The 57,671-nt window shown below is 39.5% G+C and carries 38 protein-coding genes and 1 pseudogene (1 of these 39 running past the window's edge); 23 read left to right on the top strand and 16 right to left on the bottom strand.

The features are described from left to right. On the bottom strand, positions 1–6,647 hold the 5' portion of the coding sequence (locus H6G06_RS27730) for an Ig-like domain-containing protein (RefSeq protein ID WP_190555915.1). It extends 1,543 nt beyond the left edge of the window; only the first 6,647 of its 8,190 coding nucleotides appear in the window; it begins with the start codon at positions 6,645–6,647; its stop codon lies beyond the left edge, outside the window. A 609-nt stretch (positions 6,648–7,256) separates the two neighbouring features. After that, positions 7,257–8,354 (bottom strand): 3-dehydroquinate synthase, encoded by a 1,098-nt coding sequence (aroB, locus tag H6G06_RS00185; protein WP_190555913.1) that lies wholly within the window; start codon positions 8,352–8,354, stop codon positions 7,257–7,259. Positions 8,355–8,511: 157 nt separating this feature from the next. On the opposite strand from aroB, the gene petL reads away from it, so the two are divergent. Beyond that, positions 8,512–8,604 carry a cytochrome b6-f complex subunit PetL gene (petL, locus tag H6G06_RS00180; RefSeq protein ID WP_190555911.1) on the top strand — a complete coding sequence of 31 codons (93 nt, stop codon included), beginning with the start codon at positions 8,512–8,514 and terminating at the stop codon, positions 8,602–8,604. Positions 8,605–8,712: 108 nt separating this feature from the next. On the opposite strand, the gene bioB is transcribed toward petL, so the two are convergent. Then, entirely contained in the window at positions 8,713–9,717 is a 1,005-nt protein-coding gene (gene bioB / locus H6G06_RS00175) for a biotin synthase BioB (protein ID WP_190555909.1), read from the bottom strand. A gap of 64 nt (positions 9,718–9,781) precedes the next feature. Here bioB and H6G06_RS00170 point away from each other — a divergent pair, with 64 nt between their 5' ends. Together H6G06_RS00170 and H6G06_RS00165 are read left to right on the top strand one after the other, a co-directional pair. Beyond that, positions 9,782–10,348, top strand: a complete 567-nt coding sequence (locus H6G06_RS00170) for a GNAT family N-acetyltransferase (RefSeq protein ID WP_190555907.1) — start codon at positions 9,782–9,784, stop codon at positions 10,346–10,348. A gap of 119 nt (positions 10,349–10,467) precedes the next feature. Then, a complete protein-coding gene (locus H6G06_RS00165) occupies positions 10,468–11,925 on the top strand; it encodes a protein adenylyltransferase SelO (protein WP_190555905.1) in 1,458 nt (485 codons plus the stop codon). 236 nt (positions 11,926–12,161) lie between these two features. Here H6G06_RS00165 and H6G06_RS00160 read toward each other — a convergent pair whose 3' ends face one another. From H6G06_RS00160 to H6G06_RS00140, 5 genes are all read right to left on the bottom strand, one after another. After that, positions 12,162–13,169: a response regulator gene (locus H6G06_RS00160; RefSeq protein ID WP_242039557.1), complete on the bottom strand. Its 1,008-nt coding sequence runs from the start codon at positions 13,167–13,169 to the stop codon at positions 12,162–12,164. Positions 13,170–14,096: 927 nt separating this feature from the next. Beyond that, complete coding sequence (locus H6G06_RS00155; RefSeq protein ID WP_190555901.1) at positions 14,097–15,110, bottom strand: diguanylate cyclase domain-containing protein; 1,014 nt, start codon at positions 15,108–15,110, stop codon at positions 14,097–14,099. A 24-nt stretch (positions 15,111–15,134) separates the two neighbouring features. Next, on the bottom strand, positions 15,135–18,125 hold the full coding sequence (locus H6G06_RS00150; protein WP_190555899.1) for an ATP-binding protein: 2,991 nt from the start codon (positions 18,123–18,125) through the stop codon (positions 15,135–15,137). Positions 18,126–18,531: 406 nt separating this feature from the next. Further along, positions 18,532–19,578: a glycerate kinase gene (locus H6G06_RS00145; RefSeq protein ID WP_190555897.1), complete on the bottom strand. Its 1,047-nt coding sequence runs from the start codon at positions 19,576–19,578 to the stop codon at positions 18,532–18,534. A 34-nt stretch (positions 19,579–19,612) separates the two neighbouring features. Then, complete coding sequence (locus H6G06_RS00140; protein ID WP_190555895.1) at positions 19,613–19,945, bottom strand: DUF565 domain-containing protein; 333 nt, start codon at positions 19,943–19,945, stop codon at positions 19,613–19,615. 126 nt (positions 19,946–20,071) lie between these two features. Between H6G06_RS00140 and H6G06_RS00135 the strand changes: the two genes are divergently transcribed. The 4 genes from H6G06_RS00135 (at position 20,072) to H6G06_RS00120 (ending at position 25,360) form a co-directional block, all read left to right on the top strand. Next, entirely contained in the window at positions 20,072–20,698 is a 627-nt protein-coding gene (locus tag H6G06_RS00135) for a hypothetical protein (RefSeq protein ID WP_190555893.1), read from the top strand. A gap of 22 nt (positions 20,699–20,720) precedes the next feature. After that, positions 20,721–21,680: an AAA family ATPase gene (locus tag H6G06_RS00130; RefSeq protein WP_190555891.1), complete on the top strand. Its 960-nt coding sequence runs from the start codon at positions 20,721–20,723 to the stop codon at positions 21,678–21,680. Positions 21,681–21,992: 312 nt separating this feature from the next. Beyond that, entirely contained in the window at positions 21,993–23,357 is a 1,365-nt protein-coding gene (locus tag H6G06_RS00125; RefSeq protein WP_190555889.1) for a DUF58 domain-containing protein, read from the top strand. Then, on the top strand, positions 23,354–25,360 hold the full coding sequence (locus H6G06_RS00120) for a transglutaminase-like domain-containing protein (RefSeq protein WP_190555887.1): 2,007 nt from the start codon (positions 23,354–23,356) through the stop codon (positions 25,358–25,360). Before H6G06_RS00125 ends, H6G06_RS00120 begins: the two co-directional genes overlap by 4 nt. A gap of 75 nt (positions 25,361–25,435) precedes the next feature. Here H6G06_RS00120 and H6G06_RS00115 read toward each other — a convergent pair whose 3' ends face one another. Continuing rightward, positions 25,436–25,981 carry a hypothetical protein gene (locus H6G06_RS00115; RefSeq protein ID WP_190555885.1) on the bottom strand — a complete coding sequence of 182 codons (546 nt, stop codon included), beginning with the start codon at positions 25,979–25,981 and terminating at the stop codon, positions 25,436–25,438. A gap of 197 nt (positions 25,982–26,178) precedes the next feature. On the opposite strand from H6G06_RS00115, the gene H6G06_RS00110 reads away from it, so the two are divergent. After that, positions 26,179–28,017, top strand: coding sequence for an ArnT family glycosyltransferase (locus tag H6G06_RS00110; RefSeq protein ID WP_190557180.1), 1,839 nt, complete (start codon positions 26,179–26,181; stop codon positions 28,015–28,017). 70 nt (positions 28,018–28,087) lie between these two features. Here the strand turns inward: H6G06_RS00110 and H6G06_RS00105 are convergent, their stop codons facing one another. Continuing rightward, positions 28,088–31,375 carry an ATP-binding protein gene (locus tag H6G06_RS00105; RefSeq protein ID WP_190557178.1) on the bottom strand — a complete coding sequence of 1,096 codons (3,288 nt, stop codon included), beginning with the start codon at positions 31,373–31,375 and terminating at the stop codon, positions 28,088–28,090. 644 nt (positions 31,376–32,019) lie between these two features. Between H6G06_RS00105 and H6G06_RS00100 the strand changes: the two genes are divergently transcribed. From H6G06_RS00100 to H6G06_RS00070, 7 genes are all read left to right on the top strand, one after another. After that, positions 32,020–32,616, top strand: a complete 597-nt coding sequence (locus H6G06_RS00100; RefSeq protein WP_190555883.1) for a KaiA family protein — start codon at positions 32,020–32,022, stop codon at positions 32,614–32,616. 171 nt (positions 32,617–32,787) lie between these two features. Continuing rightward, positions 32,788–33,102, top strand: a complete 315-nt coding sequence (gene kaiB, locus H6G06_RS00095) for a circadian clock protein KaiB (RefSeq protein WP_190555880.1) — start codon at positions 32,788–32,790, stop codon at positions 33,100–33,102. 85 nt (positions 33,103–33,187) lie between these two features. After that, the gene (gene kaiC / locus H6G06_RS00090; protein WP_190555878.1) at positions 33,188–34,732 is read left to right on the top strand and encodes a circadian clock protein KaiC; all 1,545 of its coding nucleotides are present in this window, start codon (positions 33,188–33,190) and stop codon (positions 34,730–34,732) included. A 132-nt stretch (positions 34,733–34,864) separates the two neighbouring features. After that, a complete protein-coding gene (locus H6G06_RS00085; RefSeq protein ID WP_190555876.1) occupies positions 34,865–36,769 on the top strand; it encodes a TolC family protein in 1,905 nt (634 codons plus the stop codon). A gap of 105 nt (positions 36,770–36,874) precedes the next feature. Further along, a complete protein-coding gene (locus H6G06_RS00080; protein ID WP_190555874.1) occupies positions 36,875–37,252 on the top strand; it encodes a hypothetical protein in 378 nt (125 codons plus the stop codon). Between the two features lie 81 nt (positions 37,253–37,333). Continuing rightward, positions 37,334–37,834, top strand: a complete 501-nt coding sequence (locus H6G06_RS00075; RefSeq protein WP_190555872.1) for a hypothetical protein — start codon at positions 37,334–37,336, stop codon at positions 37,832–37,834. A gap of 95 nt (positions 37,835–37,929) precedes the next feature. Then, positions 37,930–38,709, top strand: coding sequence for a photosystem II electron transport protein, Sll1252 family (locus H6G06_RS00070; protein WP_190555870.1), 780 nt, complete (start codon positions 37,930–37,932; stop codon positions 38,707–38,709). Between the two features lie 86 nt (positions 38,710–38,795). Here H6G06_RS00070 and H6G06_RS00065 read toward each other — a convergent pair whose 3' ends face one another. Continuing rightward, the gene (locus H6G06_RS00065) at positions 38,796–39,575 is read right to left on the bottom strand and encodes an SDR family NAD(P)-dependent oxidoreductase (RefSeq protein WP_190555867.1); all 780 of its coding nucleotides are present in this window, start codon (positions 39,573–39,575) and stop codon (positions 38,796–38,798) included. A gap of 163 nt (positions 39,576–39,738) precedes the next feature. On the opposite strand from H6G06_RS00065, the gene H6G06_RS00060 reads away from it, so the two are divergent. From H6G06_RS00060 to ptsP, 3 genes are all read left to right on the top strand, one after another. Further along, entirely contained in the window at positions 39,739–41,001 is a 1,263-nt protein-coding gene (locus H6G06_RS00060; protein ID WP_190555865.1) for a hypothetical protein, read from the top strand. A 264-nt stretch (positions 41,002–41,265) separates the two neighbouring features. Continuing rightward, positions 41,266–41,694 carry a hypothetical protein gene (locus H6G06_RS00055; protein ID WP_190555863.1) on the top strand — a complete coding sequence of 143 codons (429 nt, stop codon included), beginning with the start codon at positions 41,266–41,268 and terminating at the stop codon, positions 41,692–41,694. A gap of 695 nt (positions 41,695–42,389) precedes the next feature. Next, positions 42,390–44,885 (top strand): phosphoenolpyruvate--protein phosphotransferase, encoded by a 2,496-nt coding sequence (ptsP, locus tag H6G06_RS00050; protein ID WP_190555861.1) that lies wholly within the window; start codon positions 42,390–42,392, stop codon positions 44,883–44,885. Positions 44,886–45,054: 169 nt separating this feature from the next. Here ptsP and H6G06_RS00045 read toward each other — a convergent pair whose 3' ends face one another. Beyond that, positions 45,055–45,681 (bottom strand): CPP1-like family protein, encoded by a 627-nt coding sequence (locus tag H6G06_RS00045; protein WP_190555859.1) that lies wholly within the window; start codon positions 45,679–45,681, stop codon positions 45,055–45,057. A 757-nt stretch (positions 45,682–46,438) separates the two neighbouring features. Here H6G06_RS00045 and H6G06_RS00040 point away from each other — a divergent pair. Further along, a complete protein-coding gene (locus tag H6G06_RS00040) occupies positions 46,439–47,152 on the top strand; it encodes a response regulator transcription factor (protein WP_190555857.1) in 714 nt (237 codons plus the stop codon). A 118-nt stretch (positions 47,153–47,270) separates the two neighbouring features. Here the strand turns inward: H6G06_RS00040 and H6G06_RS00035 are convergent, their stop codons facing one another. Beyond that, positions 47,271–47,468 carry a DUF2811 domain-containing protein gene (locus H6G06_RS00035; protein ID WP_190555855.1) on the bottom strand — a complete coding sequence of 66 codons (198 nt, stop codon included), beginning with the start codon at positions 47,466–47,468 and terminating at the stop codon, positions 47,271–47,273. A gap of 808 nt (positions 47,469–48,276) precedes the next feature. Between H6G06_RS00035 and H6G06_RS00030 the strand changes: the two genes are divergently transcribed. Then, entirely contained in the window at positions 48,277–49,986 is a 1,710-nt protein-coding gene (locus H6G06_RS00030; RefSeq protein ID WP_190555854.1) for an iron uptake porin, read from the top strand. Between the two features lie 75 nt (positions 49,987–50,061). Here H6G06_RS00030 and hisIE read toward each other — a convergent pair whose 3' ends face one another. Then, positions 50,062–50,712, bottom strand: coding sequence for a bifunctional phosphoribosyl-AMP cyclohydrolase/phosphoribosyl-ATP diphosphatase HisIE (hisIE, locus tag H6G06_RS00025; protein WP_190555852.1), 651 nt, complete (start codon positions 50,710–50,712; stop codon positions 50,062–50,064). A gap of 192 nt (positions 50,713–50,904) precedes the next feature. Between hisIE and hemL the strand changes: the two genes are divergently transcribed. Further along, positions 50,905–52,203, top strand: a complete 1,299-nt coding sequence (gene hemL, locus H6G06_RS00020) for a glutamate-1-semialdehyde 2,1-aminomutase (protein ID WP_190555850.1) — start codon at positions 50,905–50,907, stop codon at positions 52,201–52,203. Between the two features lie 73 nt (positions 52,204–52,276). Here the strand turns inward: hemL and H6G06_RS00015 are convergent, their stop codons facing one another. Beyond that, positions 52,277–52,438 (bottom strand): metallothionein, encoded by a 162-nt coding sequence (locus H6G06_RS00015; protein ID WP_190555848.1) that lies wholly within the window; start codon positions 52,436–52,438, stop codon positions 52,277–52,279. A 425-nt stretch (positions 52,439–52,863) separates the two neighbouring features. Between H6G06_RS00015 and H6G06_RS00010 the strand changes: the two genes are divergently transcribed. Continuing rightward, entirely contained in the window at positions 52,864–54,486 is a 1,623-nt protein-coding gene (locus H6G06_RS00010; protein WP_190555846.1) for a serine/threonine-protein kinase, read from the top strand. A 639-nt stretch (positions 54,487–55,125) separates the two neighbouring features. Further along, a pseudogene (locus H6G06_RS27955) lies at positions 55,126–55,506 on the top strand (NF041680 family putative transposase); the annotation flags it as partial. An 81-nt stretch (positions 55,507–55,587) separates the two neighbouring features. Here H6G06_RS27955 and H6G06_RS00005 read toward each other — a convergent pair. After that, a partial coding sequence (locus H6G06_RS00005) for a PEP/pyruvate-binding domain-containing protein (protein WP_190555844.1) occupies positions 55,588–57,671 on the bottom strand: 2,084 nt, incomplete at its 5' end.

The following is a 57,671-nucleotide window of genomic DNA, read 5'->3' as shown; positions in this document are numbered from 1 at the left end:
GTTCTAGCAGTATCATCCTCAGCAACTGGCACATCATTAACTGAATTTACCCCGATAGTTGCAAAATGTAATTCATCGGAGAAGAATTTACCATCAGTCACACGGAAGACAAATTGCGTGTAATTATCACCGAATGTGTTATTTTCCGGGGCAAAGGTGAGTAAACCTGCGTTAATATCTTCAGCAGATACCTCTGTTTCTTCTGTAATAACTTGATCACCAATTTTTAACGTACCTTGGTCGGGTAAAGTTTCAATGATCACAGATTTTAAGGTATCGTTTTCGTCTCCTTTGGTAAAGGGGAAATCAGAGACAGCAAAGGTGTAGGTAGTATCTTCATTGAGATTAACGCTAAAATCTGCCGTATGAGGGGGGAAAATGTTGTCTGCTTGGTAGATACTATTGCTGAAACGGTATTCCAAAGAAGCCGGATTGAAAGTATTACTAAACTCGTTTACAGTCATTTCTTGGCCATGATTGATAATTTGACCGAGTACATCCTGTAATTCTTGGGCAACCGAAACCATTTTCGCGTTGACTTGGAAAAGTTTGTCGTAAATGTTATAGGTTTTGCTCTCAAAACCATATTCGGCGACTGCTTTGTTTAAAGCTGATACCGCAGCCTCTACAGCAAAAGTAGCCGCTAATTGCAGATTTTCGTTTAATTCTGGGGCAACTTTAGCGATAATATCGCTCACCTCCCGCCCAAAACCAAACGTAACATCGTTTCTTTCGATAAAATGATCAGCTACAGCATCAATGATCTGATTGATGGGTTTTCCGGTAAAAGCGGCTAATTGTTCGCTAATTAACTGAACTTGTGCGCCAATTAAGTAAGTTTTGGAAGGTTCATCAAAGTTTTGGGGATAACTCCACGCCTCATCTTCTCCTGTATCGGGGTTGAATTTTATAGCGGGAGGATTAGTTAAGCCTGTGAAACTGATTTCAAATTTGGTATTTTGATCGGTAATTAACCCATCAAATACTACAAGCTGGTATACGCCATCTTCATCAATCACCGTCTGAGGTAAGGGGTTTAACGAAAAACTTAAATAATAAGCCCCTGAAACACGCCATTTATCAAAAATCAAAGATTTAGCGTCTTCTGCTGTCCCTTCTGTTTTACGAGCAATCCGTTCTACTAAACTGGTGAAGGGAGTAATCACAGGTGAACCCACAGGGGCAGTTAAAATTCCCTCAAAGGGTAATTCGGAACCAGAATCAATTCCCCCAACCATCGCCAGTCTTCCTTCAGAGAGGTCAATTGTCCCATCTTGATTGGTATCAACTTGATTGAAGGTTGCATCGTCAATGAATAACTGGAATTGACCGTTTTGATTAGAAAGAGTGTAAATTTCGCCTTCGTCGTGGATACCGTTGAGATTAGCATCGAGGAAGACTGTCCCCCCTTGAATAAAGCCATCAATGACTTTACCATTGACAAAATTGTAAGTATAGTTACCAAAACCGTCGATAAATTGAATTTTTTCGATGTTATAGATAGTATCTGTTCCATCGGCGCTAATGACACGATTGCCGCTAAAGGTGTAGCGAGACTGATGGCCTTCTAGAATCAGCGTATCTGTACCCAAGCCACCATCAATGTAATCATCCCCTTTACCGCCTTTGAGTGAATCATTCGCTGTATGACCATAGAGGCTATCATTGCCCTCACCACCGTCTAGATAATTCCAAGTTCCATCGGCACCACTGCCGGCGCGACCATAGAGGACATCATTGCCATTTTCTCCATAAAGGTAATCATTGCCTTCGTCTCCCCAGAGTTCATCATTCCCAGCACCCCCATAGAGATAGTCCTGACCACCCCTACCATGAAGAATATCATCACCAATACCACCCCGCAAATGATTATCCGGACCGTCACTACCCAAAATAGTTGTTCCTAATATCCGTCCTTTGGTCAAAGTCCCATCGTAAAATTGAAAGTTTTCGATGTCTGTAGTGATTTTTGTTTCATTATTCCCTTGTAAAATTATTGTTGTTACTGGTTCAGTCGTCCCAGGTCTTTGGAACTGTTGATAAGTGATGGTGTATTGAAACTTGTATCCCTGTACAATCAGGGTATCATTGCCACTACCCCCAACTAAAGTATCATTACCGAAACCACCATCCAAGGTATCATCTCCGTTGCCACCGTCTAGGGAGTCATTACCGGAACCACCGTAGAGAGTATCATTACCATCTTCTCCGAAGAGATAATCATTATTATCTTCACCCCAGAGGATATCATTGCCCTCGCCACCAATGAGATAATCCTCACCAGAGTTTCCATACAGGGTATCGTTGCCAGAAATCCCATAAAGGGTATCCTTCCCAAAACCACCCGCAAGATAATCATCCCCTAAGAAACCAGCAAGATAATCATCCCCATCATCTCCAAAGAGAGTATCATTTCCCAATTCCCCCCAAAGAGAATCGTTACCAAAACCACCAAAAAGTAGATCGTTTTCACTACCCCCAATGAGATAGTCATTTCCCCCATAGCCATATAAGGTATCATCCCCTGATCCTGCATCGTAATTATCGTTGCCAGCAGTGCCATAATATATTGTGCTAAAGAGTTGGGAGGCGGTGTAAGTTCCTTCATCAAATTGGAAATACTCAACAGACAAAATATTTTTTGTCCAGGAATCTCTGGTCAGAGTCACATAGGCTATCCCACCACTCAAGGTATAACTATCTTTCCTCCCAGGGAGGATAACTAAATCTTCTCCTTCCTCTCCAGATACATAATCATTGCCATCCCCAGGATTTAGGGTGTCATTACCACGACCACCGGACAGGTTATCGTTACCAGATAATCCTTGCAGATTATCATTTCCTTCAAGACCATAGAGTGCATTATCTCCATAAGTTCCGATGATGGTGTCATTCCCGCCAGAACCTAAAACATTTTCAATGTAATATAACCAGTCACCCAAAGTATCACCACGTAGAGCGATAGTACCTAATAGATCAATTTTCCAGTTTTCGGTGCTGTAAGAATAGTCAACGAAGTCACTGCCATTTTCCCCATTCAGCGTATCATAGCCGTCACCACCACTGAGGGTATCGTTGCCATCCCCACCGTATAATTTATCCTCACCACTGCCCCCCCAAAGGTAATCGTTTCCTGCGCCACCAGAGAGGGTATCATAGTCGTCTCCTCCTTGTAATGTGTCGTTTCCGTTATTCCCGTAGAGCAGATCGCTGCCTTGATCCCCTCTAATCAAATCGTCTCCTTCATTTCCGTAGAGGGTATCATTTCCCGCCCATCCATTGATGGTATCATTGCCCCAGAAACCATCGAGGACATTGGCATTATTATCCCCTGTAATAGTATCGTTACCTTTGCCAGCAATGACTTCTTCAATAGATTTGAGGGTATCTGTCCCATCAGTATTAGTATTAGTGTTGCCTGTACGGGTGACACGATTGTTATTTATATCTACATTAATCCCAGTTAGTATCCACCTATAGTCAGCGGTATCAAACCCATCCCCTCCATCAATCAGATTATTGCCAACGCCACCAGCGAGAAAATCATTACCTACACCGCCATAAATTTTGTCACTGCCACCACTATAGGTTTCATTACTATCTCCATCTCCATTAATATAATCATCTCCATTCCAGCCATAAAGTTCATCATCGTCGTTTTGTCCTAAGATATGATCATTGCCGTCTCCCCCAAAAATAGTATCTTTGCCATTACCTCCCCTCAGGCTATCATTTCCACTGCCACCATCAACCAAATCATCATCTAAACGACCATGTAGGAAATCATTTCCGCCATTGCCGAATAGTACGTCTTTGTTGTCATTTCCATCCTTATTGTTATTGCCATTATCACCTGTATAGTTAATGGGATCTGATTGTCCCCCAAAAATGTCTCTGAAAATACTTGTGATTCCATTCCAGATCGTAGAAGCAGTATCATAGATGAAATTAGCAATTGCAGAAACACCGGACATGAAACCATCGGTAATTAGTTCAGCAATGTAGCCGGGAATTGAACCGATGACTCCTAATAAGGCATCTTCAACTATTCCCCCAATACTGGTAAAAGAACCTAAAGAAACGGAAAAATCAAATTTTTTGCCAAAGGCAGTAAAGCCGACACTGGCTTGAGCATTACTAATATTTGCGCCAACAGTAACGCTAAAACTCGTCCCAAACTCTCCTAAGAAACCGGCATCAATATCAATATCACCTTTAACGGTCAAATTACCATTATTTACACTAAAAGATGCACCAGTAAGGGGAATACCAGCTACTTTAACTGTTCCTGAACCACTACCACTTAAATTCTTGGGATCTAATGATAAATTCAGGTTACTAAGTTGTAAAACATTGGCAAAGCCGAGATTAACATTACTGATATTGAGTTGAGAGCCATTAATACTAAATGAAGCACCGGCAATTGATTGACCAAATAAGGTTAAAGTTCCTGAGCCACTACCGCTTAAATTTTTAGGGTCTAAGGATAAATTAACGTTATTTAAGCCCAAGAGTGAACCAAAGCCTAAGTTAACATTACTGATATTCAGTTTTGAGCCATTAATACTAAATGAACCGCCAGCAATGGATTGACCAAATAGGGTAAGATTTCCAGAACCACTGCCGCTTAAATTTCTGGGGTCTAAGGATAAATTAACGTTATTTAAACTTAAGAGTGAACCAAAGCCTAAGTTCACATTACTAATATTTAGTTGTGACCCATTAATACTAAATGAACCGCCAGCAATGGATTGACCAAATAAGGTAAGATTTCCTGAACCACTACCGCTTAAATTTCTGGGGTCTAAGGATAAATTAACGTTATTTAATCCTAAGAGTGAACCAAAGCCGAGATTAACATTATTGATATTCAGTTTTGAACCATTAATACTAAATGAACCACTAACTAGGGAATAACCGAATAAGCTGAGATTTCCTGAACCACTCCCACTTAAATTTCTGGGGTCTAAGGATAAATTAACGTTATTTAAGCCTAAGAGTGAACCAAAGCCAACATTAAAATTACTAATGCTGACTTTGTAGTTCTCAATATTAAATGAACCTGTGGTTAAAGATTGACCAAATAAGGTTAATTTTCCGCTTCCACTTGCTTTGGGATTGAGAAAATCTAAGCCAACGTATAAATTATCAACATCAATGGCTAAAACATTAAAAAAATTGAGATCAAAATCCTTAATAATAATAGCAGTATTAGAAATCTTAAAGTCTATTTTGGCAATTTGTGTTCCAAATACTTCTAACTTACCGTCTCCTTGTAAATATTGTTCACTAGGAGAGACTTTCAAAGTGAGTTTTAAATTAGGACTATCTGCTCCTGTTAACTTTAAAAATCCCCAATCTAATTTAGACAGTGTTAAGGAAGCATTTAAGACTTGATTTTCTTTATCAACATGAGCCAATAAAATGGCTTCTTGTCCCCATGCAGTTAGTTTACCGTTAATTCCAAAACCTTGTTCTAATAAATTGCTCCGACTGCCAATTGATGTGGGAAAGGGTACAAATTGAATTAGCGGATCAATTGTTCCGTCGCCATCTCCATCAATAGATTGAATTTTAACATTTAGCAGCTTATCTAAAAACTGTAACCCTGAATTGATAGGAGCTAAATCTATAGCATAATTATCAATCTGCTGCAACATAAAAGAATAAACTGGGCCTGTCCACATTTGCACCAAACTAACAGGGGTATTTAACGTTAAAGTTAATGCCATGTTATCGATGTTAAGGGGGTCGTAGAGGAAGTTAGCATCAACATCAATGTTTCTATTTAATGTTGTGTCTTTCCAGATGACTGTACCCCCAAAGCCAAATGTTTCAATGCCTGGTGTTCCTACTGTCCAACCAGCTTGAAAGGCTAAACTGTTAATTTGTATTCCTTTTAAACCAAAAGGATCTTGCCAATAATCACCAGTATTACTATCTAAATTAAATGCTGCTCCCACTGCCGTAGTATCTTGGACATCAACCCCAAATCCCCCAGATAGTAGTAATTCTGGTTCATTATCTTGGGTAGGATCATAACCATTGATTAATAAATTACCGGTCATGGTAAAACCTATTCCCCCGCTGTGATCTACACTTAAATCAAGAGCAGGATCTACAAATTCAATACTAAAACCTCCCAATTCAAATATAGTGATTTCTTTTTTCCATGTCCCGTTTAGGTTTGCTGCTCCATCGGGATCGATGCTTAATTGAACGTTGATTTTTCCTAAATCAAAAATTTGATCAATATACGCAACTGGGGCAAGTTGGATTTCTGATAAATCAAACTGGGTAATGATATTTAAACCCTTTCCTAGACCAATTTCGCCTAAAACATCATGTTCAATGTCACTTTGGGTTTTCGCAAAATAAATTTCCGGTGTAACAAATTGAAAATCTTTGATAATTGGGACTGAAGGGAGAATTTCACTAAAATCTAAAACATAGGAATTATTCGATTGTTGGTAGTTAATTCTGACTACATTATCGTCAACATTTTCGACGATAACACTACTAACATTGGTAATTGCTTCTTCTAGCTGACTTTCTAATAAGTCAAGAATTATATAACCTTTAGACTCTAAATTGTTGAATAAAGCATCCCAAGATGTAAAGGTAGCGGAAGTGATAATAGTAGGCATAGTTGTCCTGAGGAAGTATTTAAGAGATTCACCCTATGCAGATATTAAAACTATCCATTGCTATTATTAACCGTATTAATACCTGATTTCTTTTTCAGGTTATTATAGGGGTTTATAGAGCAATTTAGCCTAAAAAAAGCCCAAATTGGCTTTCTAAGCAGTAAATAATTCAGGATTGATGTTTAAACTCTCTTTTTGAGCTTTATGAGAAATATCCAGTCCGTTAGAATATTAAGTAGGACTTACACAAGTGTTACATTAAACAGCAAATCTTCATCAATTTTATTAAAGTCTTTAGCATTATTTACAAACTCCTGTTCATCCACTTGTGTCGAGGTTCCAGTTAGAAAGTCGAGGTCGTGGTAAACAGTGATTTCATTGTCAGTTTTTTTCTAAAGCTATGGCTTTATGGCACGCAAGTTATCATCAAGAATTGGTATTAACTGTTATGATTAATTCACTGAATGCTTTTGAGCATAATTTCTTTCCTTTTGAGATAGTGTGAATAAACATAATTCAGATGTTAATGATCCGAGATTGTCCAATATTTATAAAAACCTGCGGATGCAGGTCTTACGTTTTACCTTTATATATTTAGATGAGTATTTTCTAACTTGCCATTTCCTGTAATACCTGCCTAATAGTATCTGTTGGTACTTCGTCTGTTACTTTCACTTCACCAATTTGGGTTGGTAACACAAACCGCACTTTCCCAGATTTGACCTTTTTATCTAATTGCAAAGCATCAATAATCGTTTCAATATCTAAATCTGCTGGTAATTGTGTCGGTAAACCAGATTTTTTAATCAGCGCATTTTGACGTTCTGCATCTGCTTTCTGCCAAAGCCCTAATTTCACAGCGATTTCACCAGCTGCTACCATACCAATGCCCACAGCTTCACCGTGTTTCAACAGACGATAATTGGTTAAGCTTTCCACAGCATGACCGATAGTATGACCATAGTTAAGAATTGCCCGCAGTCCAGATTCTTTTTCATCTTTGCTGACAACTTCTGCTTTCCCTTGACAAGAATGAGTTAATATGTAATTTATCAGGTCGGATTTTAGATAGCGGAGTTGGTCAAGGTGTTTACTTGCTTCCAATTGAGTAAACAATTCAGCGTCCCAAATTACGCCGTACTTGATCACTTCCGCCATTCCCGCTCTAAATTCCCGCGCTGGTAAGGTTTTTAAGACTTCTGGATCAATCAAGACTAAACTGGGTTGATGGAACGCACCAATTAAATTTTTACCGTGGGGATGATTTACCCCGGTTTTACCACCAATAGCCGAATCTACCATTGCTAAGAGGCTGGTAGGAATTTGGACAACGTTAATTCCTCTTAACCATGTAGCAGCAGCAAACCCAGTCATATCACCAACTACACCTCCCCCTAAAGCTACCATTGTGGAGGAACGTTCTAGACGATTTTCCAGGGCGATATCATAAATTTTTTGGATGGAGTTCAGGGTTTTGTAGCGTTCACCTGGTGGAAGGTTGTAGCTGACAACTTCAAAACCGGCATTTTGTAAGGATGCGATCGCTCTTTCGCCATAATGTTTAAATATCATCGGGTTAGAAACTAGCAACACCTTCTTACCTAGTTTCAAACTCGCCATCTGTTCACCTAGTTGATCCAAACTCCCAGGCGCAACACTTATCTCATAAGACTTTTCTGGTATATCTACTTTAATTACAGAACTCATTTAAAAACCCTGATATAATCACTCGTGCGCGTATTTTACCGTAGTTTGGTAATTGGTAATTGGTGATTGGTTATTTCTCTGTCACCTGTCACTTGTTCCCTGTAACCTATTCCCATGATTCAATAGATTTAGTGAACTAAATTCTGGAGAAACGCAAATGGCTGTAGTTGAATACATTGTATTTTTAGGCGTGTTTATGGGTATCTCCGTAGGTTTATTATTTGGTCTGCGTTCTGCCAAGATCATTTAATTCCTAATTATTCACCCTAAAACCCTACAAAAGCCCCCCTTTTTTAAGGGAAGCCAGTCGCTTGCGGGGGTTCCCCCCGTTGTGCGAACTGGCGTGGGTTGGGGGGATCTAAACAGTCACAGCAGCAGGTGTTTTTTCCTGCTTTTGAAAAGGTGGACGCATTTCCAAACCCAGCAAATTCAACATTTCCCGGTCTGCATCATAATCAGGACAGGGAGTTGTCACCGTTAACATTTTGTTATCATCGCTGGAAAAGATGGAATTAGCTCCAGCCATAAAGCATAAAGCTTGTTCAACTTGGGAAAGTTTCGCCCTACCAGCACTCAACCGCACATCCGAATTAGGCATAATAATTCTAGCGGTAGCAATCATCCGCACCACTTCCCAAATTGGTACTTCCGGCTGATCTGCCAAAGGTGTACCGGGAACTTGTGAGAGAATATTAATCGGTACAGATTCTGGATGGGGTTGTAAATTGGAGAGAGTGTATAACATTCCTACCCGATCTGCGACGCTTTCACCCAAACCGAGAATACCACCAGAGCAGACAGTCACATTAGTTTGGCGCACATTGTCAATTGTTTGCAAGCGATCGCCATAAGTGCGAGTAGTAATTACAGTGCTGTAATATTCCTGGGAAGTATCCAAGTTATGATTATAAGCATACAGTCCCGCATCTTCTAACCGTTTAGCTTGATTTGCACTTAACATTCCCAAAGTGCAGCAAACCTCTAAACCCATGGAGGTAACATCCTTTACCATATCCAGGACTTCCTCAAACTGGGAATTATCCCGCACTTCCCGCCAAGCAGCACCCATACAAACCCGACTTACACCGGTTTCTTTCGCTTTCTGAGCAATCTTCAGCACCGTTTCTTTTTCTAACAGTGCTTCCGGCTTTACCTCTGTTTTATACCGAGAAGATTGAGCGCAGTAACTACAATCTTCGGAACAACCACCTGTTTTAATAGAGATCAGCTTACAAACTTGTATTTGTTTTGGGTTATGAAATTGGCGATGCACACTAGCAGCTTGATAAATAAGCTCTAGAAATGGTGTATTATATATTGCCAAAATTTCATCTTGCTGCCAATCGTAGCGTATTCCCACCATCGCTATCCTTTTGTAGATTGTTACTAAAATACACAAAAATACACAAAATTAATAATTCTAGTGTATGAAATCAGAACTGCCACTAATCACAACCAATCGTCTGTTATTAAGAGTGGCGATTCCAGAAGATATACCACAAATTATCCAATATTTTACTATTAATAAAGCCTATCTTACCCCATTTTTTCCCACTTGGGTTGATGGTTTTTTCACAGCAGAATATTGGCAATATCAAATTGAACAATATCATCTGGAATTAATTCACGACTGCGCCTTAAGATTATTTATATATCACCAAATCAACCCCAAGGAAATTATTGGTGTTGTCAATTTTAGTAGTTTTGTGCGCGGAGCCGCTAGTTTTTGTAATGTTGGATATAGCCTAGCAGAAGCAGCACAAGGTTATGGTTACATGACAGAAGCTTTAAAAGCCGGCACTGAATATATATTTCAAGAATTAAATTTTCACCGCATCATGGCCAATTATATGCCTCATAATCGCCGCAGTGGTAATGTATTAAAAAGACTGGGTTTTGTAATTGAAGGATATGCTAGAGACTATTTATTAATTAATGGTAAATGGGAAGATCACATGCTCACTAGTTTGACTAATCATAACTGGAAACCTTAGTTAGCAGTCAGGAGTCAGAACTCAGGAGTCAGGAGGCAGAATTAAATAATTACGAATTACGAATTACGAATTATCTCAGATGTAAGATGAAGAGAAGAACAAATTAAAAATTACTAAAAATGACACTTGCTGAAAATCCCAACCAAACCAATTCTAGTAATTCTAGTAATCCTTTACTATCTCTCAACTACGAAAGCGCCTTAGAATCTCTAGGTAGTGACTATTATGATGAAGTTGTCGCCGAGGAATTTCCTCAACTTATACTGCGTTGGCGTAATGATGCAATATTACCGCATTTAAGACTTGATCCTCAAGTAGTCAAAGATGAAGATTTTATCACGGCTTTTGGTAAATTCCAAGGAAGAAAACCTTTTTTAGCCCTGCGTTATCACGGTTATCAATTTGGTGAATATAACTCCCAGTTGGGTGATGGTAGAGGTTTTTTGTATGGACAAGTAAGAGGAATTGATGGCGAATTATACGACTTTGGGACAAAAGGATCAGGGAGAACACCTTACTCCCGTGGTGGTGACGGTATGCTTACTCTCAAAGGTGGAGTACGGGAAGTTCTTGCAGCAGAAGCCCTACACCGCTTAGGGGTGAGAACTTCTCGCTGTTTGAGTATGATTGAAACCGGTTTAGGTTTATGGCGTGGAGATGAACCTTCTCCAACTCGTTCATCAGTAATGATACGGATGAGTAAATCTCATATCCGGTTTGGAACTTTTGAGAGACTGCACTATTTAAAACGTCCTGATTTAACTCAAAAGTTGTTAGATCATGTGATTGAGCAATATTACCAAAACCTCAAAGATGAAAATGATAAATATGCTCTTTTTTATGCAGAATTAGTGAAGCGAGTAGCGGAATTAGTAGCGCAGTGGATGGCGGCTGGTTTTTGTCATGCAGTTTTGAATACTGATAATATGTCAATTACAGGGGAAAGTTTTGACTATGGACCATATGCTTTTATTCCTACTTATGATTTATACTTTACTGCTGCATACTTCGACTATTATCGACGCTATTGTTACGGTCAGCAACCAAGCATTTGCCATTTGAATTTAGAAATGCTGCAAGAACCTTTAAAAGTAATAATTGATATTGGTGATTTACAAAGTGGTTTAGCTAGGTTTGCCGAATATTATCAGGCTGAATATCGGAATTTGATGTTGAAAAAGTTGGGTTTTGAGGATTTGCAATTTGCGGAAGCTGATGATTTATTAGAATTAACAATAGCCTTTTTAAAAGATAGTCAAATTGGTTATCATCAATTTTTCTCTGATCTAGCTCGCACCTTTACAATTAAATGGCGTGATGAACCAGCTTTTGTGATGAATGATTCTGAGATTGTACCCACTGTGGGAGCATCCACACTGTTTGATAATTGGTGTGTGCTTTTTCATAAAGTTCTCAATAATTTCGACCCCAATCAAATGGAGATAATTTCCCGAAATCTAGCTAAATATAATCCCCAAGCTAATTTATTAAGGCCTGTGATTGAATCAATTTGGGAACCAATTGTTCAAGAAGATAATTGGCAACCTTTTTATGATTTAGTTCATAAATTTCGGTAACATATCACCCCAATACACCTTGATAATATAGATCCCAACTTCTTTGAGAAGTCAGGGAACCTTAATAAGGGGAAAACTGGAATCAAAGTCTTTTAAAGAGGGATGTCGATACAATATTAGACTTTACAAACATCCTCTTAAGTTGACCTGCAAGGACTAATTTCCCCTTCTTTAAGGGGGTTAAGGGGGGATATAATCCAATACTGCACGGAGTTTTTCACCTTAAACCTTTGCCTCTATAGTTTTGTTGTTCGTTGTATTTTTTCAAAATTAAGTGCTTTTTCTACCATATGAATCAAAGTCTTTGGAGTCTTCTTAACACTAGGAAAAATAGTTGCTACTCCTATAGCCAATGTGAGAAAATCATTTTCTATGAATGGGGTGTTATTAATTTTTAGGCTATTTACTTTTTTTTGAATTAACATTGATACATAAACTGCACCTTGAGAATTTGTATTGGGGAGAATTACAGCAAATTTTTCATTTTCATAGCTGGCGACTAAATCAGTCGAGCGTTTAACCTCTGATTTAATTTCTGTAGCTATTTGCTGTAAAAAATTATCTGCTGTGAGATCAATATCAGCATTATTATAGTTATTGGCAAAATCCAAATTACAAATTAATAGAGAAAGAGGTAATTTTTCACTGGCTAGTTTTTGCCATTGCAAATTTAAATATTCATCAAACTTTCTCCGATTGGCCACTTTCGTCACAGCATCTACAAGAACAACTGATTGTAAATTCTGATTAGCTGTAATTAAAGCTTTTGTAAACCTTTTATGTTCCTCTTTTTCTTGGTCTAACCGTTGATTGTAGGCTATAATTTCTAGATGTTTTTGGTAAACAATTAATTTACTTTCAACCCGTGATAATATTTCTGATTCTTGAAAAGGTTTGGTGATGCAGTCTATTATAGGAATATCAAAGTTCCTAATTTTATTTATAACTTGATCCAGAGTACCCATGAAAATTATGGGAATATTGGCGGTTTTTTCCTGAGTTTTCAATTGCCGATAAACTTCATAGCCATTCATCTTAGGCATATTAATATCCAGCAGAATTAAATCAGGACATTGGTTCTTTGCTATCTCGATTGCTGTTTTACCATTCACAGTTTTTTCAACGTTGAATCCTTTCGATTTTAGTATCTTAGATAGTAAGCGTAGATACTCTGGACTATCATCAACAAGCAAGATTAGACGATTATTATGATCTAATTTAGATTTAGACATCGACATGAGCATAGCTAATTTTATCCAGTTAACGTAATGTGAATAATTTTCTCTAGGAGTTGTCAACAATCTTGTAGTTGATACCCTATGCACACAAAGACGAAGTGCAAGAAGTTTAAGCAGCAAAAGTAATACACCATTCGGGTGTCAGCCTTTCCTGCTACTTAAGCAAGCAAAAACAGGTTGATATATCTGAGTGGCGATGCGATGCCTTTTCATCTATTAGCCTATCCGTGAGGATACAGTTAAGGCAATATCAGATATGAGCCATCACATTTGCATCCTGATTTAACAAAAAGCCCGTTATTCCTGTAATTAAGTAATATTACTGAGATCTAATTGCTAACAAAAATAGATATGCCCTGTTTGATGCAGAATTAATTAACTGAGTAGTAAAGTTAGTAGCGCAACCTATAGTGGCATCTAGCTTTTATCATATAGTACGGAATACTCAAAAATATTTTGATTAAGGGCAGTGTTTTAACTATAGCCCTATGTCTTCATATTTACTGATTATGCTGTACTTTAGGGATGCACGTTTCGATTATTATAGATGCTATTGCTACAGATCAGCAACCTAGTATTCCACATCCCCAAAGTATGTTCAGAAATACATTTTCCTGAAACTTGATCCTTGAAATTCCTGTGGAGCAATGGTTTCATGGATTTATATGTAATGCGATCGCTGGTAAAACATCAAATAGTTACAATATATTGCTATATCTAATTGCATCCATAAGAATTTTTGAAATCAACTAACTTTTGCCTAGACTAAACATTAGACCTCTCCGGAAATATGGTAGAGACGTTCCGCCGGAACGTCTCTACAAGGGTTTCAAACCACGCACATTTAATTACCGGAGATGTCTATTATGTGATATGATAATTTGCTAATTTTTGCTAAAATAAATCTTTGCCTCACTCTGTTCCTACTCTCCATTACATCAAATTTTCAGCGACAATCCTGTTTCTACCTTGGGCTTTGGCAGTATAGAGTGCTTTGTCACCAACCTCAATTAAGATATTCGGAGACATCTCCAGATTAGGAACAAGAGTCGTAACACCTATACTCAAAGTTATAAAATTATCAACTCTAGATTGAGCATGGGGAATCTTGAGACTATATATATTTTGTCGAATTTCTTCTGCTAAATAAATAGCTCCTTCATAATTGGTATTGGAAAGAATTACTGCAAATTCTTCTCCCCCATAACGAGCTAATAAATCAGATGGACGCTTAACTGATGATTTCAGTGTTTTAGCAATTTGCTTTAAACAATCATCTCCGGTTAAATGTCCATAGGTATCATTATAGTTTTTGAAAAAATCCACATCACATAATAATAGAGATAGAGGCAATTTTTCCCTAGCAAGTCTTTGCCATTCTAGATTTAAATATTCATCAAATTTTCTCCGGTTGGCAACTCCTGTCAAACCATCTAAGAGAGCAAAAAGTTGTAGCTGTTGATTAGCCGCAAGCAAAGCTTCTTCAACTTTTTGACGTACCTTGATTTCTTGGTGCAACTTTTGATTTTGTTCAATAAGTTGCTGATGTTGCTGGTAAATGATTAATTGATTTTTAACCCTGGCTAAAACTTCCAACTCTTGAAAAGGTTTTGTGATGTAATCTACTCCACCCATCTCAAAAGCCATAATTTTATCTGTAGTTTGGTCTAAAGCACTAATAAAAATTATAGGGATATTAGCAGTTTTTTCTTGAGATTTCAATTGTCGACAAACTTCATAGCCATTCATATCTGGCATATTAATATCGAGTAAAATCAAATCCGGAGGTTCTATTTTCGCTGCATGGATGGCAATTTCACCACTAACTGTTTTTTTGATTTTAAAGCCTTTCGACTCTAACATCTTAGACAACAGTCGGAGGTTGTCTGGGTTATCGTCAACAATCAAAATTTGACCAAAATTGCGATCATAAGCAGATGAGAACATAATTTTATTCTAGTTTATTTGATTTTATGTAGGAGAAGTCAGGTTAATAATATTCTCTATCTGGAAGTTATCAACTAAATTTTTTAATGTATCAGCTATTTGCTGGTGTTCTGGAGGAATTTGTGCAAATAGTTGATAAAGTTGCTCATCGTCAATGACTCTTGCGGCTGCATGAACTTGAGCAATCCAATCAAGAGGCATAACCTGCAAATTAGATGCAGTCAATCGTACTAATTTAGTATTAGGTTTAAGCTGTTTTTTCTGTTGATTAATATCTGCATAGACATAACGTAAATCAAGATAATGCGCCATTTTTTCAAATAGAATATTTTCTTCAAAAGGTTTAGCAACAATATCATCACAACCAACTTGTAAGATTGCTTGTTTATCTTCTGCAAAAGCACTGGCCGTCAGAGCAATCATAATTACATTTTTTCCTTGATTCATGGATCGAATTTGCTTGGTTGCTTCATATCCATTCATGACTGGCATTTGTATATCCATCCAAATCAGATGCGGTTCCCACTCTCTGCAAATATTAATTGCTTCTAACCCATTTTCTACTGCATAGACATCAAAACCAACAGATTCTAATAGTTTAACAAGTAAGAGACGATTTTCTAAAATATCCTCAACAATTAAGATTCTATATTTAGGTTGTCCCGGTTCTAAACCAACAACTCTTTTAGTATTTTTAATGGGAGCAATAACATCGACTTTATCAGCAAGACTGAGTTGAACACGACAGCTAAAGGTTGTACCCTCACCTAAAACACTCTTAACTGTTATATCACCTCCCATGAGTCTGGCAAATTGACGGCTGATAGCTAATCCCAGTCCCGTACCTTGCATAAACTGTCTTCCACCTTTAGCCTGGAGGAATGCTTCAAAAATTAATTCTTGGTCTTCAATAGCAATACCTGCACCTGTATCTTCTACTTCAAATTTAACAATTATTTTACCTGTCTCTGCCACTAAAGAGGCAAAATCTCTGGGGTAAGATACTCTGATGGCAACATGACCAACAACGGTAAATTTGATAGCATTACCTATTAAATTAATCAAAATTTGTCGGAGTTTGCCTTCATCTCCAAATACATACTGGCAGACTTCTGGATTAAAGTCAGTGATGAAACTTAATCCTTTATCTGGTGCTTTAATGGTAAACATTTCTTGAATTGAGTAAGTTAGACGACGCAAGTCAAAATAGCTTTCATTTAAGGTTAATTGACCAGCTTCAATTTTAGACATTTCTAAAACATCATTAATTAAAGACAGCAAATGTTCACCACTACGACTAATGATGTCTAAATTCTCTTGTTCTTCTTCAGATAAGGAGCTATTACGAGTTAAGATTTGAGTAAAACCTAAGATGGCATTAAGTGGAGTTCGTAATTCATGACTCATTTTGGCCAGAAACTGACTTTTGGCACGGTTGGCAATTTCTGCTTGTTCAGCAGCTTGTTGTAGTGCTAGTTGGGAAAACTCTAGTGCGGCAAGCATGAGGCTATTTCTCATCTCTTGTGCTACTTCAATTTCAAATGCTTGCCAAGGAAGTGATTTATTTTCAACTGTTTGCTTCCATAGTTCAAAGGACTTACGTGGAGTCAGATATTGCTTATCATCAGATATTGCCTCGTGGGGATTACCTGCCCAATTCACAGTTTGAACTTGCTCTGGTCTGAACCAAATGATATGATAAGACCGTTCATGGAGAACAATAGAAATTGCTAAAATACCGCAGGCTTTATCTTGAAAATTACTAGCTTTTGGGTATAGCTGTGATAGAGAATCTGTGTAAAAAATATCTTGTTGATTTTGATTCAATGTCCATTCTACTAGCTCTCTTGTATCTTGTTCTGAAGGAGTATTACCAATTAAAATTAATTGCTGTTGTAATAAGATAGCAGCACTATTAGCTCTTAGTAAATTCAATAAACTTGTTTCATTACGCTTGAAGATATTACCAATATAATCTAATTCATTGGTTAAGTTATGATTTAGTTGTTGTTGAATACATTTGACTTGTTGACGGTAAAAATTTAATGTGCGTTCCCGATAATTAACTAATTCAATAGATGCAAATTGACCTATCACTTCACAGATTTTGCGAATTTCATAATCAATATATTTGGGGGAATAATGGTGACAAGCAATCAGACCCCAGAGCCTATTTTCATTAATAAGTGAAATGGACATTGAACCAGCAACGCCCATATTACGCAAGTATTCTCTATGACATGATGATATACTTCTCAATATTGAATTACTTAAGTTAAGGGGTTCATCAGCAAGAGAATGATTGCTCTTCAGGATGTCAACAGGTTGATAATTAACTTCTGGAATTACTCGCAGCCAATTTTTGCAGTAAAGTTCTCTAGCTTGATTGGGAACGTCAAAGGCAGGATAATGTAATCCTAAATAAGTTTCTATATCACTTTGTTTATCTTCGGCAATTACAACTCCACTGTAGTCTGGTTCAAATTTGTAGATCATCACCCTATCAAATTGAGTTATTTTTCTCACTTCTTGAGCAAGAGTTTGATAGAGATCGGAGACATGGGAAGCATTCCTGATGTTAAAGACTGCTCTTTCTAAAAGATGAGTATCTTCTAGTAATGGAATTGTTTTCATCAATGAATGAGGTTCCATTTCCAGAATTAAAACCCCATGACTACGATGAAGTATTCCTAGAAAAAATGAGGATATTTCTAAATGCTTATGTGTAATTTCTAATAGATGGACGAATACAGTTTGTTTCTCTTGTAAGGAATCGGCAATTAATTGTATTTGTGCTGGAGATAAGAGGCAGTTTAAGTTTTGTTCAAGTAAAGATTCTGGTGGGATACCAAAAAATTGATTTGTGTTTTTGCTGACTTGTAAAATAGTTAATTCTGGTTCCTGTAAAGCCAATAGTACACCGTATGGCTGGATCTGCCCTGCCAGATGGATTGGCTGCTGTTCATAGCTACTAACATCTAGTGTTTCTGGTATCCTAAAGTATTTATCATCCATATATAATATGTTTTATTTTTGATGGGGCTATTTTGGGAATTTAATTATTTTGCTTTGGTGATTACTAAACCTAAAAAATATTAGATTTGGTAGTAATATGAAAATTTTAAACTTTATCTATTGCTGTTTGTATACTGTTTAATTGAAAGGATTTTCAAGGAGGCAAATTACATGAGATTGCAGGTAAATGAAGTACAAAATAAGAGGGAAAAAGCCATGCAATAAGAGAGTTTTCTCGCTGTACAGAGACTGCGCTTTAACGCAACTATTAATAGTTAAATAATCAGGACTTACGCAAAACAGAACGGAAGTAGGGGTAATTCATGAATTACCCCTACGCAAGAATCAGGTTTTAAGTTCAATCTTGCGTAAGTCCTAATAATATTTAACGCTGAATTACCTTTTGTCAGATCCAATGATTGTATACCGAAGCAAACGAATGATCGGCATCAACTTTCACGACCAAATCAACTTTGGGGGATCTCAGCAACGGTTTGATAAATAATTCTGGGTGTAATGAGCGCCAAAAGTAATTGACAAATTCTTCTATTTCTGCATCGCTCATACCTGATTTACCAGCAGCAATCATTTTTCTTTCTGCTTGTTTACGCCATGCCAAAGAACAACGATAATCGCTGGGATCAAGTGCTATTAGGCTATCTAGGCGTTTCCACAGTGGTAAATAAGCTTGAAGTTGGTGATTCATGTCACGAGCAAAAGCCCGGTCATCATCTGTGATTATGGGAGGTGGTGCGGTAGTAAAGGCTTGAGGATCAATAGGAAGCACACCCACAAACCAGCCTTCAAAGAGGACTATATCAACGTTGGTAACAATTTCTGGGGTGGTGCGATCGCCAGCACCAGAGTAAGCTGATTTATCAAAGCGGGGAACTGTCACCGGACTGTTGCCTTGACGAATCTGATCGAGTAGACTTAAACCTAAGTCGATATCGTGAGTTCCTGGCGGACCACGCCAAATTAAACGGGGATCTTGCTGTGTTAAAGCCAAGCGATCGCCATAGGTTTTGTACAAGTCATCCAAAGATAAACTGAGGGTATAGTATCCCAACTGCTGGAGAATCAAACCGAGAACCTGGCACATTGTGGTTTTACCAGTTCCTTGTCCACCTAAAATCCCCTGGATATAAGGTCTACCCAAATTTTGACGACTTGATGCGATTTTGATCCCCAAGGGTAGCCATAAATCCCACAAGACCTGTAACATAGCCTGATGCGGGATTTGCAGGTTAGTTGGGCAAAATTGGCTAAAAGCAGGTAAAACAGATTTAAGTAGGTGCGATCGCTCTTGAATAACTTGAGCTACATTGTGCGGGGTAATATCAAAAACCTTTGCCCTCAAAGGATCTGCCAGTGCCACTTCTTGGGCTAAAACTTGCCAAGAAGCAGATGTTTCACCTGTGAGCAAAAATTCATGTAGCCACTCACTGATCATAACTATCACCCATACCCCAAAATAACATTACAGGTTACGAACCTAACTTAAAGGCTTCTAAGAACAGACTGTAGATGAAACCAACTTTGAGAAAGTTAAGAGTTTCTACCCAAAGGGCTTGTCTAGCTAAAAAGCTGCGACTGTAAAAGATTCTGCTGGTAATCTCTGTCAGTAGAACTAAAAAAGCCGCTATGACAATATCTAACTCCGCCTTTTGTCCAGCAGTAGTAGATACTGCCGATCCCAGAAAAAAACCAAATAACCAACTAATTAACAGTAGTGATAGTCGCCGCCAAGGATTAACAAGCCATTGCCCCAAACTCCTAGCAATGGTATCGAATAGGTTGTTAAGACGAGTATTTTGCATGAATGAGACAGTGAGGACTGGGTAACAGGAATGGGCAATGGGTAATAAATTATAACTAATTACCACTGACAACTGACAACTGACAACTGACAACTAAGAAAAATCTTATCTCTAAAAACTATCATTATGAAATCTTCCATGTATCGTAACTTGGCGGTTATAACCTGTGCATTAGGACTACTGGGACTTGTAGCCGGATGCTTAGGACTAAGTGTATCCTTTGAGTCTGATCAGCCAAACGTTTTATCAACACTTGCGGATCAAACCCCCACATTCAACGAGAAGACAGCCCCACCAACTGCATCCGACAAAGTTATATCTGCTAGTGTGAGAACCACCCCAAGCAAGCAATCAGAAAAACCCAGCCCAGAAAATTCCTCCCCTGTCTTGCCTAATAAAGTTGACTCCAACAATAAAAGCAAGAACTTAGGTAGTTTGCGAATGAGTAATCAAACAAATCAGCCTGTACGTATAGCCCTATTAGCGCGACATTTAGCAGACAAAAGCTCCTCAGCCAGCAAAACTAAATATAACCTTCCAGCGCATTGGGATTTTGATCCCCAAGAAGGTAGTGAAAATGGTTTAATTTTATCTCTCCCAGAGGGTAATTTAAAACTAGAGAAGGGAGATATTTTAGTAGCATTTGCCCAAGATGGCTCCCGACGCTATTGGGGTCCTTATGTTGTTGGGGAAACTTCTTCACCAAAATGGAATTCCCAAACCAAAGAATGGCAATTGGTACTAACTCCGTAATTGGGATTAATGAGCAACGAAAATGCACAATCCAACACCAGAACCTAATCTATCCGGCAGAGAAATTTATCAACGCATTTGTGACAACATTCAAAAAGTCATGAAAGGGCAATCAGCAGCAATCAGAAAACTGCTGGCTGCCTTTGCTAGTGGTGGACACATTTTACTAGAAGATTCTCCTGGAACTGGTAAAACCACTTTAGCGAAAGCCTTAGCATTTTCTGTAGATGTAAGCTTTAAGCGAATTCAATTTACACCTGATTTGTTACCATCTGATATCTTGGGTGTTTCAATTCTCAACCCCAATGCACAAACCTTTAATTTCCATGATGGTCCAATTTTTGCCCATATTGTTTTAGCTGACGAAATCAACCGCGCTTCACCCCGCACCCAGTCAGCACTATTAGAAGCAATGGCAGAATTTCAAGTTACGGTTGATGGTAATTTACGAAAACTTAAAGACCCATTTTTTGTCATAGCTACACAAAACCCCGTCGAATCTCGTGGTACTTATCCCCTACCAGAAGCGCAAATGGATCGGTTTGCACTGCAATTTAGTCTCGGTTACATCTCAGCAGAAGAAGAAGTTAACCTCCTATCAGACCAAATTCAACAACATCCCATTGATACCATTCAATCATGTGTTGATCTCCAGGAAATCATCACCTTAAAACAGCAAGTTAAACAAATTAGAATCAATGCAGAATTAAAACGTTATCTTGTGGATATTGTTAACGCTACTCGTACCGCCGAAGGTGTACAATTAGGAGCTAGTCCTAGAGCATCTATTACCCTAATGAAAATTGCTCAAGCATTAGCTTTATTTGATGGTTATGAATTTGTTACACCGGAACATATTCAAGAACTTGCAGTATCTGTAATCTCTCATCGCTTAGTCATGGAACCTCAAGCGCGTTTCTCTGGAAAAACCGCAACAGGTGTAGTTGAATATATTATTAAATCTGTTCCTGTTCCAACTTAAAGATTTTAGATTTTTGTTTGATGATACAAATTCAAATATCAGAAATACCTGAACGCAGATAAACGCCGATAAACGCAGATGAATTGATTGGTTATGTGATTTAATTCGGTTCTTCAGTACCTAATATGCAAAATCAAGTCAAAAAAACCTCGTAAAGCTTAATATACATAAGAAATAAGCTATAATTTTGAACATTATTACAAAATATTGCCTATTTACCCTGTTCCCCGTTCCCTGTTCCCTGTTCCCTCTTTCAGACTGGTGATTTAGCATAACAAGTACGGTAGAACCTTTAATTCTGGAATTTATCAGATGTTAAAACCGAAAATACCAAAATTTATATATCAACTTTATCATTTTAGTTCAGCACTGCAACATAAACTCACCAAACGAGTAACCATTAGTGGTTTTGCAGTAATTTTTTGTTTAATTTTTTCAGCCGCTTTGGGTTTGGATACTACCCAAAACATGACCTATCAAATATTTACTTTCTTATTATCTATTATCATCATTTCTACTTTTTCTAGTCTATTATTTCGCTCCCGCTTTAGCGCGACTCGCACCTTACCCCGGTTCGCAACCGTTGGGGTTAAATTAAAATACAGGATTATTATTCATAATAAAACTAATAAAACGCAAACAAACCTGAAATTATTTGAAAACTTCGCAGACCCTCGTCCAACTTTAAAAGAATTCCTAGAAACACCAGAACCTGAAGAAAATAAACGTAGTCCTTTAGATATTAAATTAGGTTCTTATCGGTGGTTATGGTTAGTTTCTCGTAAACAGTGCGGAACTGCAAAAACAATAGAAATACCCCCACTTCAACCCAATAGTAAAACAGAAATTTTTGGAGAAATCACACCCACTCATAGAGGATTAATGCGGCTTGTAAGTGTGACAATAGGGATACCAGATCCTTTTGGTCTTTTTAATGCTTGTCAAACTATTTCATTACCGCAATCTTTATTAATTCTCCCCAAATTATACAAACTACCACCAATTCAACTACCTGGGCTAAGAAAATATCAATCTGGTGGAATAGCATTAGCTTCTTCTGTAGGAGATGCAGAAGAATTTCGCTCTTTACGAGAATATCGTCCTGGAGATTCTATCCGCAAAATTCACTGGAAAAGTTGGGCAAAAATTGGTAAACCCATCGTCAAAGAAGAACAAGATGAATTTTTTGTGCGTCACGCATTGATTTTGGATACATTTCAAACTGAAAAATATAGCCAAATTTTAGAAGAAGCGATATCAATAGCGGCTTCTTTAGCTTCTGATATCCAAACTCAAGAATCTTTATTAGACTTGATGTTTGTGGGAAATGAAGCTTATTGTTTTACTTTTGGCAGAGGACTTAGCCATACAGAAAAAATGTTAGAAATTCTCGCTTCTGTTGGTTCTTGTCGGGATAAATATTTTGATTCAATCATCCCAGTCGTGTTAGAAAAAATTTCTATGTTAAGTGGTTGTATTTGTATATTTATAGCTTGGGATGAACATAGAAAAAAATTAGTAGAATATCTTAATAATATGGGTATACACACATTAGTTTTAATTCTTACTAATAAACCGCCCGATGAATTTAATAAAAGTCAACTAATACAGTCTGAATTAACAACTTTCCAGATTTTAAATGTTAGCAATATTCAACAGGAATTGATGCAATTATGAAAACACCACCGTTACTGCTTGCTGCTGCTTTAATGTTTTGGGGTTGGCAAACCGGACTATGGATTTTTGCTATATCAATCGCTCTAGTTCTAGAATGTTCTCGCTTTGTGCAGTCTCGTTGGGATTTTTCTATTGATGACATCAAGCGTATTGCTAATTTATGCTTGGTTATTCTTGTTTCAGTGAGTATTTATTTATTAATTGCTAACCGTTCTTTTTATATAGTCTACACTCTTTTACAGTGGCTACCTATTGTCTGTTTCCCACTGATAGCCGCTCAGATTTATGCTGTTAATGAAAGTATCAACATGACTACACTTTTTTTAACATTTAATGATGAAAAACTAGGGAAACAAAGTAACAGTTTTAGTATTAATTTAACTTACCCATATTTTGCTCTTTGTATTTTAGCAGCCAGTAATGCTAACACTGAAGATATATCTTTTTATATTGGGATGTTTGTACTTACGGCTATTGCGCTTTGGACTGTTCGTTCTCAACGATTTTCAACTATAATCTGGCTTTGTTTGTTCCTAACTGCGGGAAGTATTGGTTTTATAGGACAGATAGGACTACATCAACTTCATCTGCAAGTAGAAAATCAAGTAGTGTCTTGGTTTAGCGATGCTATTGGACAAGAAATAAATGCTTTTAAAAAAGAAACAAGCATGGGCGAAATAGGTGTCTTAAAACAGTCTAATGATATCGTTTTTAGAGTAAATGCTGCAAATCAAAATCATTCTCCTTTACTGCTGAGAGAAGCAACTTATAATAAATATCAATCTTCTTTGTGGATAGCAGTAAATCCAGAATTTACTCATCTTAAACCCGATAATCATACAACTTGGCGGCTAGGAAATCAACCAGATAATAATTCTAGCCTCACTATTTATGGTACATTAAATAATGGTAAAGGTATTTTGAGGTTAGCTGATGGCACATTTGAAATAAATGATTTACCAGTTAGCGAAATGGAGAAAAATAAATATGGGACTGTAAAAGTAACAGGCAACGTCAATGATATCGCTTATAAAATTAAATTTAATCAGCAGTTTTCTTTAGATAGTCAACCCACAGCAGATGATATACAAATTCCCAAAGCCGAACAATCAGCCATAAATCAAATAGTTAATAAACTGGATATTCAAGGAAAATCACCCCAACAAATATTACAAATTGTAGACGCATTTTTGCTAAAAAATTATCGTTATTCACTCCAACTTACAGGTAAAGATCAGGCTTCCACACCTTTATCAACATTTCTACTCACAACTCGATCTGGACATTGTGAATATTTTGCTAGTGCAACTACATTAATTTTGCGTGGTTTAGGTATTCCAGCCCGTTATACTGTAGGTTATTCTGTTCACGAATTTAGCAACTTAGAAAAGCAATATATTGTCCGTAGTCGTCATGCTCATGCTTGGACAATGGTATATATAAATGGTAAATGGCAAGCCTTTGACACAACACCGTCTGACTGGACAAGTATTGAAGATGCAACTGTTTCTAAATTATCAATAATTTCTGATTTATGGTCTTTTTGGGGTTTTCAACTTTCCAGTTGGTTAAGAAATATTAGAAGTAGTGATTTATTTAAATATATTTGGTGGCTGTTGCTGCCATTATTTTTGATGATGATAGCTAAATCTGCTCCGCCAAAAAAAGTGCGGCGTGTATTTAAGAAACAGATATTACCTACAGAAATCAATAAATCTGAAGTAGATATAAGCAAGGATTCTGAATTTTACTTGATTGAAAAGGCATTAAATGAATTAGGATTTATACGTCAACCTTCAGAGTCTTTAAAGAGTTGGATGCTGAGGCTAAAAGAGGAAATACCTACATCTGATTTGATTGACGAGCTATCATCTTTGATTGATCTTCATTATCGCTATCGTTTTGATCCCCAAGGAATTAAAGATGCGGAAAGAGCAGGATTAAAATCTGCTGTGCAGTCATGGTTAGATAAATATAGCGGTCAGCGGTCAACAGTCAGCTAAAACCGTTTTTTAGACTGAATTTTTTCCCCATTCCCTATTCCCTATTCCCTGTCACCTATGTTTGTTTCTGGAAAGTTACCGCAGACAGCGTGTAGGTGGTAATTTATTGCCTAAATTGTAGGCATAAAGCCGTTTAAAATCCACGATGGCTTGGCGGTAGTGTATTGGTTGACCAAATGCTGTACGTTTACCATAGGGTATGGCTTTGGCAACTTGCAAAATTCCTTCCTTGTCCCAATTTACCAGACGCGAACCTTGAGCTTTGGCTGGTATTTTTTGACGACCAATACCACCAATCACTTCTAAACCTTCACCGACTAAGCGATTGCTCAAAGTTCCTCTTAAACACAGGCTTTCTTCCCCTAATGTCCTAGTATCATAATAAGTTCCCACAACCTGATTTCCTGTTTTCCGAAATAAAAAACAATTACCAATGATGGCATCTGGAGAAGCTACATTAGTTGTTTTGGGTTGTTGACTACAAAACCGATAGTTACCATTAGAAAGTTGATTGAAATCAATAGCGGCGGGTTGAGATAGGCTCTTATCAGTATTCATCGCACTGTACAGCAGCAAGCCTACAGTTACCAATGGCAAAGTGAATAAATTAGAGCGGTTCATATTTGAGGGTCTATATAAGTAAACACAGTTTGATACAAATGCTTTAGGCACTTTCCAGAAATGCCTTCTTCCTCCTGCCCCCTGGCTTTTGCCTTTTGCCTGCTGTGATGTGAGAACAAAATCAAACTAATAAACGACTTTTGAATTATTGTGTTGATCAGAAAGGCGCGATTCACCGTGTCTGTGAATATGGATTTATGAGGCTAAAATTGAGCGTTACTCGTCCTGTTGACCAATGGTTGAACAAAATAGAACAGCGTCCAGCCCTTGCTGTGACTATTTCCATAGTATGGTTGCTGTTGATTAACTGGATAGCGTTTGGCTGGAATTTGGGCAACGTTGGCTTGGTTGACGAAACTGAGCCACTGTTTGCTGAAGCTTCCCGGCAAATGCTAGTTACAGGTGATTGGATTACACCGTTTTTTAATGGTGAAACTCGTTTTGACAAACCAGCTTTAATTTACTGGTGTCAAGCGATCGCCTACTCCATTATGGGTGTAAATGAATGGGCAGCACGCATACCCTCAGCATTAGCAGCAACTGGTGTCACCGCTTTAGCATTCTACACTGTACAGTGGCATCTGGGCAAAAAAGATGAATTAGAACAAGCTGCAAATCCTAGTCGTCGTTACTTAACAGCGGCTGTTGCATCAGCTTTAATCGCAATCAACCCGGAAATGATTGTTTGGGGCAGAATCGGTGTTTCTGATATGTTACTCACCGGTTGTATAGCCTCTGCTTTGCTCTGCTTCTTTTTGGGATACGCTCAAAATTCTGCCCCTTCCCCCTTCCCCAATAAATGGTACTTGGCCTGTTATGTGCTGATTGCTGGGGCAATTTTAACCAAAGGACCAGTAGGAATTGTTTTACCAGGACTGATTATGATTGCCTTTGCCTTATACCTGGGCAAATTCTGGGAACTGTGGCGAGAAATGCGCCCAATTTTGGGACTATTCATAGTATTCCTGATATCTGCTCCCTGGTATGCTTTGGTGACTTGGCGCAATGGCTGGAATTTTATTAACGCCTTTTTTGGTTATCACAACATAGAACGGTTTACAGAGGTTGTTAATGGTCACTCAGCCCCTTGGTATTTTTACTTTTTAGTAGTGTTGTTGGGTTTTGCACCATATTCAGTTTTTATACCTGCTTCCATAGCGAGATTAAAATTTTGGCAGCGTTGGCTCCGTCCACCGCAGGCATCGCATTTACTCAACCAGGAACGTTCTCAACAACTGGGTCTATTTGCCTGTTTCTGGTTTCTTGGTGTCTTCGGCTTTTTCACCATCGCTGTCACCAAACTTCCCAGTTATGTATTACCTTTAATGCCAGCAGCAGCTATTCTGGTGGCTTTACTCTGGAGTGACCTGTTCTCAAACACACAAATTGATCAAGCTTTCCGCATCAGTGCTTGGGTGAATGTGGCCTTTTTATCAACCATAGCAGTAGCCTTATTTAACCTCTTCAAGCTAGTAGGCACAGACCCCGCTGCACCTGAATTGTACCAACAAATTCAAAACTCAGGTTTAACAACTGTGGGGGGTATAATTTGGCTTGTTGCTGCTATTGTTATCGCTGCTTTAATCTTGAGTCATCGTTTTCGTCCTATCATTGCCGTTAATGTTGTGGGATTTGTGGCATTTTTGGCTCTGGTTTTAATGCCTGCTTTGTTTTTGATGGATGAACAGCGTCAGCTACCTTTAAGACAATTATCTGCGATCGCAGTTCAAGAAAAACAACCTAATGAAGAATTAGTCATGGTCGGTTTCAAAAAGCCGACAGTAACTTTCTACACTCAAAAAACTGTCAAATATCTGAAGTTTTCCCAAGAAGCTCTAGATTATATTCACAACCAAGCAGCGGCCAAAGTCCAACCACCATCACTACTACTTTTAGCCGAGCAGAAAAAGCTGCTCGAAATGGACTTACCACCAGATGATTACAAGAACATTTCCACCCAAGGCGCTTATCATCTCATTCGCATTCCCTTCCAACGAATTAAAAAAGAACAAAAAGACAAAATGAAAATTTCATAATTGGTAATTGGTAATTGGTAATTGGTAATTAGGTTATTAACCTCGCCAGTCCCCAGTCCCTAGTCCCCAATCATCCCTTTCCTAAAGCTTGATTAATCTGAATTAATAAGTCTTCCATGGAAATAGAACGAGGTAATATCTGGGTAGCGATACCTTCGGTTAGATCCGCTAATTCACTAACGACATTTTCTTTCGATTGATATTCATTCTTTTTCGTTTTCCCACTTTCTGTATCTACCTGATTTAAACTTTTGCCAAGTACCAAAATTGGCGGTAAATTCAACGATAAATCTGACAAATCTTTTAACGCTTTTTGTACTTCTTTCTGATTGGCAGATTCTCCTAAACAAATTAGTAGTAAATCAACACTTTGATGGCGAATTTGTTGCAACACTTCCGCCCAACAGTTACCCATAGCTGCTTTAAAACCGGCAGTTTGTAAATACTGAATTAAAGCTTGAAACCACTCGGAACCACGTTCAGGATTTGGGGATGAATTACCCCGTCCATAGTCAATTTTAAGTGTTTGGGTAGCGTCTCGTAGAGAAGATTTTTTTTCTAACCGATAACCCTTAGTTTGCTGGCGTTTTCCCTGTGGCAAATCAAGCAACATAGTCACATCTACCACTAAAATATTAGGAGGACAGCCAATACCAGAAGCAATTTGTAACACTGATAATAAAGGATCTGGTTTTCCTTTGCTGCTGGCGTTTTCCCTGCCTAAAGGAGTTAAGCAAGGGAATACACCTAATCCTGGTATTTGGGAAGCTGCCAAGGTAGTGGCTACATCACAAGTTACCAAAGGTAAATTCGCTAACCTTTGGTACTTAGTCAACTGTTGCAGATAATGATGGGCTATAGAATTGTCAACATCCAGCAAAATTACATCGAACTGCCACACCCGTGCTAAAAGTTCTGCTTGATCCAAATCATCTACTTCAATGACTCGATGTTCCCGCAGGGAAGGTTGGGGATTAACAGACTCTAATTCTGGATTCACCAACCGCAGAATCCGCAGCGGAGTTTTCGTTAGTGCGATATCGTTATTTTCTAAACCTATCTGCTCAACTTCTGGTGCAGCACATAATCTTTCTAGGATAGGTACTAAAGCTTGATGCTCGACTGGTAAGCTCAAGAAATCATCAGCCCTGTTAGCATAAGCGTGTTCCTTTTCTGCGCCCGTAGCTGTAACAATGACAGGAATATGGCGAGTTGCACTATCAGATTTTAGTAAAGTCAGCACATCCCAACCTGAGAGTAGGGGTAGCAACGGATTCAAAAATATAGTTTTTGGTTGCAAGCGACGAGCTTTTTCTAGTGCTTCTGTCCCCGAACGGGCAATTACCACCCGATAACCTAAACCTTTAAGATGTTGGGTGAGGTCTTCAATATATCGAGCTACTGCCTCAACTACTAATATTAAACGTTGAGAAGAAATAGGTTGATGTGATTCTGAATTTCCCCCTTCTGATTCAGCAAAGCTGGTTTTCGGGGGACAAGGTGGTAATAGCAGTGTAAACTGGCTACCTTTGCCTTCACGAGACAAAAAGCTGACATCTCCACCATGCAATCGAGCTAAAGCTCTTGTTAATACCAGCCCCAAACCAGTGCCTTCAAATTGGCGAGTCAGGGGATTTTCTAACTGTTGGAATTTTTGAAATATTAAATGTTGTTGATGTTCGGGAATACCAATACCTGTATCCCAGACTGTAAAAGCGATCCACCCTTCCCAGCGATTTACCCGCAGTCCAATTTCCCCAGAAGTTTCAGTGAACTTAAAAGCGTTGGAAAGTAAGTGTACCAGCATTTGGCGCAAGCGTAATTCATCTGCGACCATCTGCTCTAAGCCTGGTTCAATGGTGAGGCTGAATTGGTGATTAGATGACGACAGGGTGGCTTTGCTGGGTTGACTGTTGAGTGTTTTTGCTTCTGATAAAGCGCGATCGCACACTTCCCGAATTTGTACTGGGGATGGAGTGAGTTCCATCTGTCCAGTTTCCATCCGAGTCAAATCTAAAATATCATTTACCACACTCATCAAATGGCGGCCACTTTTATGAATCAAACCCGCATAACGCGCTTGTCGCTCGTTGAGTTCTCCTAATTGTTGATCTACAAGTAATCTTGACAAGCCTAAAACTGCTGTCAAGGGGGTTTTCAGTTCATGGCTAATACAAGCTAAAAACTCATCTTTTAACCGATTGAGTTGAATTAAATCGGCGTTTTTAGCTGCCAGTTCTTTGAAAAGTTGTTGCTGTTCGGTGACATCAGTGGCTAAAACTAACCACAGGTCATCCGTTAATTGTTCTGAGTTCTCAGTTGAGAGAATAACTTCTGAATCTCCACTCCAGACTTTCAACTCGGGACTATCCAAGGGGATTTTAGCAAACTGCCAAATTCGCTCTTGACCATTCTGTACTTCGACAACACAAGTACAAGTTCCCTGTTGAGCATCCAAATAGCAGTGACTGGATGCCGCATTTGCTCTTCCCTGTGCTTCCTGCATCATTGCTAAAACTGATGTTGAGCGAGGTACTTGACTGGTTGGGGGCAAGTTATTCCCTCCCGGAGTCCGTTTCATCGACGTAGGGGGATCTTCGGTTTCACCCCTGCGAATATCAGGATTAACCTTTAGTGTTTGTTGATTGATGTATTCTGCATCTTCACGGCTGACAGGAGACAGGATAGTTTCTACCTGTAGCCTGATTCCTTCTGGATCTTTCAACACTCCCAATTGTTGCCACCAAGCTGGATTTTGTGTTAGTACTTCGCCCGTACTTGTTTGCAACATTAAAGGCCAAGGCAGTCTTTCCAGCAACTGCACTAAAGGGTTGTTTTTGAGTGGCTGATGTTGTTTTTGCTTGTTGGAGCGAGTTTCTACCCTAGTATTATTCTCCGTTTTGCCTGTAACGTTAGAGGCAATTGTGACTTTATTCTTAGCGAAAAAGCTTAATAGGCGTGTGTTATCAAGCAGACCCAAAAATTTACCATCTGAGTCAATCAACGCCCAATCTAAATTTCTATTTTTTTGGTTTTGTTGGTAACGTAAAAACAAACTTAATTTATCCAGTGGCTCAGAAGCTGGTATTGTCTGTATGGGCAAAATCAGACTCGGATTCAATGTTGAGATTGGCTGTTGCAGATTTAAAAACGTTTCACCACTGGCAGCTGCTAATAATTTCGGTATCAACCGTGCAGAATACAACAATCCGATGGGACATTGTTGTCGATTTACCACTACCAAGCGATCGCACTGCTCTTTCTCCAAAATCTCCAGCACCACTGCCAGAGTACTTGTTTCTGAGCAGCTGGGTACGGTTGCTAGAAAGTCATAAAGCGGGTACTGTAGCATTAACATAAGGCTTAGGGGTTCTTTCTTCCTGTAGTTGCCTCTGGCATCAACATCTGCCAAAGTGCTGATGGTTTTCATGCCTGAAGCCATGTCCTCCAAGAAGATGCATACAATCTTGCTTGGTGAGACTGTAAATATATCGAAGCAACGAAAGCAGCTTTGATAGGCAATTGCTTAATCCCATAATTCCCAGAGTGGCTATGCTTGCCTGTGCCACTTTTGTGAACTAGCAGACATTCTCACCAGTATCCTACTGGTATGGAAACTCCTGATCGATAGTTACAGCTAAAACAATTATCGCTCCAAAGATTCGTTTTAGAACCTTGAGGAATTATAATGATTTAGAATGAGACAATACTTTAAGTTCGTTTATGTATCTTATCAAGGAGCAAATTTAAAAAATCTATATTCAGATAGATATACATATATAGGTCATAAAATTAGCTACTGCATACTCTCTACTAAACGCTTTACTAATTACCTACTAAGTTATACCACTCACTGGCAAAAACAAGTTAGGGATGGGCAATTTCTAAATATTTGTTGACACAAGGCGTTCTTTACCCTGCGTACTTAAAAACTTTTACCAAAATTAATCCGCACTGAACCTATACTCTCGGCGATCAATCATCTAAATATATAAAGAGTAAATGATATTACCTATATTATTGATTTGGCTACCAGATGTTAAGAAATATTTATATAATCCTGAGACTGTGAATAAGCAACAAGGCTTTATTGGGCAGTTGAGGAATTTTATTGATGAGATTTTTTACCAATTATTTACTTTGCCCCTGACTGTTAGCACTCCGACAAAAATACAATATTTACACAACAAGAGACAGGTAAGCACCTATCAATTATTGAAGCATTATGATCAATATGTTCTTGTATTGGCGTGTAATGAACAAAAAAACCAGCAATGCTTTCAAGAAATGAGTCCAGCCGAAAAGCAGGAAATATTAAATGATCTCAAAGCAGATTACCGCAAAATTCTGCTCAATTACTTTATCACAGAGAAAACTCTAAAAACTACCATTGATAAATTTATCAACGCCTTATTTTATGCTAATATTCCTGTGCCACAAATTATAGAAATTCACATGGAACTTATTGACGAATTTTCCAAGCAGTTAAAGTTAGAAGGAAGGAGCGATGAAACGTTACTTGATTATAGATTGACATTGATAGATATACTGGCGAATTTGTGTGAAGTATATAGATGTTCGATTTCTAAAATAAACTGAACAAAGTCATACTATTTGGGATTTTGGTTCAGGATTTTTAGATTCAATGATTAACAGGATTTATTTTAAAATCATTAAGATTCATCCTATTTACACTGACATCTGTTATTGATTCAGATAGATACCTCAGCATATTTTGGATTCCTATTCTCATATCTAGCCTGTAAATTTATGAATAAAGCCAGAAAAACCTATGTTCTCAAGCTTTATGTAGCAGGGAACACACCCAACTCCGTGCGAGCATTAAGCACACTCAAAAACATATTAGAACAGGAGTTTGAAGGAGTTTATGCTTTAAAAGTGATCGATGTCCTCAAAAACCCACAGTTAGCAGAAGAAGATAAAATATTAGCCACACCAACATTATCGAAGATTTTGCCGCCTCCCGTTCGCAAAATTATTGGTGATCTTTCGGATAGGGAAAGAGTTTTAATAGGCTTAGACTTACTTTATGAAGAATTGAGTGAAGAAGACTGGGAACAGTAAAATATTTAGTCATAAAATTCATAAAAACTGAGTACAAACTTTAGTAATTTTTAAAATCGGTTTAAATACCCATATATGATCAGCAATGAGTGACCAAGAGAAACAAGAACAACAAAAGCCCCAAATTGGTGGTGTAGAGAAAATTCGCACAATGATTGAGGGTTTTGACGATATTAGTCATGGCGGTTTACCAGTTGGGAGAACAACCTTAGTCAGCGGCACTTCTGGTACAGGTAAAACCTTATTATCCCTGCAATTTCTCTATAATGGCATCACCTATTTTGATGAACCAGGAGTATTTGTTACCTTCGAGGAATCACCCAGCGACATTATTAAAAACGCCCATATTTTCGGCTGGAATTTACAAAAACTAATTGACGAGGGAAAACTGTTTATTCTCGACGCTTCCCCCGATCCTGAAGGGCAAGATATCGTCGGTAATTTTGATCTCTCAGCCTTAATTGAACGCTTACAATATGCGATCCGCAAATACAAAGCTCATCGGGTTTCCATAGATTCGATTACAGCAGTATTTCAGCAATATGAAGCCGTAGGAGTAGTGCGGCGAGAAATATTTCGCCTAGTAGCACGTCTTAAACAATTATATGTCACGACTATAATTACAACAGAACGTGGAGAAGAATATGGGCCTGTAGCTTCTTTTGGGGTAGAAGAATTTGTTTCTGACAATGTGGTAATTGTTCGCAACGTTTTAGAAGGAGAACGCCGCCGCCGCACCATCGAAATTCTCAAATTGCGCGGTACAACCCACATGAAAGGTGAATATCCATTTACAATTACCAATGCAGGAGTCAACATCTTCCCCTTGGGCGCAATGCGTTTAACCCAGCGGTCTTCAAATGTGCGCGTATCTTCAGGAGTCAAGACTCTAGATGAAATGTGTGGAGGTGGTTTCTTTAAAGACTCGATTATTTTAGCCACAGGAGCCACAGGTACGGGTAAAACTCTCTTGGTCAGCAAGTTTATTCAAGATGGCTGTGTCAGCGGTGAGAGAGCAATATTATTTGCTTATGAAGAATCCCGCGCTCAACTGTCTCGTAACGCCTATTCTTGGGGAATTGACTTTGAGGAATTAGAACACCAAGGTTTATTAAAAATAATTTGTACCTATCCCGAATCAACTGGTTTAGAAGATCACTTACAAATTATTAAATCAGAAATTGCTGATTTTAAACCAGCCCGGATTGCTATTGACTCCCTTTCAGCACTGGCTAGAGGCGTAAGCAATAATGCTTTTCGCCAGTTTGTCATTGGTGTCACAGGCTATGCTAAACAAGAAGAAATCACAGGCTTCTTTACCAATACAAGTGACCAATTTATGGGTTCACATTCAATTACGGATTCTCATATTTCCACGATTACTGATACTATTCTTATGTTGCAGTACGTAGAAATTCATGGAGAAATGTCACGGGCAATCAATGTATTTAAAATGCGGGGGTCGTGGCACGATAAGGGGATTCGCGAGTACAATATTACGGCTGACGGACCTAATATTAAAGATTCCTTCCGTAATTACGAGAGAATTGTCAGTGGAGCGCCTACCCGCGTTAGCATAGACGAAAAGGCGGAACTTTCTCGCATTGTCAAACGTTTTGAAGACAAATAGACTGCTCAATCCTGAAAGAATATCAATTCATTCGGTATAGCAGTATATTATTTGCTTCATATAGTGTCGTGCTATATTCTGTGTGAAGACAAGTTTTCTGCCGCTAGATGGTTTTTCGTGTGAGGGGATGCGGTGAAAGGACAGCAATTATTCCATAGTTTCTTACCTGGTGTAACAGCAGCGGTATTAACAACTCAGTCTGCTTGGGCTGGAACCGTAAAAGTTAGTGAAGTAAAGCTGGTGTCTTCTCCTAGTGTGTTGACTGCAACTGATGTGAAAACCTCCGTTGTGGAAAGCAATAGGCAACTGCCCATTACTGCGGTTGATAATTCTCCAGCCTTTGTACCTACGCTTGATTTTAGTCAACTCAGTATGCAGCCGCTGGCTAATCAGAGTGTGACGGATATCACTGCGGTCAATAATACCTATGTGCCAGCAGAAAAAAGCCCGAAAACATTTGTACCAATTTCAGTTACTGGTGCAAAAGTAGCACAGCTAACAGAGGCAAATAAATGTGTACAGGCACAGCAGAAAAACCAAGCTGCTTTGCTCCTAGCCTCAAAAAGCTGTTCACAAAAAAAAGCCACTCTGGAGAGGGTAGCCCAGGTGAGTGTTCCTACTGAATCAGGAACTCCGAATACTTCAGAGCCACCTGCTCAAAATTCAGAACCTGTAACACCTAGACCAACAAGTTCTACAGAGACACCACTTGAACACCTGAATCCCAGTCTTAATCCTCTACAATTTCCTACCAAACCAGAGGAAGTCAGGCTTCAGACAAATCAGCCGATTACATTGGGACAGGCTCTAGAACTGGCCAAGCGAAATAACAACGAATTACAGGTGTCGATATTACAACTGGAACGTAGCAAAGCTGCTCTCAGAGAAGCCCAGGCTTCTTTGTTGCCTACGTTGGGAGTCAATGGTGCAGTTACTAATAGTCGTAGTGCTAATGGTACACTGCAAGCTAAACAACAACAGCGGTTAAATCCTCTTGCCCCTGACGCTGAGGCGGATACCAGTTTCAACACTGAAGCACAACTCAGGTATGACCTTTACACCTCTGGGAGACGAAACGCGGCGATTACAGAGGCTGAGGAGCAGGTACGTTTTCAGGAATTCGATGTAGAAAGGCAATCTGAGGAAATTCGCCTGAATATCGCCACAGATTACTATGCTTTGCAGCAGGCAGATGAAAATGTACGTATTTCTCAATCAGCAGTCGAGAATTCTCAGGCTAGTTTGCGAGATGCTCAGGCTCTAGAACGGGCTGGAGTAGGTACAAGGTTCGATGTGTTGCGATCGCAAGTAAATTTAGCCAATGCCCAACAAGACTTAACTAATGCTCGTTCGCAGCAAGTTATCGCTCGTCGCAGGTTGGCTGTGCGGTTGAATCTGCCGCAGTCGATCAATATTAGTGCTGCTGATCCTGTCCAGTTAGCTGGTCTTTGGGAGCGAACCTTAGAAGATAGCATTGTCTTAGCTTATCAAAACCGTCCCGAACTACAACAGCAGTTGGCACAGCGGAATATTAGTGAGCAGCGAAGAAGACAAGCTTTGGCTTCTTTAGGACCGCAAATTAGTTTAGTCGCCAGCTATAACTTGCTAGATGTGTTTAATGATAGTATCAACATTAGCGATGGGTATTCAGTGGGAGTACAAGCCACGCTAAATTTATATGATGGTGGTGCAGCAAAGGCAAGAGCAGCCCAGGCAAAATCTAATATAGCGATCGCCGAAACTCAATTTGCTGAACAACGTAACCAAATTCGCTTTCAGGTAGAACAGGCTTATTCTAGCCAGCTATCTAACTTGGAAAACGTGCAAACTGCTAATGCGGCTCTAGAACAAGCCAAAGAGTCTCTGAGATTAGCGCGTTTGCGTTTCCAAGCTGGTGTAGGTACTCAAACGGATGTCATTAACGCAGAAAATGAATTGACAAGATCCGAAGGTAATCGCATCAGAGCAATTTTGGATTACAATCGTGCTTTGACAGAGTTACAACGCCACGTCACATCCAGAGCTTTTAATAAGTAAACAAATAAAAACTGTTTAAAAGCCCCAAAAAGCCTCATTTAGCAGTTTAATTACTAGCAAATGAGGCTTTTTGGTCAATAACCAATGACCAATGACCAATAACCAATGACTAAAATAACAACACAAGAAATCGCCCAATTTCGCTCTCAACTAGCAGATGATCCTCAAGCAATGGAAGTATTAGACTTGATAGAGGATTGTGAAGGAGATTTAGAAGATGCAGCCATGACCCTTGCTATCAAAGCCGGACAAGAACCAGGACGGACAAATTCTGAGTGGTTAGATGCGTTAGCGAGAAAATGGCGTGCAGTCCTATGTGAACAAGAATATCGAGATGATTTGGTAAATAGCTCAGTTGGTGGGATGATGTCACGCCTGAAAAGTATCCCAGAGTTTCCTAAAATTTTGGCGACTCCGGTTTTAATATATGTCCTCAAGCAAGGTGTGAATAGTTTTTGCGAACCGCTGGACTCTCTAAAATAATATTTAGCCGAGTATCGGTGGAACCAGTCCTGATACCCTGTTAATTAAGGACAATTTTTTCAGATAACAATTTTTAGATCAATGAATTACCTTGTTGCCGTATTATCAGATCGCATCCAAGCTGAAGCTGCTTACTTAGGCTTAGAAAAAGAAGGCATAAATAGCTCTATATTGGGTAGAGGATACAAAACCGCTGATGAGTTTGGCTTGATTGACCCCAAAGAAGAAGCTAAAAAACAAGCACGATTAATGGCATTCTGGTTAGTACCATTCGGCTTTTTTGCTGGTGCTACCTTCAGTCTCATCACTGGTTTAGATACCTTTGCTTGGGCTGGTGAAATCGGTAATCATGTCATTGGGGGGCTACTTGGTGCTGGTAGCGGTGCTATGGGTAGCGTGTTTGTTGGTGGTGGTGTGGGTTTAGTTGCCGGTGGTGGAGATGCTTTACCTTACCGCAACCGTTTAGACGCTGGTAAATACATAATTGTAGTTCAGGGTTCAGAAACTCTGACTCGCCAAGCTACCCGCATCTTACGCCAGTTTGACCCCGAAAATATCCAAGGTTATGCAGAAACAAACTAACGTTTGGTAGTTGGTAATTCGTAATAGGGTTATTCTCCTAGTAAAGAGTCCCCAATCCCCAGTCCCCAATCCCCAATCCCCAGTCCCCAGTCCCCATGTTACCTAGAGAAGAACTTTTAAAAGGTGTTGAAAATCGTGATAGTATAGCTCGCGTAATTGACCAAGCAGAGCAAGCTATAAAGACGTGGGAAGTAGTTTTAACTGATTTTTTGTCTCCGCCAGAGTTAGCGGAAATTCAACGGGTTGTTAGCCGATTAACAGATGTGCATTTAGTTGCCTGGGGTGGATATCCTCAAGCTGAACGTCAAAGAGTGGCGATCGCTCGTTCTGAATTACCATTAGATCAATCTCAAGTCGCTATCACCGTTGTCGAAATTGCTGGTAATTTCCTGTTTGATACTGCAACCCACCGTGACTTTTTAGGAGCAATGTTGGGTACAGGAATTGTGCGGGAAAAGACAGGAGATATTATTATTTTGGGAGAAAGGGGAGCGCAAGCAATTGTAGTTCCTGAACTCGCAGAATTTTTGGAAATGAGTTTAAAACAGGTGCGTTCTGTTCCTGTGAAAACGCAACCCATTGATATCAATGAGTTAAAAATCCGAGAACCGAAAAAGAAAGAATTGACAACTGTAGAAGCTTCTTTAAGATTAGATGCGATCGCTTCTGCTGGTTTTGGGATGTCCCGTAGCAAAATGGTTGATTTTATCGACTCCGGTGATGTGCGCGTTAATTGGAAAGAAATTACTCAAGCTAGTTCTCAATTAAAAACAGGAGACTTAATCGCAATTCGCGGTAAAGGACGTTTAGAAGTTGGCGAAATTGCCGTTACTAAAAAAGACCGTTACCGCGTGCAATTGACGAGATATATGTAGGGGACTGGGGACAGGTGACAGGTGACAGGGAAGAGGGAATAGGCAATAGCTAAGAGTTTTACCAATTACCAGTTACCAATTACCAATTACCCTTTTTTAAACTGTTTTGCGATCGCACTTACCAAAGATTCTCTTGGTAGAAACCTGTGCATATTGACGATGATTTTATTTCCTAAACCGCCGCTAACCACAGTAGAATCTCCTTTTTCTAAACCTTGTAAAGCATCACGTACAACTTCTTCAGGAGTTGCTATTTTATTATTTGCACCTGCTAAAGTTTCAGGAAACTTAGCTTCTGTGAAAAAGTCTGTTTCTGTTGGTCCTGGACAAACGACTAAAACTTTCACACCATAATCTTTATTTTCTGCCCAAAGTGCTTCACTAAAACTCAGAACAAAGGCTTTAGTTGCTGCATAAACAGAAATATAAGGCATTGGTTGAAAGCCGGCAATTGAAGAAACATTAATAATGCTACCAGAACGACGTTGACGCATTAAAGGTAGAAATTTGTGGGTTAAATCTACCAATGCCATAATATTTAATTGAATCATTTTTAATTGCCGTTCTCCGTCTCGTTCGGCAAAATCTCCATAATCACCAAAACCAGCATTATTGATTAACAAATCAATTGTTAAACCTTTCTCTTTAATGAGATCAAATACCTCATTTGTAGCATTAGTTTCTGTCAAGTCTTTAGCTATAACCTCGACTTTAACTTGATGTTGTTGTTGTAATTTAGTGGCTATTTGGTTGAGTTTTTCGGCTGAACGTGCAACAAGAACAAGATTTGTTTTGCGTGCAGCAAGTTCTTCGGCAAAAGCTTTACCAATTCCACCTGACGCACCGGTAATTAAAGCTGTTGACATTTTGGATATTATCTGATTTATTTTTTTACCTTTATTTATGGTAGCAACTCTGATTAAAGGTTGTGTGCAGACAGGAAAAATTTTATTGCTAATCTTTGTATTATTTATAGCCAGAACAGGGAATACTAGATTTAGCTATATTTAGTGGCTTCTGGGTAAAATTATGTTCGGTAAAATCAAATTTGCGGCTTTTTTCATCGCCGGGACAGCGGGGGTTGTGTGGCTTGTCAATTTACCATATCCCATGATCCGCAGACCTGTAGCGCAGGTAGCACCAATTCTGCTGTTACCTAGTTTTATGAGTATGGATCATCACTACCGGGGTGCGATTGATGCTTTAGAACAAGCAGATCAGTTAGTGAGTCGCGCTACCAGCAGTGCGGATATTGAACTAGGTGGAGAGAAGGTAAAAACTGCAAAACAACACTTGGATCATTTACCCGTCTGGTTTTTGGGTTACTATCCTCAGCGTTATTGTACTTTGTTTAGTTGTAGTTGGCAGTTTACCTTCGATGAATTTGAACAGGCCAGACAACGAGTAGCGCGACTGGATGCTGTGGTTTTTCAAGATAAAAATGCTTTAGTTCCGTTTAATGAAGCAAAAAATGGTCTAGAGACGGCAAAACAGCAATATGCACAAGCTGAAAATACAAAAGATCGAGAAACAGCCATTGCAAATTGGCAAGTAGCTATAGATAAATTAGACCAAATTTCTCAACAAACATTAGCAGGAAAAACAGCCCAAACTCAACTTACTGCTTACAAACGCGATTTTGAATATGCGCGGATTAGTAGTTTTATTACTGCTGCACAAGAATTTGATTTAGAAGCTCAAAAAATTCAACCAACAAATTATCAAGTAGCAGCGGAATTATGGCAACAGGCAATTAATCGACTGGAACAAGTACCAAATGAAAATCCCCAATATGTGGATGCACAAAAATTAATTGCTGCATACCAAGTCAAACAAAAAACTGTAGTTGATCCGCGTAGTACCACTTACATCGCAGCCGCAAAACAGTATGCTTTGGCAGCAGCAAAAGCTTCTCAAAATCCACCACACACTGTACAGAAATGGGAACAAATTGGTGATTTGTGGGAAAAAGCAATTCGGCAATTAGAAAATATTCAAGTTTCAGAACCAAGTTATGTAGAAGCACAAAAGTTAATAGCACAGTATCAAACTAATTTGGGAACTATTAAAAATCGTCGTCAAGTTGAAAGTGATGGTAAGGAAATTCTTGATGAAGCTAACAAGGAAATTCAAAGATTGATTGCTTCACCACCAGGTAATAAGAATGAGATGAAAGCGGAAATTATCAGAATTATGAATCAACTGAGTAATATAAAATCAGGAACAACTTCATATAATGAGGCACAAAGATTATTGAAATTGGCAGATAATCAACTCAAGAAACTTAAGTAATTTGTGGTGTTTGTTATGCAGATTATCAAGTACCAGTATGCTCTCAATTCAAGCGGTAAAACCGTAAATATTGAGAGCTTAATTGCTACTCCAGAAGTAAGACGTGAACAATTCAAGTGTTTATCATGTGATAATGTTCTGATTCCTGTATTGGGTAAAAATAGATAACAGCATTTTCGCCACAAGGCTGAAATCAAATGCTCTCCTGAGACTTACTTACACAAGTTAGCCAAACAGACATTTTACGAAGTTTACAAGAGTTGTTTGTTAGAAAATATCCCCTTTTGGATAGAAATAAATTTTACCATATATTGTAGTTTTTACGAACAAGAATTGTTAGTACCCTGTACCTTTAGTAAATGCAAACACAAATTTGATTTAACTCAATACTTTAAAGATATTAAGTTAGAAACTAAAGATGGTTCTTTTATACCTGACTTACTACTTATTAGTGAAAAGGAAGATAAAATTTTTATAGAAATAGCAGTAACTCATAAATCAACACTTGAAAAAATGCAATCTAAACAGCGTATTTTAGAATTAAACATCAGGAGTGAACTTGATATTAATACAATCAAAAAATGTGTTTTAAAGGAAAATAAAAATATTTATTTTTTTAATTTTAAAAGACAAGAAAAAAAGAACTTTTGTCAAGGAGAATGTATCAGAGGTTGTTTGAAAAGTATTGTATGAAACCAACAATTGCCAGAAACCTAACCCCCCTACCCCCCTTCCCTACAAGGGAATGGGGATTTTAAAGCCTCTCCCCTGCAAGGGGAGAGGTTTGGAGAGGGGTTAATTTATACATAAAAAACTTTTAAAACATCCTCTCAATGGTTTTCAACCGAGAGTAAAATATAAAAATAATGTTTCTCTGAAAATAGGAGCTTTATCAGAGAAAAGTTGTTTTTTATGCCGACATCACCGAATAATTGTTTACAAAGGTAAAGATATACCTATTTACTGTCAAATTTTTAAACAAAGATTTCACCAAAAAGCAGCCTATAACTGTCAAGATTACTTACCAGATGATAAATTTATTGATAACTTATACTTGATTATAGATTAAGTAAACCAGTTTTCATATATTTAGACCACATCCTAAAAATCTCTTTCTTACTTTGCGTCTTTGCTCCTTAGCGTCTACCCTGCGGGATCTCCTGACGGAGATTGCGCGAAATCAAATCAAAATGTGGTTCGTTTACCTGAGAATGGCTGTAATCTGGTATAGGCCATAGATATGAAATAATAACCAGTAAGTCCTTCCTCTTACAGGCTTGTTACAAAATATTAATCTTCTCCACTAAAACCTAAATACAACCTAAATAAATACGGTATTTGCATTTTCACAACTCATAATGGAATGGGTAACTGGCTAAGGTATTACCGTGGTTGGTATTGTTATTGTTTCGCACAGTAAACAATTAGCTCTAGGAGTACAGGAACTAGCTGCACAGATGGTTCAAGGAAAAGTTCCCCTCGCTGTAGCAGCAGGTATTGATGATCCAGAAAATCCACTAGGTACAGATGCGATTAAGGTTTATGAAGCGATCGCCGCTGTATTCTCTGATGATGGGGTTCTCGTGTTGATGGATTTAGGCAGTGCTTTAATGAGTGCGGAAATGGCGCTAGAGTTTCTACCCCCAGAACAACGAGAAAAAGTATATCTTTGTGCAGCACCATTGGTAGAAGGTGCAGTTGCTGCTACTGTTGCTGCTGCGACTGGTGGAAATATTCAGCAAGTTATCGCGGAAGCACAAGGAGCTTTAGTAGCAAAAGCTACACATTTATGTTTGCTCAGTAGTCCATTGTCAGCAGTCAGTAGCCACCCCATCACTACTGAAGTTGCCACTAGAGAAATACGCATCAAAGTTAGTAACCGCTTAGGTTTACACGCTCGTCCATCAGCCCAATTTGTCGCCACTGCATCCCGCTTTCAATCGCAAATCCGGGTACAAAATTTAACTAGAAACACAGAACCTGTCCGGGGTGACAGTATAAACCAAGTCGCCACTTTGGGAGTACGTCAAGGACATGAATTGCTGATTACTGCCACTGGAATTGATGCTCAAGAGGCTCTACAAGCTTTACAAACATTGATTATTAACAATTTTGGCGAAAATGATAGCATTCTAGAATTAACACCACCACCTCAAGAATTTACCGCACCTACGCAGGGCGAACTAGCGGGAATTGCGGCTTCTCCAGGTGTGGCGATCGCCCCATTAGTTCATTATCAATCTGCTGCTGTTGCTTTTACGGAATATCACATAGAAAATGTCAATATAGAGTGGCAAAGATTACAAGCAGCCATGCAAATTGCTAAACAGGAAATTGCCAGTTTACTCTCCCATACATCGATTCAAATTGGTGATGCGGAAGCAGCAATTTTTGATGCTCATCTCCTATTTTTAGCAGATCCGGTGATGCTAGAAGCAGCACGTCAACATATTGTAGAAGAACGTCTCAATGCAGAAGTAGCTTGGCAAGCTGTAGTTGATGAAGTAGCAAATTCCTACCGCAAATTAGAGGATGCTTATTTACAAGAACGAGTTGACGATGTGGTTGATGTCGGGCGGAGGGTGTTAAGAATATTACTGGGTAATGCTCCCACAGACTTGGAACTGACAGAACCATCTATTATAGTAGCTATAGATTTAAGTCCATCAGATACCGTTAAACTAGATCCAAGCAAAGTGATGGGTATTTGCATGACCTCTGGAAGTGCAACTTCCCATAGTGCCATTATCGCTAGAACCCTTGGTATTCCTGCGGTTTTGGGTGTAGATGCCCAGGTGCTAAACTTGCCAAATGGAACTCTGATGGCGCTTGATGGCGAAAGTGGCAAAGTGTGGGTTGCACCAGCACCAGAAACATTAGAGATACTGGAAATTAAGCGAGAGACTTGGAAAATTGCCCAAGCAGAAGCGCGAAAGCTGGCACATCAACCAGCAATTACTCGTGATGGTAGCCACATTAAAGTTTTTGCTAATATCGGTAGTGTTACGGATGCCAAAGCGGCTGTAAGTCATGGTGCAGAAGGTGTGGGATTACTTCGCACCGAGTTCTTGTACTTGGAAAGGACAAACGCACCCACAGAACAGGAACAATTAGAAGTTTATCAAGCAATTACTCAAGTTTTGGATAAACAACCGTTAATTATTCGCACCTTGGATATAGGTGGAGATAAACAACTTCCTTATTTGAGTTCGTCAGTTACAGAAGCTAACCCCTTTTTAGGTGTGCGCGGGATTCGGTTCTGTTTAGAAAATCCTCAGTTATTGAAAACTCAGTTACGGGCAATTTTACGCGCTAGTGTGGGGAATAATATCAAAATTATGTGGCCGATGATTGCCACTTTAACAGAATTACGAGCAGCTAAAGCAATTTTTACCCAGGTACAAGAGGAACTGCGACAAGCGGGTACACCTTTTGATGAAAATATGAAGGTGGGGATGATGATAGAAACACCCGCAGCAGTAGCTATAGCTGATCAGTTAGCAAGGGAAGTGGATTTTTTCAGTATTGGTACAAATGATTTGAGTCAGTATGTAATGGCAGGCGATCGCACTAATCCCAGAGTAGCAACTTTAGCGGATGCCTTGCAACCTGCGGTATTGAGAATGATTCAGCAAACTGTTCAAGCTGCCCACGCTGCTAATATTTGGGTAGGATTATGTGGAGAAGTAGCAGCAGAAACCTTAGTTGCACCGATTTTATTAGGTTTAGGATTAGATGAGTTGAGTGTCAATCCCCAAGCGATCGCACCCTTGAAACTAGCAATTTCACAGTTAACAATAACGGAAGCGCAAGCTCTAGCTAATGTGGCATTACAACAAGATTCTGCTACCAGTGTTAGGGAGTTAGTTTATCCCATAGGGTGATGTTATATCAAACAGCAGTAGAGACGTTCCGCCGGAACGCCTCCACTGCAACAAAACCCTCTTCGTGCATAGCTTCTGCACTTTTCTTCTGTACTTGTAGCAACCAGCAATAAGCTGTCTTTGAATATAGACTGAGTGAATTTTGATCATACTCAGTCCCGTATCAGGATCAACGCAGAAAGCTGCTAATTAACCACATCAAAATAAACGTTAGCACTGTAGAAAACTGATTTGGTGTGATATTGATAAACGGTAGTTGCTGTAATACCCAAGCAGCAATTAGTCCCCCAACTATTAAGCCTATAATTAGACTTGCCAGTGTGAACAAAACTGCTCGACCAAATTTGTTTTCCTTGCGGTTGAGAAGATAAATACTGACTCCAACCCCAACCACTAATCCCAGCTGTAAAACCTGATCACTAGCACCAGGAATAAATAAACTGATAGCACTCAACCCCAAGTACCAAGCTCCTGGTAAGAGTACATCCGGTAGACTTGGTCGGTCTAACATTCGTTGCAGCCATGCAGGTGACTGCTCGCGAGGAGTCGGACTTTCTTTCTGTGGAGATGGTACTCGCATCTCTGGAAAGCGGATACGCTCAGGTACTTTAATTTTACCTTCTTGGCGCATTCGTAAGCGATCCATTAGAATCGCATCATAAGCTGCTTCAATCAATTCTCGACCCTTGCCGTCACCACCATGTTGCTCCAACAGGCGATTGCGAGCATCCTGAATTTCATCGAAGCTAGCATCTTCTGATACCCCAAGTTTTTCGTAGGGATTTTGATCGCTCATGGCAGTTTGTTACTTCGGCCTTAGTAAGCGGCAGTCTTTTGTTGAAGAAAAAACAACCTTATGTTTTATTGTAATCGAAATAATGCTTCTAACCGATTCTTATCCTCTAATCAGGATATTAGCACGGCTGAGTTTGTTCGACCCAAGCATTTTAACTTCAGTTACTTTAACATATTGCCATCACACCAAGTATCGTTTACCAGCTAGGGTTTTATCCCCAAATTCTCCTTGAGAATGTTGAACAGGTATTTTTGATGAGAAAACACACGTTTTTGCTGGTTGATCCGCTAAGTTATCCCAGCGTCACGGTATTTTCCTGAGTTATGAATTATAATTACTCTGTTTTATGGTATAAATTTGCATACAGCAGGAGTCAGGAGTCAGGAGTAAAACTGGCTTTTTGTATAGGTTTCAACTTAGATTCTGTACCTCCTTGATCTGCAATCTGCTGTATTGATTTAAAATTAGAGCGTTTTCAATTGCTGTTTGACTGAGTACACATTATCCAAATTGAGACAAAAAGCTACAAATGGGATCAGAACAATCCTTTGGTCGATATAGTGGATATACTGAAGTGCAGACCTGAAGATCAGAAGATTGGTGCCTATATCGTTCATAATTGTAATTACAGTTTATTTGAACAATCAGGATACTCGTACCTACCCCTTGTAGATTCTTAAGTACTGCCAAAGTGTAAAATGCGTTTTTACGCAATCGCCCTGTTAATCATAATGAATTTTTGTGCAAAGTAATGGTCATGGCTCCTGCCAAGATTCTTGTAGTTGATGACGACCCAGCCGTTAGGAATTTAATCCAACGCTTTTTGATCAAACAGAACTATCAAGTAGAAGCTGCCGAAGATGGTAAGGCTGCCCTAGCTGTCTTTGAGCAATTTAACCCAGACTTGGTAATTCTAGATGTAAATTTACCAGATGCCATCGGCTTTAACCTGTGCCAAGAAATGCAAAGCCGAAATGGTGTGTTTGTGCTTATGCTCACTAGTCGTACTGACGAAGCCGACAAAATTCGCGGTTTTTCTAAAGGTGCTGATGACTATCTCACCAAGCCATTTGGGCTGGGAGAGCTAGAAGTCAGAGTAGCAGCAATTTTGAGGCGACAGCGGGTTGTCACCACCGCCGAACAAAAACGCCTCATTTTTGAAAAGCTCATGATTGATCCGGTACGGAGGGAAGTAGCACTTAACGACCAACCAGTACCATTGACAGCTTTAGAATTTGATTTGTTGCATTTTTTAGCCAGTCATCCAGGTCGAGTTTGGCGGCGAGCAGAGCTTATACAAGAGGTTTGGGACTATGAATATGTAGGAGACCAACGGGTTGTAGATGTTCACATCGGTCAAATTCGCAAAAAGATTGAAATTGATGCTAGTCAGCCAGCATTAATTCAGACTGTACGCGGTGTAGGTTACAAGTTTGAATGTACTACTAATCCACAAGAAGACCGGGTGTAGGGATTAGGGTATGGTGTGTAGGGTGTAGGGTTTGGGGTGTAGGGTAAGAATTTTTGCTCCCGTCCTCATCTCACTATCTCCCTATCGCCCCATCTCCCCATTTCCTAATGATTTATACTCAGCACTGATGAAACAAAGTTTCTAAATAGATACGAGCAGCGTGGCGATCGCTATCTCCATTTTGGAGCAAAAACAGCGATAGCGCCGCAGTCAATACGCGGGTTTGATCCCAATCAGGATGAGTTTCTAGGTAGTTTGTTAGGGATTCGTGGAGTGGTTCGGGAATCACTGTAAAGATACTAACGGTTGTGTTCATAAGATTTCCCTTCTATATGGTCTATCAAGAGATGTTGCTTGCTGTGCATACAATTAATTGCCAGCCCCAATACTGCACGGGGTTCTGAGGTAACAGTGCAAAATTGATGCTCATCCTCGAACGGACTAAAAAAGCAAGCCGAATCATTGTGCGCTCAGAGGGGGTGGGTTTGTCAATGCTGCGAAATGTTAAAAATTAGCATAGAAAAAATAAATACTCACGAAACAATAAGGGTTATAAACATATTTTTGTTACTTAACTTAATAAAAACTCAGTTTGTGATGTCGTTCAGTGATGAAAACAAAAAATCCCCAGTAAGCCAGCAAGACTTGATTAGTTCGTAGAGCATCTGTGGAAAACTAGTAAAATTCCTGTGGAAACTCTGTGGAATCCAGGAGGATAATTGCAGCTAATGATAAGAATTACAAAAATATCAAGGTTTAGTAACAATTTTGTCCAAAATCAAGCCCTAAAAGCCTATGGGAACTGGGTTTTTCAAAGGAAAAATTTTCAGTGGGGCCTAGAACCCAAAAACCCTTGTCGTATTAATATCACTTTAAATTTAGTAAAACTTAATATTATTTGTTTAAAAACAGGTATAAAAATTCTTAACAATGCTTTGTATCAAATTTTATATAAATATTATTTAATCTAACTACCAAATATACTGATAACAACTTTTTAACCAGTAATTATAACTATGCCATAAAATTTACTTGATGCACCCATTTCTGATTGTGGCAAGACTAGAGCCATCCTAGCTCTGGAAACGAAATATGCAATAAAAATTTAGCTGTGAGGAGTCACAATGAAAGTAAATTTACCGAATTTTGGTAGAGTAGGTTTACTCTGCTTACTTTCTGGATTTTTGCCTATACAGGCTATGGCTGTTAATAGCCCCCAACAAGATTCACCTACTGGCAATCAAAAACAACAAAGTGCTGATTTATCCACATCATCACCCCTAGTCCTAGCATCAGAGGCGATAGAACAAGTAACATCTGTATCCCAACTTTCAGATGTACAGCCTACAGATTGGGCTTTTCGTGCATTACAGTCTTTAATCGAGCAACACGGCTGTATTGCCGGGTATCCAAATGGTACATATCGTGGCAACCGTGCGTTGACTCGCTATGAATTCGCTGCTGGTTTAAATGCTTGTTTAGACAGAGTTAACGAATTAATTACCAGTACAGGGGAGCCATTCACAAAACAAGATTTAGCTACTCTGCAAAAACTGCAAGAAGAATTTTCAGCCGAACTGGCAACACTCAGAGGTAGAGTTGATGCAGTAGAGGCACGCACAGCAGAATTAGAAGCAAATCAGTTTTCCACCACAACCAAATTGAGTGGTGAAGCCATTATTGCCGCTATCGGTGCTAGAGGTGGTACTACCGGATCAGATCCAAATATCATTCTCACTAACAGAGTCCGTTTAAACCTCACCACCAGTTTTACAGGTAAAGACTTACTCATTACCGGGTTACAAGCTCATAATTTCTTAGGTGGTGCTGGTAGTCTCCAGAATAGTTTGGGATTATCCCCATCAGGATTGAGTGATAGTAGTGCGCGAACCGGCTTTGAACCCCAATTTCCTGGTCTTGATGTAAAAACTTTATCTGGGGTGGGTGCAAACTCAGTAGAACTTTATAAACTGCTGTATATCTTCCCTGTAGCCGAAAAATTAACCTTGTTTGCGGGAACTGCGGCGGAAGTTTCCGATGCTTTTCCGGCTATCACTCCCTTTTATGGAGAAGGACAAGAATCTATTTCTCGTTTTGGTAACTTAAACCCTGTTCTTCGTGTTTCTGGTGGTACTTCCGGTTCTGGTTTAGCATCTGCGGCCGGTTTTATTTATAGTTTTTCACCAAAGCTGGATTTAAGAGCTTTGTATGGTAGTGTTAATGCCAACCTTCCTCAAAACCAAGGTTTTCCAGGTACACCTCTAGGCGCTGGTGTATTTAATGGTAGTAGTGTCATTGCAACCCAATTAACTTTTAAACCCACCAAAGCTATAGATGTGGGATTAAACTACGCCAATAGTTATCACCAGATTAATATTTTAGGTACTGGTTTAACCAGTCATGATACTGGGGCTTTACCTGGTGTTCCATTGGACACACCTGTAAAAATTAACTCCGTTGGTGGAACTTTAACCTGGCGGTTTTCCCCGCAAGTAGCTTTATCTGGTTATGGTGCAGCAATGTTTGTTGATGACTCCTCCAACAATTTTGACGCTTCCACAACTTTCACCAGTTGGATGGTAGGTTTGCATCTCAAGGATTTGCTACAAAAAGGTAATACAGCAGGTTTGATTTTTGGACAGCCTCTTTATAGTAGTGCGTCAGTTGCACCATCAGTTAGAGCCACACCTTATCATCTAGAAGGTTATTACCGTTTTCGGATTAATGACAATGTGAGCATTACTCCTGGTGCATTTGTCCTGTTCAACCCGGAAGGAGACAGCACCAACCGCACGACAGCTGTAGGTGTACTCCGTACTACCTTTACTTTTTAGGTGACAGGTGACAGGGAATAGCAAAAGAAAGATAAATTATTTCTCCCCTGCTCCCCTGCTCCCCTGCTCCCTTGCCTATTTCCTGCGTTCTTGCAATTTGCGATAAACAGCTTTTAAATCAACTTGATGATGTGCCAGAGCGACGAGGGTATGATAGAAGAGGTCAGCAACTTCGCCAGCGATCGCATCAGCATCATCATCTTTGCACGCCATAACTACCTCGGCGCTTTCCTCACCAATCTTTTTTAAAATTTTATTATCACCACCTGCCAACAACTGACAGGTATAAGAACTATCATTAGGATGATCACGGCGATCGCATATCACCTGAAAAAGCTGAGATAACATATCCGCTGGTGGTGGTGTTACTTTCCCATCTACTTGATGAAAACAACTACGCTCCCCAGTGTGACAAGCAATATCTCCCAACTGTTCTACCCCAATCAGTAAAGCATCACTATCACAGTCATAACGAATCGTTTGCACCTTCTGAATATGTCCCGAAGTAGCTCCCTTATGCCAAAACTCCTGACGGGAACGACTCCAAAAGCAAGTTTCTCCAGTTTCTAAAGTCTTGTGTAAAGACTCCCGATTCATCCAGGCCATCATCAACACAGTACCATCTAGATAATCTTGGATAATCGCTGGGACTAAACCCCGGTCATCATAACGAATTTTTTCTACAGGGATGGCAGATTGGAGCGATTGCAGTTCAGGAGAAGACATACCAAAAACTTTTGTAAGTTAACAATCATCAATGAATTCAAGGTGCTAACAGGAGTTTAGCAGAAAGGATAATAATATTGATATTGTCTTTTTTTTGGTTTAACCAATTCTATTACTATAGAAATTCTAAGCATTATTTCGCCCTATCCTGGGATAGAAGCTCGATTTAGTCACCACTTATAGGAGATCACCTTGGTAAACACAACGATTAAAACCACAAAATCACAAGAAATCTTTGCAGCTGCTCAAAATCTGATGCCAGGAGGAGTCAGTTCTCCAGTTCGCGCTTTTAAATCTGTCGGTGGACAACCTATAGTATTTGATCGCGTTAACGGAGCCTACTTATGGGATGTAGATGGCAACCAATACATCGACTATGTGGGTACGTGGGGACCCGCTATTTGTGGTCATGCCCATCCAGAAGTGATCGCTGCCCTACACACAGCCTTGGAAAAAGGTACTAGCTTTGGCGCACCCTGTGTACTGGAGAATGTCTTAGCAGAAATGGTGATAGATGCTGTTAAGAGCATCGAAATGGTGAGATTTGTGAATTCTGGAACTGAAGCTTGTATGGCCGTACTCCGGTTAATGCGAGCTTTCACCAAACGCGATAAAATCATCAAGTTTGAAGGTTGCTATCACGGTCACGCTGATATGTTCCTGGTGAAAGCGGGTTCTGGTGTAGCTACTCTTGGTTTACCTGATTCACCAGGAGTTCCCAAAGCTGCAACTAGCGATACATTAACAGCACCTTTTAATGACCTAGAAGCTGTCAAAGCCTTGTTTGAGCAAAACCGCGACGAAATTGCCGGTGTAATTCTTGAACCAGTTGTTGGTAATGCTGGTTTTATTACTCCCGATGCAGGTTTCTTAGAAGGATTACGGGAGCTTACCCACGAACATGGAGCCTTGTTAGTATTTGACGAAGTAATGACCGGCTTCCGGATCGCTTACGGTGGCGCTCAAGAGAAATTTGGCATCACTCCAGATTTGACAACTCTCGGTAAAGTTATCGGTGGTGGCTTACCAGTGGGAGCTTATGGTGGTCGTCGCGATATCATGTCAATGATTGCCCCCGCTGGCCCTGTATATCAAGCTGGGACTCTTTCTGGAAATCCCCTGGCTATGACTGCGGGAATTAAAACACTCGAATTGCTGCAAAAACCTGGTAGTTATGATTATCTAGAGCGTATAACTAAAAAGCTGGCCGATGGTTTACTGAAAATTGCTCAAGAAACTGGTCATGCCGCCTGTGGTGGAAATATCAGCGCCATGTTTGGACTATTTTTCACAGCAGGTCCAGTTCATAACTATGAAGATGCGAAAAATTCTGACACAGCTAAGTTTGGGCGCTTCCATCGTGGGATGTTAGAGCGTGGTATTTACTTAGCACCATCTCAGTTTGAAGCTGGCTTTACCTCTTTAGCTCACACAGATGAAGATATTGAGCAGACTTTAGCAGCTGCACGTGATGTGATGTCTAACCTCTAAGCTATTACAACTAGCAAGGGGACTGGGGACTGGGGATTGGGAATAGAGCAATTCTTCCCGCTCCCCAACTACATCAACAGCCACATCCTTGATGGCCACAGCCTTGGATATTTTGATGTCCCTCAGCACAGCCATCAGAGCAATAATATTTACCCTCTTTGAGGATGGCGTTTTCTAGGGAAACGATACACAAGCAACTTGGACAGGCACATTTCATTTGATTGACGGTAGTCATACATTTCTCCATTTTGAGATTGGAGATAACACTATAACACATGAACAATCATTCATGCGTTATTTGCAAGTAATTTAATGGAAATTGGAGCTAGGCAGGATACGTAAATATTAATAGTATTAATTATTTCTGGAAAATTGTATCAAAATAAATTCTATTTTACGTAAATTACACATAAAAATAGTATCTCTTATGGCGTAAGTCTTATGAGATAATAAATGAGATAATGGTGGAAAAAATGATTTTAATTCTAAGTATAGATAATTCATAATGGTTTACTATAATTTGAATTATCATCAGTATAAGTTTAAGCACTCTTTAAAGAGATTCCCACAAAATTATCTGACAAAATTAAAATTTGCTCTCAATAATGTAATAAGAGTCGAATTTTCTCCCTTATTTGTCGTGCAGCGAGTTAACAGTGCATGAGCTACTGCTTCAATCCCACTTGTCCCCATCCCAAAAATTTGGCATCTAGCCAAAGGTGTCAATCTTGTGGCGCTCCACTACTGTTGACCGGTAAATGTGGTCAATATCGAGCAATCAAACAGTTAGGTCAGGGAGGCTTCGGAGCAACGTTTTTAGCCCAGAATGAAGTCTTACCAGGAGAACCTAGTTGTGTGATCAAGCAACTACGTCCATCAGGAACAGCCCCACATATATTGCAGATGGCAGAGGAGTTGTTTGAGAGAGAAGCTAAAACCTTGGGTATGATTGGCAATCATCCGCAAATACCACGGCTACTGGACTATTTTAAACAGGACAACCAATTTTACTTAGTTCAGGAATACATCAGCGGAGCTACTCTCCAACAGGAAGTGAAAAAAACAGGATGCTATAGCGAAGCTGGGGTGAAACAGTTCTTAAGCGAGGTTTTGCCACTACTGCAATACATCCATGAGCTAAAGGTAATTCATCGTGATATCAAACCAGCTAATTTAATTCGCCGCTCTCAAGATGCCAGACTGGTACTGATTGACTTTGGCGCTGTCAAAAACCAAGTTAGCCAAACTACGCCTAACCCATCGGGACAGACGGCGTTAACAGCCTACGCCATTGGTACTCCTGGTTTTGCCCCTCCAGAACAAATGGCTATGCGTCCAGTTTACTCCAGCGATATTTATGCGCTAGGTGTCACCTGCATTTATCTACTAACTACTAAAACTCCTAAAGATTTGCCGTACAATCCCACAACGGGAGAAATAATATGGGAACAGCTTGTAGATGTGAGTGACCATTTCACACGCGTTTTAAAAAAAATGTTGGAGGTTTCAGTTCGTAATCGCTACCAGTCAGCCCCAGATGTACTGAGAGCGTTAGATATGGAACCATATCTAGACAGTTTATCCAAGGGATTGATAGTTAAATCTGAGGTTAAATCTGATGTTGATATTAAAGAGCGAACGAACAACCGCCCAGACAATTCTGGTGTTTTGTTCAATGAACCTGCTTCCAATGGTAATAATGGTGTAGCCCAGGTTGCAGCTGCAATTCGTGCTAGACGAGCTAAGTTAGCAGAAAATTCTGGCTCCCAGTCTGGACGAAGAGAGCGCAAACAAGTGATCCCCAAATCTCAAAATCTGATCAACACTAACAGCAATGGTTCTCAAGTTAACCGGAAAATAAATTCCCAAGCTTTGCTAACAGCCTATATGAAGGGAAGACGGGATTTTGCTTCATATAACATCAGTCTATTGAACTTACAAGATTCTGATTTATCAGGAACTAATTTCCACGGCGCTCAATTGACAAAAACCAACTTGCAAGGTACTAATCTCGAAAATAGTGACTTTGGCAGGGCTAGTCTAAAGGAAGCAAATCTCAAGGATGCTAATTTGACTAAAGCTTACTTAAGTCATGCTGATTTAGAAGGGGCAGACCTCAGAGGAGCAGACCTAAGCTATGCTTATATGAGTCAGGCTAATCTGCGAGGAGCCAATTTGTGTGGTGCTAATCTCACTGGTGCTAGGATTAGTGATGAGCAATTGGCATTAGCAAAGATTAATTGGCTGACTGTGCGCCCCAATGGTAAACGGGGATTTTTATAAATTTGATTAATTTAATAAAGCAGTTAGCAGTGCATGGCTCTGTAACTAAATTTTATGCTTGAATTCTAAATTATGAATTATCTGAATCGTCGTAATAGCCCATCCCTCTTTAGGGTGTAGGGCTGTTTCATTCGATAAGGAGGGAGGATTTTTGATACTCCCCATGCCTAGAAGGCAGGGGATTCTTAAAAAGCCCACAAACGAACTTTTAATGGTGCTATCAAAGACACCCTACTGATTCCACTAAGGTCTAAACCTAGTTTTATCGCTACTTTAGCTATAATATTTGCCGCACCGTTGGCATCAGCATTTATAAAAATATTTGTAGCCGTTCTAAGAGGATGTTTGAAAAGTCTAACCTGGGTGATTATAAATCACATCTACACAGACAAAACCTGCCTACGCAGGTTTGAAATCCCTAATTTTTCGTTAGTCCACGCAGGTGGACTTGGCTTGTGTGGTAGCGTTCGCGCCAGCGTGGCGAAGCCATATTATTTCGCCGAAAACTTTTAAGACAACCTCTAAGACTGGAGTTTAGACTAAATCGGTCATGTTCAAGAAAAAAAAGGGAGTCTGATTGAAGACAGTCCCCCTTTTGGCAGAAGCTGAGAGAAGTACTACCAACTCTCACCTGCCAATATGAAACGTGCCAGATTAGAAGAATTTCGTCAAGCAGCCTACTAACATTTAGGCAGAGCAAAAGACGCTACCTTTGAATTAACAGATGCGATATTGCTAACAAGAAATATTTATTGCCTAGCAGACTTGTCCTTATCGCCAGTATTTAGACGCAAGTGGCCAAGTATCTATGAGGCACTACAAGATAGCAGACCACAGCGACAAAAATTGATGCAGCTATATATCAAACAGATACCAACGGAGAAAAGACCTCTATTGGCAGGAGATCATACAAACTGGTCAAGACCAGATGCAGTTAAACTAAAACAAAGAACCTATGAACATAGTGGCACATCCATAACGGGAAATAAACCAATCACCGTAGGACAGGGGTATAGCACAGAGCCTTCAATAATTCATTCCCATGCAGAGCATGGGAACGAGACACGAGACACGAGACGCGAGACACCTGTTATCTGAGAATTAGGCTAAAAATTCCTCTAGTTCGACAATTCCCTTAGATCCATCAATGCGTACTTGTTGACCATCTTGAAGCAGATAAGTTGCACCACGCACATCCATGACTGCGGGAATACCATACTCACGAGCGACAATAGCCCCATGAGAAAGTTTACCACCAGCTTCGGCTATGACTCCTCCGGCACGGACTAAGATGGTAGCCCAACCAGAATCTGTATAAGGTACAACCAGAATTGTCCCCTTATTAATTTCGCCCACTTCTTGTAAATTTCGCACCACCTTGACTTGTCCTGCGGCTTGTCCTTGACTGGCGGGAATGCCTAGTAAGATATGGTCAGATGTATCAATGGGAGAGAGGATAGGGTGAGGGGGATTGTTGCCATAAACTAGAGGGGGGATTTGAGTAATTTGGCTATGTTCGAGAAATTGCGATCGCCTATTTTGCAATAACTCTGAAAGTTGATTTCTCAGTTCTGCATCAGCGTTTGCTGCTAAACGCCGCACTTCACCCAATTTCAAAAAGAAGATATCCCCTGGTTGCTGTAATAAACCAGTGTCAAGCCAAATCTTTTCTAAAGCTAAAAATGTCCAGCGTAATTCAGCTAACAAGCGAGAATAAACTTCTGTGACTCGTCCTTTAAGATCCACACGGCTTTGTACAAAACCTTGCTGACGCTTTTTGGAATCATCCGCATTTGGTGCTTCAGTTCCTTGCATGAACTGGATAAACAATTGTTTGACTAGGTGAGGCTGTTCTTTCCACGTGGGTACAGAAATATCAGTTCCTACCTCACTTAAATAACCGTAATCTTCAAGTATTTCGGCAAAATCATCCAAAATCCTTTCACCTTCTGGAATTTGCGCCAACTCTTCAAAAACTCTCTCTGGGTCAAACTCAGGTAAGATTTCTTTGGCATCTGTGGCTAAAAGCCTCAGCGATCGCAATGATGCCACTTCGGGAGTGATACTATGGTCAATTTGCTCATCCTTGACTCCAGAAACCGCCTGACGGATGGCAGCACTCAAGGGAGATAAAATGCTGTAGTAAGTACCTTGGTTAAGCAAATCGAGAATCAAGTCAACTCTGGTTAACAACTGAGGTGGTGATAAGTTCTCAATTAGTTCATTTGCTAACTTTGTCAACCCAGGAATAAACCGCCGGCGATAATCCCCCTTAAATTCCTTTTCTAAACTGATTTCCCGCTGTAGCAACTTTGTCAGTCCTGGTAAATTCTCCCAAGTAGAAGCTAGAGGGGGTTTACTCATTTTTGCGCCTCTAGTTAAAAAATCCAAACTTTCTGGCGGTAAACCCATTTCTAGAAAAACTTCCCCTAAGAAAGAAGCATTAAAATAAGCTCTAGAGTAATGAAGGGTTGCCATTTTGGTAAAGTCTAACTCGCGGCTGCGATCGCCTAATACCAAAGTAAAAAGTTCTCCCCACATCCCACAAGTTAAGGGTAAATTAATTGACCAAGTTAAGGGATGAATCACACCGGGAATGACTTCAGCCGCAATTTTGCGTGTCCAGATCGGTAGTAGGGTGGTAATTGGTCTTGATTGCAATACCCAGAGAGTTTGTCCGTCATAACTCCACTCTACATCTTGGGGAATGCCATGATAACGGTTTTCCAGTCGTCGAGCTAGGTACGCTACTTGCTTGATTAATGCTTGAGGAATTTTGCCCTCTCCCTCAAATTGAACGGTAGATAACTTGTCTTCACCAATAACAAACACTCGATATTGTTCTGGTGTGATTTTGCCGGAAACAACTTGTGCGGGACTTCCTGATACAGCTTCAATGACTACCGCATCACCTTGTTGGGAAATAGGATCACGGCTAAAGGCTACACCAGAAAATACACTTTGGACTTGGGGTTGAATCAATACGGCCATGGCCGCATCTTTAGCACCAAGATCGCGCCGATATTGGACAGCCGCAGGATGATTATAGGAAGCTTGGACTTGAGCGATCGCTGTCTCTAACTCAAGTTTACTAGTAACATTCAAAACGGTTTCGTATTGTCCAGCCGCAGAAGCTTGTTCTGAGTCTTCCCCAATTGCCGAGGAACGCACTACTAAGGGTGAGA

The organism is Anabaena sphaerica FACHB-251 (assembly GCF_014696825.1).
In the GTDB taxonomy this organism is placed as follows: domain Bacteria; phylum Cyanobacteriota; class Cyanobacteriia; order Cyanobacteriales; family Nostocaceae; genus RDYJ01.
Note: the sequence above shows the minus strand (reverse complement) of the source record. Positions and strands in the feature narration are given on the sequence as shown.

Bases quoted from the DNA above. Each gene is read 5' to 3' on its own strand.
- H6G06_RS00130 (WP_190555891.1), top strand. From the start codon at position 20,721: ATGCACAATCCAACACCAGAACCTAATCTATCCGGCAGAGAAATTTAT.
- aroB (WP_190555913.1), bottom strand. From the start codon at position 8,354: ATGAGTTCTGTAATTAAAGTAGATATACCAGAAAAGTCTTATGAGATA.
- H6G06_RS00155 (WP_190555901.1), bottom strand. From the start codon at position 15,110: ATGTTCTCATCTGCTTATGATCGCAATTTTGGTCAAATTTTGATTGTT.
- H6G06_RS00110 (WP_190557180.1), top strand. From the start codon at position 26,179: ATGAGGCTAAAATTGAGCGTTACTCGTCCTGTTGACCAATGGTTGAAC.
- H6G06_RS00160 (WP_242039557.1), bottom strand. From the start codon at position 13,169: ATGCTCATGTCGATGTCTAAATCTAAATTAGATCATAATAATCGTCTA.
- kaiC (WP_190555878.1), top strand. From the start codon at position 33,188: ATGAGTGACCAAGAGAAACAAGAACAACAAAAGCCCCAAATTGGTGGT.
- H6G06_RS00010 (WP_190555846.1), top strand. From the start codon at position 52,864: ATGAGCTACTGCTTCAATCCCACTTGTCCCCATCCCAAAAATTTGGCA.
- H6G06_RS00125 (WP_190555889.1), top strand. From the start codon at position 21,993: ATGTTAAAACCGAAAATACCAAAATTTATATATCAACTTTATCATTTT.
- H6G06_RS00015 (WP_190555848.1), bottom strand. From the start codon at position 52,438: ATGACTACCGTCAATCAAATGAAATGTGCCTGTCCAAGTTGCTTGTGT.
- H6G06_RS00075 (WP_190555872.1), top strand. From the start codon at position 37,334: ATGAATTACCTTGTTGCCGTATTATCAGATCGCATCCAAGCTGAAGCT.
- H6G06_RS00100 (WP_190555883.1), top strand. From the start codon at position 32,020: ATGATATTACCTATATTATTGATTTGGCTACCAGATGTTAAGAAATAT.
- H6G06_RS00170 (WP_190555907.1), top strand. From the start codon at position 9,782: ATGAAATCAGAACTGCCACTAATCACAACCAATCGTCTGTTATTAAGA.
- H6G06_RS00065 (WP_190555867.1), bottom strand. From the start codon at position 39,575: ATGTCAACAGCTTTAATTACCGGTGCGTCAGGTGGAATTGGTAAAGCT.
- H6G06_RS00030 (WP_190555854.1), top strand. From the start codon at position 48,277: ATGAAAGTAAATTTACCGAATTTTGGTAGAGTAGGTTTACTCTGCTTA.
- H6G06_RS00045 (WP_190555859.1), bottom strand. From the start codon at position 45,681: ATGAGCGATCAAAATCCCTACGAAAAACTTGGGGTATCAGAAGATGCT.
- bioB (WP_190555909.1), bottom strand. From the start codon at position 9,717: ATGGTGGGAATACGCTACGATTGGCAGCAAGATGAAATTTTGGCAATA.
- H6G06_RS00165 (WP_190555905.1), top strand. From the start codon at position 10,468: ATGACACTTGCTGAAAATCCCAACCAAACCAATTCTAGTAATTCTAGT.
- H6G06_RS00060 (WP_190555865.1), top strand. From the start codon at position 39,739: ATGTTCGGTAAAATCAAATTTGCGGCTTTTTTCATCGCCGGGACAGCG.
- H6G06_RS00080 (WP_190555874.1), top strand. From the start codon at position 36,875: ATGACTAAAATAACAACACAAGAAATCGCCCAATTTCGCTCTCAACTA.
- H6G06_RS00040 (WP_190555857.1), top strand. From the start codon at position 46,439: ATGGCTCCTGCCAAGATTCTTGTAGTTGATGACGACCCAGCCGTTAGG.
- H6G06_RS00115 (WP_190555885.1), bottom strand. From the start codon at position 25,981: ATGAACCGCTCTAATTTATTCACTTTGCCATTGGTAACTGTAGGCTTG.
- petL (WP_190555911.1), top strand. From the start codon at position 8,512: ATGGCTGTAGTTGAATACATTGTATTTTTAGGCGTGTTTATGGGTATC.
- H6G06_RS00120 (WP_190555887.1), top strand. From the start codon at position 23,354: ATGAAAACACCACCGTTACTGCTTGCTGCTGCTTTAATGTTTTGGGGT.
- H6G06_RS00150 (WP_190555899.1), bottom strand. From the start codon at position 18,125: ATGGATGATAAATACTTTAGGATACCAGAAACACTAGATGTTAGTAGC.
- hisIE (WP_190555852.1), bottom strand. From the start codon at position 50,712: ATGTCTTCTCCTGAACTGCAATCGCTCCAATCTGCCATCCCTGTAGAA.
- H6G06_RS00035 (WP_190555855.1), bottom strand. From the start codon at position 47,468: ATGAACACAACCGTTAGTATCTTTACAGTGATTCCCGAACCACTCCAC.
- H6G06_RS00105 (WP_190557178.1), bottom strand. From the start codon at position 31,375: ATGTTAATGCTACAGTACCCGCTTTATGACTTTCTAGCAACCGTACCC.
- H6G06_RS00070 (WP_190555870.1), top strand. From the start codon at position 37,930: ATGTTACCTAGAGAAGAACTTTTAAAAGGTGTTGAAAATCGTGATAGT.
- kaiB (WP_190555880.1), top strand. From the start codon at position 32,788: ATGAATAAAGCCAGAAAAACCTATGTTCTCAAGCTTTATGTAGCAGGG.
- H6G06_RS00140 (WP_190555895.1), bottom strand. From the start codon at position 19,945: ATGCAAAATACTCGTCTTAACAACCTATTCGATACCATTGCTAGGAGT.
- H6G06_RS00135 (WP_190555893.1), top strand. From the start codon at position 20,072: ATGAAATCTTCCATGTATCGTAACTTGGCGGTTATAACCTGTGCATTA.
- H6G06_RS00145 (WP_190555897.1), bottom strand. From the start codon at position 19,578: ATGATCAGTGAGTGGCTACATGAATTTTTGCTCACAGGTGAAACATCT.